This window comes from Clostridium beijerinckii, assembly GCF_018223745.1.
Lineage (GTDB): Bacteria > Bacillota > Clostridia > Clostridiales > Clostridiaceae > Clostridium > Clostridium beijerinckii.
This window is the reverse complement of record NZ_CP073653.1, coordinates 1174729-1232399: the sequence shown is the minus strand read 5'-3', so window position 1 is coordinate 1232399 and position 57671 is coordinate 1174729. Positions and strand designations below refer to the sequence as shown.

The window sequence follows — 57671 nt, the reverse complement described above, 5'->3', positions numbered from 1 at the left end:
ATTCTGATTCGTAAACTACATCTACTGTTGCTTCAGAAAAAATTGTATGTAAAGCCTTATTATAATATTCTTCAGGTATATCTGATATTATATATTTATTAACAAGTCTTACGTCTTCTAATCCAGTTACTCCTAAGTTATCTCTAAAATCATTTAATAAACTTTGAGCTTCTACATTAAATCCTTTTTTCTTTTCAACGAATACGCTTCTAATATTTAACATTTTAATTCCTCCAAAAAATATTATGAGATTTAGCCTAGGTGCATTCAAAAAATACCGCGTCAATATACTTGTATATTATACTTGTTATTTTTTTCATTTACCTACTCACTACACCTTCGTAATGGCGAATGTTTTCCGATAACACTCTACTAACTTTCGTATCGATACCATAAGATTATCATTCAACACGTATGTTGTCAACCTATTTTATGTTAATTTTTCATTTAATTTATGTTTTTACGAACTATATATTTATATTATTTTTATATAGTTCGTATTTTGTTTGTTTAATATATATTTTTATGTATTATAAAGCATTTTTTCTTTTTTCTTAGAATAGTGCACATTTTTATAGTATAAAGAATCAATTTCAACATAATCTATGTTGAAAAAAAGACGCAGATAATTATAGTGTTTTCTATCAATACTATAATTCCCTACGTCTAAAAATTTATTTTTCTATATAAAAAATAAAGAGCCATAAGATTTCTCTTATGGCTCAACAACTTACTATCTGTCGAAGTTTCTGTTGTTTCTTTGTTGCTTTCTAGCTCTTCTACAATCAGGACATCTAACTGGATCGTTGTCAAATCCTTTTTCTTTGTAGAATTCTTGTTCTCCTGTTGTGAAAACAAATTCCTTTCCACAATCTTTACATACTAAAGTTCTATCTTCCATTATAAAAATCCTCCCTTTTTCCAAAGATTATAACCTGATACCTAGACCCAATCTCTGAAACAGAGGCGAATGTACAGTATTGATTAAATCTTGAATTATCTTACATTCTTATAATACCACACTTTGCCACATATTTCAACACTAATTCTTACAATTAAATTGTTAAATTTAAACCTTCTCAATTTATAATATATCAAAACTTTTATTAACTTATATATAATTTGTTAAAAAAATTGAGGTTTAATTCAACCTCAATCCTAATATAGCTACTCTTCTTCGAACATTAGACCCTCTTGCAATTTTCCAGCATCCATTGATACTATTCTATCTGACACTTTTTTAGCAAAGTCCATATCATGAGTTATAATCATCATACTCATGCCTTTTTCACTTAAACGCTTTATTAAATTTGCAACTTCTCCAGTTAGTCCTGGATCTAGTGCAGAAGTTGGCTCATCAAAGCACATTATTTTAGGTTCAAGCACTAATGCTCTTCCAATAGCAACTCTCTGTTTTTGACCACCAGATAATTCAAATGGATAGTTATTTTTCTTTCCTAACAAGTCTAAGAAACCTAAAGTTTCTTCTGCTTTCTTTATTGCTTCTTCTTTTGACCATCCTAACACCTTTTGTGGTGCTTCAATAAGATTTTCTAAAACACTCATATGCGGAAATAAGTTAAAATTTTGAAATACTAATCCTATATCTTTTCTTATTTCTTTTAACGCATTTTTATCTACATACTTACCATTTTTACATAAAACTTTTCCGTTAACTTCTATATCGCCTTCATCACAATGTTCCAATTCATTTACACATCTAAGTAAAGTTGTCTTTCCGCCACCTGAATTTCCAACGACAACTAATATTTCACCTTTTTTTATATGAAGATTAACACCTTTTAAAACTTCTGTATTTCCGAATCTCTTTTTCAAATTACTTACTTTAAGCATATAATCTCCTCCACACTATTTATAATAGTCATACTTATCTTCAATTTTCTTTAATACTTGACTGAAAATTGCTATTACTACTAAGTAAACAGCACCAACTATTAAAAGAGGTAATAACGAAACATCTCTATTAGCAGCAGTTTTACCTATCTTTAGTAACTCATCCATACCCACTACATAAACTAGTGAAGTATCCTTCACTAAAGTTGTTATTTCATTTGCAACTGGTGGTATTACTGTTTTAAATGCTTGAGGAAGTATTATTCTAAAAAACGTTTGTCTCGAACTTAACCCTAAAACTTTAGCCCCTTCAACTTGTCCATTATCTATAGATTCTATACCTGCTCTAAATATTTCTCCAAAATAAGCTCCATAATTTAAAGTAAATGCTAAAATTGCTGCTGGAAATCTATCAAAGCTGACCCCTACTAGAGGAAGTCCAAAGAAAATCACAATAATTTGTAATAACAGAGGAGTACCTCTCATTATAAGAATATATATTCCACTTATTTGCTTAAGTATTAGAGATTTAGATGTCCTCATTACAGCTACTATTACTCCTAATGGAATAGATAATACTAATGTAAGTACAAAAATTTCTAATGTGACTTTTAATCCCTCTAATACTTGAGGCATTATCTCTAAAATATAACTCAAAGTTATTTCCTCCTCTTTATTTTCAAATTATTTATGCGTAAAATAATCTGCTTCGCAGACTGTGTGTTTTTAATACTTCTAAAAGTTATCTATAGATTGTCCAATAATATAATCTCCTAAAGAATAAAAAGTGGCCAGGCCACATTCCAATCAAATGTTAATAAAGAACAATTAAGAGTGATGGATGAAATCACTTTTAAATTTCCAAAAAGAAATTCTTTTATAATTTCATCCCTTATTATTCACCATCAGTATTTATATTTCTAACTAGTTAATTTAGTAAATTTTATTTATAATATTAACTTCATAAAATTCTAATAAATTAAGTTTATAATTATCTAATTAACACTATTTAAGGATTATATCTTGTTCGAACCATTTCTTTGATATGTCTGCTGCAGTTCCATCAGAAATAACTTCATCTAAAGCTTTGTTAAAAGCTTCTACAAATTTAGTATCACCTTTTTTAATTCCAACACCGTACTTTTCACTTCCAAAATTATCAGTTAAGATTTTATATTTTTCTTCTCCTCTTGCTTTCATATAATATCTTGCTAAAATCTCATCTACAACAATGGCATCTAATCTCTTTGCTTCTAAATCCATTAATGCAGCGTTATTATCTTCAAACGTAACAAGTTTTCCACCATCAAAAGTTTTTTCGATTCCATTAGCTGCTTCAACTGCATCTACTGCTGTTGATCCGTTCTGAGCACCAACTTTTTTACCTGCTAAATCATTTTTAGATTTAATATTAGAATCTGCTAATGTTACTATAACTTGAGTATTACTTAAATATGGCTTTGAAAATTCAACTTTTTCTTTTCTTTCATCAGTAATTGAATATCCATTCCATATTAAATCTATATTACCGTTATTAAGTTCAGTTTCTTTCATACTCCAATCAATTGATTGAAATTTCACCTTTTTATTAAGTTTTTTACCTACTGCATTTGCTAAATCAACATCAAATCCAACTATTTCCCCGTTCTCATTCTTAAATCCCATTGGAACAAAAGTATCATCTAAACCTATTACTAATTCATCCTTATCTAATGCACTTTTTGCTGCCTTTGATTCTGATGATTTATTGGCATTCCCGCCACATGCAACCAAGCTTACTCCCAATGTAGCTATGATAGCAACTACTGTTAATTTTTTTATTAAACTATTTATTTTCATATGTAATAACCCCCTACATCACTTTCTATTTATCACTTTATCATACTAAAGCAAAAGAATCAAGTATTTTTTATATTCTAAATTATAACAGGCATAACAGATGCTGTATTACGCCTATCATACCTGTAAAAAACTTAGAATTATAAATTTTATCTCGTGGTTGCTATTCTATCTATCGCTCTTTCAAGGTTATTCATATGTGATGTAAATTCATCTACTGTATCTGTTACTTGCTTTTTATCAATTGGATCCTTAAATGTATCTGCTCTATCTTTTGCATCATCAACATTATCTTTAATTTCATCTAATTTATTAGATATATCATCAAATTTATTTTTAATATCTTCACTTTTTCCTTCAAAATCAGCATTATTGAGCTCGTCCGTTAATTCATCTGCTTTATCATTTAATTCTTTCATTACACGTGTAGTATCACTATCTACTTCATTAACTTTATCAGAAATTTCCTTAGGGTTAGACTTTAATTTATCCATTAATTCCTTCATCTTATCTGATTCAAAAACTTCATTAACCTTATCTGCAGATGGCTTTTCATCTGTATCTTCTTTTGTTTGAAGTATATAATCATCTTTAAGATTACAACCAATTAAAGAAAAAGAAAGTATTAATAAAAGTATAAAGCTCATTATATTTTTCTTTTTCATTTCTTCACCTCAATTTGTTTTATAATATATATTACACAAATAATCCTTCATCATAATTCTAAAAATGTTACAAGAATTTTAGCCGTAATTGTGAATTGTGCATTGCAACATATATAGTCTATATTAATATTTTTTTGCTAATCTTTCAATAATGAAATTGAGGCACACTTAAACGCAACAAGTTCATCTAAGCTAAAGAGTATTTTTCAATTTAGATAATAATCTTTTTTTATATTTTATACTTGCCACTTCGCTTATATCAGCTAATAATCTATAATTTGATATTCCACCATATACTCCAACTATCGGTATTCCTTGGATAACTTTTGCCACAACTATATTTTCAGATAAACATTTTGAAGCTGACTCAATTAATTCATTTATATCAACCTTAAGATCATGATTATTTTCAATACTATATGCAATTCTATCTGCTTCATTTGAGTATAGAATTTTTTCATCTGTTTTTATAGAACTTGCACAAATTATATTTAATATAAATGCCTTTTCACTTTTAGACTTATAATCAAATCCATAATTCACACAAATCTCATACACAGTTTTTAATATTACTCCAATAAACACGGGTATATCCGGTATTCCAATTCCTAATATACCAAGTAATGTCCCTTCGGCTGCTGTGATCCCTTTATTTATAAGCACACCTTTTTTCACTCTTTTATCTATTCTGCTTAAATTTTTGTTATTCATCTGCTTAGATAAAATATATTCATCTATATCTGCTTCATTTTTAATTTTCTCTGAGTTGTAACTTTTCTCTATTACTGTAGTACCTTTTTCAAAAACATAATAAAATCCCTTTTCAAATGCTTTCTCAAAAGTTTCTATCATATTTTTCGGAATTTTTTCTTCTAATTGCTCTTTTACAGGTAATATCTTATTTTTTATATATTCATTTTCTTTTTTATAAAAGAACTTGTCTTCTCTTTTTATTAACTTTTTCATTTGACTATTTAATATTCTTTCTTTTCTTTTATCCCTATAATCCATGCGCAGCTATACCGAATCCCTTCTATAAATAATAAATTACTGTACTTAATTAACCTACTTATATAATATAATAATTGCACCAAAAACGGTATTTCAAACATAATTAATTGATTTACCTAAAATAATATATATTAAATATGTAAAAGTTCAAGCAAATAAATTAAAATTTGCACGCTCTACATTGTTTCTCTACTTAGATGAAACTTGACTCACTTTCGTTCACTGAGTACTCACAGAGTAAGCGACCATCATCAAATCATAGATTCGAGATGTCTGCTTAACTGATTCACACAAAATCATAGATTTTGGTTCACTACTTAAAAGAGAGCAATTATCTTGCTCTCTTTTAGGTGTATTTAATTTATTATTTCTTTCCTGATCCTTTTAGCATTTCTCCAATTGCAGCTATACTCCCAAGAGATGATAAAGTCTCATTTGGTAATATAAGCTTGTTTGCTGGACTGTTAGCCATTTCTTTAAGTGCTTCAACTTGCTTTAATGCTATAACAGTTTCATTTGTTCCAGACTCAATAATAGCTTGATTTACTTTTCTTATAGCTTGAGATTCTGCAATCGCTATTTGTTCTATAGCCTTTGCTTTACCTTCTGCTTCTAGTAGCTGAGATTCTTTTAAACCTTCTGCTCTTCTTATATTTGCTTGCTTTTCTGCTTCTGCTGATAAGATCTTAGCTTGTTTTTCTCCTTCTGCTTTTTCTATTTGAGATTGTCTCAAACCTTCTGCTTGAAGAATCATAGCTCTCTTATCTCTTTCAGCTTTCATTTGCTTTTCCATTGCTTGTTGGATTTCAGCTGGTGGAACTATATTTTTAATTTCAACTGAAAGTATCTTTATTCCATAAGCATCAGTAACTTCATCAATAATGCTTAAAAGATCTTGATTTATACTATCTCTTCCTGATAAAATTTCATCTAATGACATATTACCTAAGATATTTCTCATATTAGTTGTAGCTGAGTATACAATACCTGATTGAAAACTTTCAATATTATAAACTGCATCTCTTGCATTCAATACCTTATAAAATATAACATTGTCTACTAATATTTTAACATTATCTTTAGTTATAACCGATTGTGGCTCCACATCTAAAATTTGTTGTTTTGTAGAAATCTTTCTTCTAACAAAATCTACAAATGGCACAATAAAATGTAATCCTGGTTCCAATACTCTATGGAATTGTCCAAATCTTTCTACAACATATAAATGCCCTGTATTTACAACCTTAATTGATGAGATAACTACTATTAATATTAATAGTAAAATAACCCCTAAAATTATAATAACACTCATAATCTAGTCCTCCTGAACCTTTTCAATTTTTAATTTTATACCTTCTATTCCTTTGATAGTAAACTTGTCCCCTTTGTGAATAATATCGCCTTCATTTATTACAGTCCAATATTCTCCACCAACTTTAACTTGGGCTTTATCTCTAATCTCTTTTTCGCTTATCATAATTTTTCCTACATATGTTTCTTCCATAAGTGGTATTCTTTCGTTTGCTGCTTTAAATTTTTTCTTGAGTAGCGGGTATCCAACTGCAAATGATATTATATTCAGTACAGAAAATACTATTATTTGAATTATAAATGGTACTTCCATTACTCCACACACTGCAGCTACGACAGCACCTACTGCGAATAGTGTAAAACAAAAATTACTAGTTAAAATATCTATTGCAAATACGCATATAGCTATAACTAACCAAAAAACTGCCGCCCCCATACAACTTCCCTCCTTAAAAATATCATAATATTAGTTCTAAGATTTACTGTCCAATTTTTACATACATACTGGAATTTGTAATCTTATTTTATATTATACAGTACATTTATGAATATTTCAAGATATTTATTAACTTAAAAAGAGTTATTTTATACCTTTTATCTTTTTTTGATTTCACAAACATGTTAGTATATAATTATTAGGATATGTTTATGTTTACTAAGCAAAATATACTTAAAACGTATTTAATTATATTAGAACTATATCTTATAAACCAATAAAAAAACTTAAACTTTATAATTGCAAGGAGTGATTAAATGGATTTTATAAAAGTCGCAGCTGCTTGCCCTAAAACTAGAGTTGCAGATGTTGATTATAATGTTAAAAATATTTTACAATGCATAAATGATGCAGTAAAAAATGAAAGTAAATTCATAGTTTTTCCAGAACTTTGCTTAACAGCTTATACTTGTGGAGATCTGTTTTTACAAGAATACTTACTAAGCAAAGCTTTAGATGGAATTTTTGAAATATTAGAATCTACTAAAGACCATGATGCTTTAATTGCTGTAGGTGCACCACTTATCTGTGGAAGTACTTTATACAATTGTGCTTTTCTATTATTTAAAGGAAGTATTTTAGGAATAGTTCCTAAGTCATATCTTCCAAATTACAGTGAATTCTATGAAAAAAGATGGTTTACTGAAGGTCTTTCAGTTGAGGATGAAAGAGTGGATTTACCATTCCAAAAAGATGTTCCTTTTGGAGTAAACTTAATTTTTTCATCAAGTATCGCAAACTTTGGAGTTGAAATTTGTGAAGACTTATGGGTAACAATTCCACCAAGCTCTTATCTTTCTCTTATGGGCGCTCATATAATCGGAAACCTTTCTGCATCAAATGAGCTTGTTAGTAAGATGGATTATAGAAAAAGCCTGATATCAAATCAAAGTGCTAGGTCAATCTGCAGCTATATATATTCTTCTGCTGGTGTTCATGAATCCACTACAGATGTATTATTTAGCGGGCATTTATTAATAAGTGAAAATGGTTCATTATTAAAAGAAAATGACAGATTTCAAAGAGAAAACGAAGTAATATATTCTATAGTTGATGTATTCAAATTAAAGTCTGAAAGAATGAAAAACTTGAGCTTTAGAGATTCATCTAAATTTATCAATAAGAATCCTAACATGATTAAATTTGAATTTAGTGATGCTTCAATAAGCACATTTGATAGATTTGTGGATAAACATCCATTTGTGCCTTCTTACGAAAAAGAAAGAGAAGTTCGCTGCAAAGAAATATTTAATATTCAAGCTGCTGGCTTAGCAAAGAGATTAGAACATACAGGCTCTAAAAAAGCAGTAGTTGGAATTTCTGGAGGTTTGGATTCCACACTAGCATTACTTGTAATAGTAAAGACTTTTGAATTACTTGGTATTGATAAAAAAAATATAGTAACTATTACTATGCCTGGCTTCGGTACTACTGATAGAACTTACAATAACGCTATTAATTTATGTAAGGAATTAGGTACAGATCTTAGAGAAATAAATATAGTTAAAGCATCTCTTCAACATTTTGAAGATATTGGTCATGATAAAGACATTCATGATGTAACTTACGAAAATGTTCAAGCAAGAGAAAGAACCCAAATTTTAATGGATATTGCTAATAAAGAAAGAGGACTCTTAATAGGTACTGGTGATTTATCAGAGCTTGCTCTTGGCTGGTGTACATATAACGGAGATCATATGTCAATGTATTCTGTAAATCCGTCTATTCCAAAAACTCTTGTAAGATATTTAGTTCAATATGTAGCTCAACATGAATCTACTGAAGTTGTACGCGATATTCTTATGGATATACTAGATACACCTGTAAGCCCTGAATTATTACCTAAGGATGCTAACGGTGAAATCGCTCAAAAAACGGAAGATATTGTAGGTCCTTATGAGCTTCATGATTTCTTCTTATATCACTTTATTAAACATGGCTCAACTAAAGAGAGAATATTCTTTTTAGCTAAGGCTGCCTTTAAAGATAATTACTCTGATGAGGAAATACAAAAATGGCTTGATAAATTTATTTTTAGATTCTTTACTCAACAATTTAAAAGAAGTGCTCTTCCTGATGGACCTAAAGTCGGAAGTATTTCTTTAAGTCCTAGAGGTGACTGGCGTATGCCATCAGATGCTAAGCCTTGGGAATAGCTAACCGAAATCATAAATATTTTTGTTCCGAAAAACTATGAAAATATCGCTGAAGGCTCTAAGTTGCAAGTTGCGCCCAATTCAGCATGCTCCCGCTTTCAGCGTGACAAGCTAAATTTGAACAACTTACAGCTAAGAGCCTTTAACAGCTTATTTTCAAATGTTTTCTACACAAAGATATATATGATTTCCAGTTGAGATATTCTCCCAAAAATTATTAAACGCAAAAATTCTCTATCTAGTTGCGTTTAATAAGTTCTTAATTGTGCTTCGCACTCTTTTTAACTGTGAAATGATCTTAATTGCACTTCGTGCTCTTTTTATAGGTGAAAAGATCTTAATTGCACTTCGTGCTCTTTTTATAGGTGCGTACTTTTTTTCAAATGTGTGGAAATTTTTTTTAAGTAGTGCTAAAATAGATGTTATTAAATAACAATAATAAACAATGGCAATAAGCCTTATAGATTTGGAGGAATATAAAAATGGGGAAAAAAGCTGATATAGACTGGGGTAAATTAGGATTTGATTACATAAAAACAGATCTTCGTTATATTTCAGTTTGGAAAGATGGAAAATGGGATGAAGGAAAACTTGTTGAAGACAATATGCTTAGTATAAGTGAAGCTTCTACGGTTATTCACTATGGCCAAAGTTGTTTTGAAGGGCTTAAGGCATATACAACAAAAGAAGGTAAAATTCAATTATTTAGACCTGACTTAAATGCAGATCGTATGAATGAAAGCTGTGACAAACTTCTTATGCCACATATTCCAAAAGAAAAATTTATCGATGCAGTTAAACAAGTTGTAAAGGCAAATGAAAAATATGTACCACCTTATGGAAGTGGTGCAACTCTATATATTAGACCATATTTAATGGGAGTTGGTAACAACATTGGTGTTAAACCTGCTCCAGAATATATCTTCGGTGTATTTTGTATACCAGTAGGACCTTATTTTAAAGATGGTGTATCTCCTTGCAATTATATAGTTTTAGATGACTTTGATAGAGCTGCTCCTCATGGTACTGGCGGAAATAAAGTTGGTGGTAACTATGCTGCTTCATTACAAGCTCATGCTGAAGCTGTAAAAAAAGGATTTGCTGATTGTATTTACCTAGATCCAGCTACTCATACAAAGATAGAAGAAATAGGTGCTGCAAACTTCTTTGGAATAACTAAAAATGATGAATTCGTTACTCCTAAATCACCATCTATTTTGCCAAGTATAACAAAGAGATCTCTTCTTTACATTGCTGAACATTATTTAAAGATGCCTGTTTATGAAAGAGAAGTATTTATTGATGAAATAGATCAATTTAAAGAGGCCGGTGCTTGCGGTACTGCTGCAGTAATAACTCCTATTGGTGGAATTCAACATAACGATAAATTACATGTATTCTTTAGCGAAACTGAAGTTGGTCCTATAACTCAAAAATTATATGACTTACTTTTAGGAATTCAACTTGGTGATGTTGAAGCTCCAGAAGGCTGGATATACGAAGTAGAATAATATTTATAAAATGAATTTAAAAATAGTATGAACTTAGCAAAAAATAAGTTCATACTATTTTTTTATACTCTTATGTATATATATTAATCAAATAAATATACATTATATTATAGAATATTTAGTAAACTTTTCTAGTAGATATACGAATATATAAGTAATATATTGATACTAATATTGAAGCTGAATTTATAATTTTAGGGAGGGGATATTATATGAGTGATAACAGAATAATTTCTAGAAGTGAATATATTGTGGCTAGTGTATCTGGTGCTGCTATAGATAATAAAATAATAAAGAGACCTTATATTAACCCTCGAAATCCTTCCAATAAAAAACAAAATAATGCTAAATCTTTTGACAATACTTTGCATTCATCAGCTTCACAATCATCATCAAATGACAATTCAACGACTTTTTCAAATGAATTGGAAAATATGGCAAGATTAAAAAGTGAAGAAAACTCCAGATTAGTTCAGGCAAAGTTCAACAATAAAATAAAAGATTCTGAGACTTCTGAGAAGAATGCTACTCAAACTGAATTGCATAACAAACTTGCTCAAGCTATGGATGTTGATGTGGATGTATCTACTCTATATAAAAAAGTACAATTACTAAATTCATTAAAAAATGAATCTAATAACTAATAAGAGGTTGCCAAAACATATGGTTTTTGGCAACCTTCTTTTATCTAAAGTTTACACTGCTGCTAGTCTATGTAAATTACTGTACTCTCCTTGTTTCTCCATTAATTCTTCATGAGTTCCTGCTTCTATTATACCTGTTTTTCCAAGTACAATAATTTCATCTGCATTCTTAATGGTAGACAATCTATGTGCAACTACTATGGTTGTCCTTCCAGCGCATAACTTTTCTAAAGATTCTTGAATTATGCGTTCTGTTGCATTATCTAGTGCCGATGTTGCTTCATCCAAAATTAATATTGGAGGATTCTTAAGAAAAACTCTTGCAATGGAAATACGCTGCTTTTGCCCACCAGATAATTTAACACCTCTTTCACCAATGTAAGTATCATACCCTTCTGGTAATGTATTTATAAATTCATGAATATTAGCCATCTTAGCGGCTCTTAGTAATTCTTCTTCAGTTGCATCTGTCTTTCCAAACAGTATATTATCTCTTATAGTTCCTGTAAATAAGAAAACTTCTTGCTGAACTATTCCAATATTCTCTCTAAGAGAATCTAATTTAACATCATAAATGCTCTTATTATCTATTAAAATATCTCCACTATCCACTTCATAAAATCTTGGGATAAGATTACAAAATGTTGTTTTACCTCCACCAGAAGCTCCTACTAATGCCAACATCTTTCCTTTATTTATTTTAATAGAAATATTTTTCAAAACTTCTTTTCCTTCATAGCTAAAATTAACATCTTTAAATTCTATTTCCCCTTGAACATTTTCAAGTTCAGTCGCATTTACTTTATCTTTTTCTTTATCTTGACTCATTATTTCTATATATCTTTGGAAACCAGTAATTCCATTTTGAAATTGCTCCATAAAATCAATAAGTTTCTTTATTGGGGTCATAAAGATTTTTATAAACAGCATATATGCCATAAAATCTCCAATGTTTATAAGTCCAATAAGTGTAAATATTCCTCCCCCTATTAAACCTACGTAACTTAGCACGTCCATTCCAAATCCTGCACCAGAAGAATATTCTGCCATTACTTTGTATGCTCTTTCTCTTGCATTAATGAACTTTTTGTTCCCTTTTTCAAATTTTTCTTCTTCGGCTTCGTGACTTACAAATGCTTTTGATATTTTTATTCCTGAAATACTATTTTCAAGATTTGCATTGACTGCTCCTGTTTCTACTTTAGTTTCAAGAAAAGCTTTATTCATCTTCTTTCTCTCATATAAAGTAAACCATACTATAAATGGTATGAATGCAAATATTAAAACCGTAAGAGGTATATTTATTGTACACAATATTATAAATGAACCTATAAGCATAACTATTGATATAAATAAATCTTCTGGCCCATGATGAGCAAGCTCTGAAATATCCATTAAGTCATTAATAATTCTAGACATTATATCTCCTGTTTTATTATTATCAAAGAAGCTATTAGGTAATTTTTGAAGGTGCTTAAATATATGTCTTCTCATATCACCCTGCATTCTAACACCTACAACATGTCCCCAATACTGCATGAAATATCCACATGCAGCCTTGATTCCAAAAATTATAAGTAATGCTATGGCAAATACAATAATTGTCCTTAAATCTTTATTAGGAATCGATTCATTTACTAGATCCCTTGTCATAACTGGATATACTAAATCGCATAAAGATGCGATAAGCGCTACTACTAAATCTAAAATAAATAGTAATTTATATGGTTTATAAAATGAAATAAATTTTTTTATCATTTAAAATCTCCTTCCTATAATGAATAAAATTCATATAGCTTGTATATACTTTAATATAATACATAATTTCCCAATTGTAAGGTGGTGAATAACTTTTATGAAAAAGCTATTTTATTTTGTAAGCTTCTGCTTAGCAATTCTATTGCCTTTATTCTCACTAAATATCATAGCAAGTAAATCTGATCCAGATTATTTTTTTCCATTAATCTTTATTTGCTTAGGCCTTTGTGATACATTGCTTGGCATTAATTTATTAAATGCAAATAAAAAATTTTTGGGTATTTCCAGTTTTGTAATAGCAAGTTTCTTATTCGTTTTAGTTGGAAGCAAAATTTGTATATATAATTAAAAATGTGTACTAGTAGTGCATTCCTACTATATAACTTTTATATTATATTTAAAATTTCTTCCTTACATTTATCTAAATTCTCAATGAATGTTCCTGCTATTTTAACTGGTCTATTGTTAAATACTATTATATTCCCTCGGAAATATATAGCTTCATCTAGATCATGAGTAACCAATATAACCATTCTTTTTTCTTTGTCTAATAAATTTTTAAATTCATCAATTATGGCATATTTCAACTTATAATCTAAAGATTTAAAAGGCTCATCCATTAAAATGACCTTTGATGGCTTTCCAAATGCTCTTGCTATATTAACTCTTTGTCTCATTCCTCCGCTAAGTGCATTTGGATATTTGTTTTTTGTATCGTAAATTCCAACTAAATTTAATACTTCATCAATTCTATTCTCTAAAGTAGAATCCTTGAAATACCTTTTGAATGCAATTTCCAAGTTTTCTTTAACAGTAAGCCACTCAATTAACCTATCTTCTTGAAATATATAGCTTATGTCACTTAATGAAACGCCACTTATCTCTCCACTTTGAACATCTATTAGACCTGCTATAATGTCTAATAGAGTACTCTTTCCACACCCAGATTTTCCTATTATACAATTTATCTTATCGTCGTAAAAATCTATGTTGAAATTCTCAAAAATTTTCTCAGTTCCATATGACTTATTTAGATTTTTAATACTTATATTCATTTGGACCACCTATATGTTCTTTTCCTTAACAACTTATTTAAAAACTCTAAAACTAGAGATATAATGACAATAATTACAATCCATGCAAAAATCCCTGGAGTATTAAAATTAACTTTTTCTACCTGTATCTGTGATCCTATCCCAAACTTTGGCTGCCCGTATACTTCTCCTGCAATTACAACTTTAAAAGTCAATGAAAATGTCGATACAAAGATGCTCATAAAATAAAATTTCATAGTTGGAATATAGATCTTTTTGACATTGTTTTTTAGGCTCACTTCATATATCTTCGTCATATCGATTATTTTTTTATCTATTTGCAAAAGGTTATTTCGTATACCTTCATAAAGGATTGGAAAAATGATAGCAAATCCTGCAACAAATGGTGTACTATCCTTATCAAACCACACCAATGAAAGAACTACTAACACCATAGTTGGAATTGTCTTGCTAAATGAATTTACAGGCTCCATTAAATACTTGAAAAAGGGATACACTGTTGCGAGCACCCCTAAAATCATTGAAAAAATCAAAGCTAATACATAACTAGTCGTAGTCCTGTAAAAACTGCTAAAAATTATCTTTAACGAATTTTTATCACCAAAAATATTCTTAATAGCTTCTAATACTTGTTCTAATCTTGGAATATATATGTCATTATTTATTATTACTGCAATTAGCTGCCATATCCCTATGAAAAATATACATGATAGTAAAGTATATAATCTACTTTTCCATGAATATTTCATCATTTGGTATACTTCCTCCTATTGTTTTTGGATCAAATTCATTTAATTTTTTAAAATAAGTTTCATATTCTTTATAACAATCCTTTATTCCTACGTATTTTATATTTGACCTATCAATAGCTTTTACTACTATTGGCTTCTTTGCCGAAACTCCTATTTCTTCGCAATAATCTCCAACAGTTTCTTTATTATTATATATCCACTCTTCTGAATCTTTAACTTGCTTCAAAAGTTCTGAAACAAATTCCTTATCATTTTCTAACAATCCCTTCTTAACTATAATTGTTGATTGAGGATATCCATATTGAGAGTCGTTTAATTTTTTCCATTCTTCATTTAAATTTAGCATTACATTAAACTTATCATTTTTACTCTGAACTGTTGATAAAGCCGGTTCTGGAATTACTGCATATTCTGACTTTCCAGATAAAATTATTGGTGCAAGCTCATTTACTGTATTCACATAGCTAAAGTTAATTTCTTTATCTACATCAATACCTTTTTCTTTAAGTATTGTTCTTGCAATTATATCAGGCGTTAATCCCTTCCCAATATTGTAAACTTCTTTTCCTTTTAAATCTTCAACACTTTGATTTTGATTAGTTGTGCCTATATAAAACGATCCAAATCCAACTGTTCCTGCTATTTTATATTCCTTGTTCTTATTAAACACAGTTGCCGCCACGTTTGAAGGAACAATTGCAATATCTGGTTCACTCTTCATAACGCTTGTAACTAAGCTGTCAGAGTTTTGCTCAATAGTATAATTAACATTGTATCCAGATTTAATTTCCGGTTTTTCTTTTATAAGTTTAGCTACTGCTATAGCTGTAAGACCATCTGGTGTTACAAAGCTAATATCTTTTGTTGATTTCTTATTATCTTCAGATTTGCCTTGATTTGAGCTACTGCCACAACCTGCAAATGTAAACACACACAATATCATGATTAAAAATAATGATACCTTTTTTTTCATTCTAATTCCCCCTAAAAAATATTAATATCTAAATTAAGAATTAAATCAAAATACTTAATAGTAATATTAATTAATTGATATTCACTATTAATTATAATAACATATTAAAATTGAAATACCAAATCTGTATGTATATCCAACTTTAAAACTATATTTATGTGGTAACTTACCGAAATCATAAATATTTTGTTCCGAAAAGCTGTGAAAATATCACTGAAGGTTCTAAGCCGCAGATTTCACCACTTTAGCATGCTCCCACTTTCAGTGTGACAAGCTAAAGTGGAACAATCTACAACTAAGAATCTTAGCAGCTCATTTTCAAATGTTTTCTCCACAAATATATTTATGATTTCTGGTGAATATATGAACTTAAAGTTCTAGCGACCTTGTAAATATGTTCATCTAATAACTCCAATTTTTGATTGGATATCTATATAGATGCCCCGATTATAAGTTAGATTGATACTATGAAATATATCTCAACTAGAAATAAGAATTATGCTTTTGTAACCACAAGGGTCATAATATGAAATGTTTCATTAGGAATTTGATTGTTTTGATTCTTAGATTAAAAGTTGTTCCAAGTATGCTAGTTCAAAGCTCGCCTTTGAGGCTAGCATCTTGGGTGCAACTTGTGATCTTAGAATCATCCATCATAATTCCCTTAGAAACTGGAACAATAGCATAATCCTTATTTCGGCGAGACATATGCATACGTTCAGGTCTTAATCAGGGTATCCATATATAATTTCAATAAAGATTAAAAACGACAAAAGAACATGTAGAATAATTATTAAACATGTTCTAATATATTTCTATTTATAAAAAATATACATTTATGTACTTACTGAGATTAGATTTCCACATTCCCATCTTGATTGAACGATTAACTTAATAGCTTTGTAAATGTGAATATGTTATTGCAACACATATATCATTTATTATCTATATATATCAACAATCATCCCTTGAATTTCATCAATTGTTGACGCTATATTTATATTATCTTTTTCATCAGAAAGGAGTGCTTTTGTTAATTCTTCAAGTTTTCCATCAACAGTATCAACCGTTACGAAATACTGAGTCTGCCAAAAGCTAATATCTTTTTTAGTCTCATACATGAACTTTAGTATTGATTCTAGATATTCTTTTATCATCTTCTTGTACATAACTACATCAACATAAGTCTTAGTAGTTACGAGTCTGTTACCCCTTTTTTTTATGTCATCTATCATTTTTTTGAGTTGTTCTTCTGATTTTTTATGTCTTTCCTGACTAAAACTTTGGGAAAAATCTTTTTTTTCAGAAATAATTTTTCTCTCAGAAGTTACAGTCCCTCTTCGCACTCTACCAATCTCCATGTATATTCAATCCTTTCCTAACTCAAAAATAAAGTTTATCTAAAAGTTTAAAACTCTAAAAATAGCTAATTACGCTCTATTGTATATATGTTGCAATTCACAATTACAGCTAAAATTCTTGCAATATCTTTAAAATTATGATGAAGAATTATTTTTGCAATATATATATTTAATTAATTATATCAAAATCCAGTTATTTTCTCTACTTAATATTTGATTTTGATATGTATATTTCATTTTTTCCCATGTATATAAATTCATCAAACCTCTAATATATATATGTATATACTAAATTATGAATGGAGTGATGTTATCCATGTGGTTTGATGCACCTTCACAAGAAGTTCTGCAAAAATTAAATGTTAATCCTGATGTTGGTCTTTCTGAATCAGAGGCAAAAGAGCGCCTTGAAAAATATGGAGAAAACAAATTAGCTTCTCAAAGTAAAAAGAGCCTTTGGCAGCTATTCTTATCTCAAATAAACGATGTTATGATTTATATACTTTTAGTTGCAGCAATTATTTCTGCATTTATGCACGAATATAGTGACACAATTGTAATACTGCTTGTAATTTTAATAAATGCTCTAATAGGAGTGTTTCAAGAATCTAAGGCAGAGAAATCTCTCGAGGCATTAAAAAAATTATCTACCCCAAAAGCTATAGTTAAGCGAGAAGGTATTATAAAAGAAATACCTTCTGAAGAAGTTGTTGTGGGTGATATTATTATACTAGATGCTGGAAGATATCTCCCTGCTGATTTACGATTAATTGAAAGTGCTAATTTAAAAATAGATGAATCAGCATTTACTGGTGAATCTGTCCCTGCTGAAAAAGATAGTAATGTTACCCTTGCAAATGGCAATATACCTATAGGTGATATGATAAATATGGCCTTTATGTCAACTTTAGTGACTTACGGCCGCGGAACTGGTGTTGTTGTAAATACTGGAATGAATACACAAATAGGAAAAATAGCTGATATGCTAAATAAAGAAGAAGATAATACGACTCCATTGCAGCGAAGACTTGCATCTCTTGGAAAAACTTTAGGCTTTGGAGCTGTAGGTATTTGTATATTGATCTTTGTCATATCAATGTTTCAAGGACGAGATTGGTTCGAAATGCTTTTAACTGCTATAAGCTTAGCTGTTGCTGCAATTCCTGAGGGCCTTCCAGCAATTGTTGCAATAGTACTAGCAATGGGTGTACAGCGAATGATAAAGCAAAATTCTATAGTAAAAAAACTTCCAGCCGTTGAAACTTTAGGATCTGTTAATATAATATGTTCTGATAAAACTGGAACCTTAACTCTAAATGTAATGACAATAAAAAAATGCTGCATAAATAATAAACTTGTATCTATTAATGATTGCGATCTAGGTGATAATGATACAAAATTGTTGTTTGAAGGAATGATTTTATGCAATGATGCTACTTCAAAAGATGGTAGTAAAACAGGAGATCCTACTGAAATTGCTTTGCTTGATGCTGGAATCAAGTATGACTTATATAAAGAAGATTTAAGCACAGATCACTCAAGGGTTGATGAAATTCCTTTTGACTCAGATAGAAAGCTAATGACTACTGTAAATAAATACGATTCACATTTTAAAGCTTTCACCAAAGGAGCCATTGATAATTTACTTAAACTTTCAGACAAAATCTTATTAGATGGAGAAATAATTGATTTCACACAAGAAAAAAAGGATGAAATCCTAAAAATATCTAATCTAATGTCTGACGAAGCCTTAAGAGTCCTCGGTTTAAGCTATAAAGACATAAAGGATGAAAGCGTCAGCATAGATTCTCTCGAAAAAGATTTAACTTTCGTAGGATTAATGGGAATGATAGATCCTCCTAGAGAGGAAGTTAAACCATCAATTGCTTTATGTAAGCAAGCTGGAATAACTCCTATTATGATAACTGGAGATCATAAAAATACTGCTTTTGCAATTGCTAGTGAACTTGGAATTGCAAATAGTATAAATGAATGCATGACTGGCGCTGAAATTGATAGCTATAGCGATGAAGAATTTAATAAAATAGTTAACAATTATAAGGTATTTGCTAGAGTTTCTCCAGAAAATAAAGTTAAGATTGTAAAAGCATTTAAATTCCATGGGAATATTGTATCTATGACTGGTGATGGCGTTAACGACGCTCCATCTTTAAAGGCTGCTGATATAGGTGTTGCTATGGGTATTACAGGGACTGACGTCGCTAAAGGTGCTGCTGATATGATTTTAACTGACGATAACTTTACCACAATAGTCAAAGCTGTAGAGGAAGGAAGAAATATTTATGCAAATATAAGAAAAGCTATAATATTCTTATTGTCCTGTAACTTGGGCGAAATAGTTTCTTTATTTGTAGCTATTCTATTAAATTTTGATCCACCATTATTACCAATTCATATTTTATGGGTGAATTTAATAACAGACAGTTTTCCTGCTCTTTCTCTTGGTATAGATCCAAAGGATCCAAGCGTAATGGAGCATCCACCTAGAAATCCAAAAGAATCACTTTTTGCAGAACACATGGGGTTATTTCTGGCTTTAAATGGTGTACTAATTGGTGGTGTAACATTAGCTGCTTTTCTTCTTGGTGAAAGATTGTATATGAGCTCCCTAGTTCATGCTCAAACTTTAGCTTTTGTAGTTTTAAGTTTTTCCCAATTATTTTTTTCACTCTCTATGCGAAGCAGAGAAAAATCTCTTTTAAAGGTTGGACTCTTCACAAACAAATATTTATTGCTATCAATTCTACTTGGTATGTGTATTCAATTTTTAATAATTATAATTCCATTCTTCGCTGATGTATTTAATGTATTTATTTTAAGTGCCAGAGATTGGCTTCTAGTAATATGTATTTCTTTAATCCCATTCTTGCTTAACGAAATATTTAAGTTAATTAAATATCATAGATAAGCATAAGGTAATTAAAATATTACATTTATTACAATATTTTAATGATCAATTTTTATGAATATTGACAAACTTTTTTTATCTTTTTAATTATAGTTGAAACAAGATAATATCTATAGTACAATCTATCATATAAAAGGGATTTAGGAGGTATTAAAATGATAATAAAATGTATAGATAATGATCTTTGTTCAACTTTAACTTTAAATAAGGAATATGTGGTCATAGAAGAAGCACCTGAATATTATGTAATTATTGATGATAAAAATGATGAAACAACTTGCAGAAAATCAAGATTTGAAATTATTGAAGATGGTGGTTTAACTAAGAAAGCTAAAGCTACTATTACAGAATTAACTTATCAATTAGAAAATGATTTTAAAGACATAAAACAATTTTCAATTAGAAAAAATTCAAAAGGTGAAATTAAAGAAATATCTGTAAAGTTCAAATATATCTAGAAAAAAGTTCTGCTGGAAGGCAGAACTTTTTTGATTCACAATTCACGATTAAATTTTTAGATATATATTTTTAAAACTCCAAAGTAGCTTACCCATAATTGTGCATTATGAATTAAAAATTAAATTAGTAGATTAACATTATATTCTTCAAGCCAAATATTTACTTGAATCAAGAAAGCAAGCAATTGTGGTCCAGTCATTAGCTGCCCATACCATGGAGCTTTATATGATTCTCCTTTTGTGAGTATTATCTCTCTAACTACCTTTTCATCAATGATTTCATGAATTGGTGAAGATTTCTTATCTAAAATCTCAGTTATCATCTTACATACAATGTCTGTATAAACTGGATTATGTGTCTTAGGATATGGACTCTTCTTTCTGTATATAATGTCATTTGGCAATATTCCTTCAAAAGCTGCTCTTAATAATCCTTTTTCTCTGCCTTTATATAATTTTACATCAGCTGGCAAGTTGAACGCATAATCAACCAATCTAATGTCGGCAAATGGAACTCTTGCTTCTAGTCCATTATACATGCTAGTCCTATCTTTTCTTGTAAGAAGCTGAACCATGAACCATTTTAGATTTAAATATGACACTTCCCTCATCCTATAATCTCTCTTACTCTCCCCATCAAGATGAGGGACTTTACTTAGAGATTTTTCATATTGAGTTCTAACTAATTCCTCTAGCGGCATATTTTTTAATTTCTTATTAACTATAGCCTTTCTATCATTAACAAACCTTGACCATGGGAATGTATCTAAATAGAACATTTCATCCCTTGTAAACCAAGGATATCCCCCAAAGATTTCATCAGCACACTCTCCTGTAAGTCCAACTACAAAGTCTTTACGAATTTCTTTACAAAATAGAAGCATTGATGAATCGATATCTGCCATACCAGGTAAGTCTCTTGATATCACAGCATCTCTTAATGCAGCTGCTAAATCTGAATGATTCAAAACTACTTTTCTATGATCACTATTTATAAACTTTGCCATTTCTTCTGACCAGTATTCATCTGATGTCGGTTGAAATAATGACGCTTTAAAATACTTTTCATTGTCTTCATAATTAATCGCATAAGTAGTAAGCTTCTTTCCCTGTTTTCTAAATTCCTCAGCAGCTATTGCTGATATAATTGAGGAGTCTAATCCCCCTGATAGGAATGTACAAACAGGTACATCTCCAACTAATTGTCTCTTTACTGCATCTATTAATAATTCTCTCGCATGAACTATTGCTTCTTCTGCTGTTTCATGAAATTCTTTTGCTTCAACTGTCCAATATTCCCACTTTTTAATGTTTCCATCACCTGAAACTAATAAACAGTTGGCTGGTGCAATTTCTTTTATATTCTTAAATACTCCGCTTCCTGGTATTGTCGCAGGTCCAAGCCCAAATATTTCAGTTAATCCTTCCATATCAATTTCTCTTTTAACTCTTGGATCTGCTAAAAGAGTTTTTATCTCAGAACCAAAAACAAGGGTATTATCATGAACAGTATAGAATAATGGCTTAACCCCCATTTGATCTCTAGCTAAAAAAACTTCTCTTTTATCTTCATCAAAAACTCCAAATGCAAATATACCTATAAGCTTATTTACACAGTCCTTCCCCCAACAAATATACGATGTAAGCAATACTTCAGTATCTGAATAAGAATCAAAAGTAAATCCTTTAGCTTTTAATTCTTTTCTTAAATCCTCAGTATTATATAGCTCACCATTATAAACCAATGTGTATTTCTTACCCTCAAATATTTTAGTCATAGGTTGCAATCCACCTTCTGGATCTACAACTATAAGCCTTCTATGGCCTAATAAAACATTTGGAGATATATAATATCCTTTTGCATCAGGTCCCCTCTTCTCCAAAGTCTTTATCATATTATTTAATATATCTTTATCTTGTACTATATTCTTTTTAAAATTTACTAATCCAGCAATTCCGCACATCCATTTCACCTTCTAATAGTATTGATACTATTAAAATATGCACCTTTAAAAAAAGTGCGACAGCACATTAAGATCTTTGCACATTTATAAAAAGTGCGATAGCACAATTAAGATCTTTTTTACTTTAAAGAAAGTGCGACAGCACAATTAAGAACTTTACACATTTGAAAAAAGTACGCACAATAAAAAAAAGCACGAAGTGCAATTAAGATCATTTCACAGTTAAAAACTTCTCTCTCTAATAATTGTATAAAGAATTATAAACTTATATATTTGATAAACATGAATACTATTTCTTATCTGTAACATACTAGATATGTATATTTAAATAGAGAGAGAAGGTAAAATAATTGAATGTTGCAAACAATTACCAAGCAAATATTGACTTAATTCATTCAAATTTAGTTGTAGATAAAAGTTTCGATATCGTTGAACGAAACTTCATTGTTGGGGGAAGAAGCTCTGTTTTATATTTTTTGAATGGTTTTATTAAAGATGCTATCATGGAAGAAATATTAAAATCTTTCTTTAAGATAACACCTGAAACAATGAATTCATACAAAACAATTGATGACTTTATCAACAATAAAGTTTCACACGTATCCGTTAAAACTGAAACTGATTTAGACAAAATTTTAATCGCATTATTATCTGGCCAAACAATAATGTATGTTGATGGCTATGATTCATTTATACTCTTAGATTTGCGTACTTATCCAGGTTCAGATTCATCAAAACCTGAAAAGGAAAAAACTTTAAGAGGTGGAAGAGATGGCTTCATTGAAAAGTTAGTATTTAATGCTGGTTTCATTAGAAGAAGAATAAGAGATCCTAGATTAGTTTTTGACATACACCAAGTTGGGGATATATCAAAAACAGATGTATGTATTGCATATATAGATGGAGTTGCAGATAAAAAAGTTCTTGATTTAATAATTGATAGCATATCAAAAGTAAATATAAAAGCCTTAACGCTTTCTGACCAAAGTTTAGTTGATGTAATGTGCACAAAAAATTGGCTTAATCCATTTCCAAAGGTGCGATTTACAGAAAGACCTGATGTAGCCGCTGCACATATAGTTGAAGGAAAAATAATTATTATTGTGGATAATTCTCCAAACGTAATAATTCTCCCAACAGGAATTTTTGATTTTTTACAAGATGTAAATGATTATTATTTCCCATTATTCACTGGAAACTACTTAAGACTTGTTAGAAATTTCGTAATGTTAGCAACAATATTATTAACTCCAGTTTATTTGATGATTGTTAATGGTAATATTTTTATACCGAGTTATTTTGACTTCTTGAAACCGCAAGAGGAATTTGCTTTACCTCTGCTCGGACAATTCATGCTTTTGGAATTTGCTGTTGATATATTAAAGCTGGCTGGTTTAAATACTCCAAGCCCACTTGGAAGTGCAATGTCTCTGATTGGTGGTTTAATCCTTGGTGATTATGCTGTAAAAACAGGCTGGTTTATTCCTCAGTCTATATTATATATGTCCATCGTTACTATAGGGGACTTTACTCAACCTAGTATAGAAATGAATTTTGCTTTAAAATTTGCAAGAATGATTTTACTTATACTTTGTGGTTTCTTTGGTTTCTGGGGATTTTTAGGCGGTATTATATTCATTCTAATAGTTATGGCAAGTACAAAAACAATAGCTGGTGATAAATATTTTTATCCTTTAATACCATTTAACTGGAAAGCTCTTAAAAATTTATTATTCAGAACAAGAATATCAAACGATGTACAATAAGTCCTGTGAAGGAAAAAAGTGATAAGTTAACATAAAACTTATCACTTTTAATTTATAACTTTTCACTTGCCACTTATAGGAGTCTAGTTCCCTCTTTATCCTGTGTAATTAATTTCTCTCTCATTAGCCCGCCTAATGTCATTTTAAAATAATTTTTGCTTGTATTAAACTCTCTCTTTATATCTTCAGGAGATGATTTATCATTATAAGGCATAAATCCACCATTTGCTTTTAAATAATTAAGTATCGTTTCACTTAATTCACTTCTTGCTTCTAACCTTTTCTTTCTTGTTGTAACTCCAATAGTCCCATCTTCATAAATTCTCTTGACTCTTCCCTTTATTTCTTGTCCAGGATATATGTACTCAAAATGTTCATTAGCTAATATTAATCCTCTATATTCACCATCTATTGCAACATTTAAGGTCGCATTCTCATTTATTTCATAAACTATAGCATTTACTTCATCAGAAACTTTATATTTACCTTCTTCTGCTATATCTAAATAAGAGTGTATTCTAGTAGTTGCCGCTAATCTATCAGTTTTATCTACATACATATAAAATAGATATTTTTTTCCTTCTTTAAGCTTATAACTTTGCTCTTTTAATGGAACGAATAAGTCTCTTTCAAGCCCAAAGTTTACGAATGCCCCAATGTTATTCTGGCTTACTACTTCTAAATAACCAATCTCTCCAACTGTTAATAATGGTTTTTTTAGAGTTGAAATCATCCTATCCTTTGAATCTCTATAAATGAATACTTCTAATTGGTCACCTTCTGTTATTTCATGTCCTTTTGCCGCACTGTTTGGAAGTAAGACCTCATCACCAAAATTATCTTCAAGATAATATCCAAAGTCTACTTTTTTACTTACTTTTAATTTACTATATTGCCCTACTGATATCATTTTTAATTTCCTCCATTAATCATAACAACTTAATCGATGTTATCTTCTTTATTACTTTTCTTGATCATTCTATATATTGAAATTAACTTTCTACATTGCTATCATCAATTGGGTACTCACCTTACTAGAACCTTGAATGTAAATTTATTACTACACAATATGATAATAACTTGTATCTTTTCTTTATATAAAACATGTTAAATCTAAATTACTTGAAATCTTTACTCAATTCCAGATAACTTATATATGATTTCTTAATTCCTTCAATTTCTTCTTGTGTTAACTTTCGTATCACTTTTGCTGGATTTCCAAGTATCAAAACGCCATCTTCAAATTCTTTATTTTGAGTTATTAAACTTCCTGCTCCTATAATTGTATTATTGCCTATTTTTGCTCCATTTAATATTATTGATCCCATACCTACTAAAACATTATTTTTAATGGTGCATCCATGGATTATTGCGCCATGCCCTATAGTACAACCATCTCCTATAACTGTATTATATCCATAATCAACATGTACCACACAATTTTCTTGGATGTTTGTATTTTCTCCTATAGTTATTGATGCTTCATCACCTCTTATAACAGCACCAAACCATATATTCGCATTTTTCTTAAGTGTTACGTCTCCAATAATTACTGCAGTTTCTGAAATATAAATATCGCTATCCAAAACAGGTTTTTTGTCTTTATAAATTTTCACCATAACAATCACCTCACTAAACACTAAGGTTATTTTAACATTACATTCACTTATTGTCATTATTTTGCTCACTTTAGAAATACGAAATAAAATAATAATTTAAACCATAATTAATTATTAATTGTGAATTGTGCATTGTGCATTGCAATATATATATACTATAAATAATTTTTAGAGGTAATAACTTTGGGAAAAAAAAAATCACCTAAAAATAAGCTTAATATAGATGATCTGAATTTTTACTATGGAATTCCTCATGCCCATTGCAATTTTTCCACTGGACATGGAACTCCAATTGAAGCATTTGATTATGCACGACATAACGGCCTTAATTTCCTTATATTAACAGACCATAATAATCATTTAACAAAAACAATAAAAGTAAAAAGCTCTGAGCTAAGTAGATGGGATGCTCTAAAATATTTAACTGTTCGTTATAATAAAAAACATGAAAACTTTTTAGCTGTGGTTGGTTTTGAAAGCAAAACTAATCCGTTTGGAGACATTAATGTAGTAAATCCAAACAGGTTCTTTACTGGAACAGTAAATAATATGCAACTATTAGTTTTATGGATGCTTAATAATCCTAATGCATTTATTTCAATTAACCATCCCCACAAAACAATAACATATTTAGAATACAACTCTATTTTAAATAAACTAATAACTTCAATAGAAGTTGGAAATGGATCTTATCCAAACAAGTATTTAAGATATGAAAAATATTATTACCATTTACTCGATAAAAACTGGAAACTAGGCGCAATCAATGGTCAGGATAATCATAGATTAAACTTTGGTGACGATGAAAATTTAACATGTATAATTGCAGAAGAGCTTACAACTCAGTCTCTAGTCGACGCTTTTAGAAAACGACACACTTATTCAACAGAATCCAGAACTTTAACTATGTACTTTACAATAAATAATGAATTTATGGGCGATATTATACCTATGGAAGATGATAATTTACAATTTTCAATTTTTGCCCATGATCCTAATCACAAAATATTAGAAATTGATATAATATCTACTGGTGGGACTATAATAAAAAAAATATCTAACTTGAATTTAAATAAAGTAAAATACTTGTATTCTCACGAGCCCTTAAAAACTGAGTTGTGGTATGTAATAAAGATAGCACTGGATAATAACAAAATCGCTATTAGTTCTCCCATTTTTAGAGGTCAAGAATAATATTGTTTATATACTTAAAATATATATGTTGCAATTAGCAATTCATAATTCACTATGCACAATTACAGCTAAAATTCTTGCAATATTTTTAGAATTATGATGAAGATTTTTTGCAACGCATATATATTCTTAAAAAAATAATTCATATAAAAAGAAATAGAATATATAATTTCAAAACATTTACATTGTTATAAATCATACATTCTATTTCTTTTCTATGTTTCTATTTATTTTTTTTAACTCTATTTGGTTTAGCTTTTGGCTTAATCACTATTTGCTTTTCTTTTTTCTTAAGTCCGCCTCTTTGTGTAATATCCATGAACCATAAGAAAAATAGAACTGCAAAAATAGATAATCCACTTGAAATATAAGTATTTGATGCACCTACGAATATTTGGGCCGCAAATAATACTGCAGCTATCGCTAAAGGTATCCACTTATTTATACGCACTTTACCAAATATAAATTTTTTGCATAATGCATAAGCTACAAATATAACAAGAAGCATTACTACAAATAAAATAATTGATGTAAAAAGATTCATCTACTCACATATCCTCCTATAAAAAAGTCTATATGGTTAATGATAATTTATATATAAACTATTATCAAGCATTCCTTTTAATTGGTGTTGATTTCATCAGTATACATTGTAATCAAAAAGTAATAATTTTTATTAAAATATCAATATTATAATTTTTTTTTAACAAATTTATAGTTTTATCTTTAATTATTCGCGTATATTTGATAAAATAGAAAAAGTATATGATATAAAAGATATGAGGTGATATAATGAATTTAATTTCAAATAATCATTTAGATGAATTAGATTTACAAATACTTGACTTATTAATAAAAGATTGTAGAACTCCTTACTTGGAGATTGCCAGAATATGCCACGTAAGCGGTGGTACTATTCATGTAAGAATGAAGAAAATGGAAGATCTAGGAATAATAAAAGGTTCTAGAATAATTTTAAACCTTCCTAAGCTAGGATACGATGTATGTTGTTTTGTAGGTATCTATGTTGATAAAACATCTTCTTTTAACTATGTATTTGACCAAATGTCAAACATAAAGGAAGTAGTTGAATTGCATCTAACTACTGGTGATTATTCTATGTTTGCTAAAGTTGTATGTGCTAATATTTTAGATTTGCAGAATGTTTTACTTAACAAGATAAATAACATTGATGGAGTACAAAGAACTGATACATTTATTTCTCTATCTCAACCTATAGACAGAAATATATCATTAGAATAATTATAAAAAAATAGAATAAAAACACATTTTTATATACATACTAAAGGTATCTTATAATAAGGAGTGTGTTTTTTATGAAAATTTTAAATTCAATTTCACTTGCCCTTATAATTATAGGCGGCATTAATTGGGGCTTAATAGGTTTTTTTAGATTTAACTTAGTAGATTTCCTTTTTGGAAGTTTTTCAATGTTATCTACAATAATTTATTGTTTAGTTGGAATTGCTAGTTTATATTCTATCTCTTTTTTCGTTCAAGAAAGATCTAGAGTATAATGCAGCATAATAAATATTAATATTATATTTGTTAAAATAAAAATGACTTAAACGCTAATTCTATCGCTGCTAATCTCAATATAATATTTATTTATACTTAAGCTTTATACATAGTGATAAGAAATTTTTAATGTAAAATTAATATTTCTTTAGCTATGTTTTGATATATAATGGAATAAATTATTAATACTTATATTTTACTAGGAGGTTAGTATACATTTGCGTACAGTATTAAATTTTAATTTTTATAATTTAATATATTTTTTTGTATTCTATTCATTTGCTGGCTGGTGCCTCGAAGTCTTGTATTATTTTAAAAATGAACGTAGGTTTGTTAATAGAGGATTTTTATATGGTCCCTTTTGTCCTATATATGGATTTGGTGTCTTATTTCTTGTAGTCTTTCTTGATAACTACAAACATAATATTTTCGCCTTATTCTTCTTAGCCTGTTTCTTTACAACAGTCTTAGAATATATTACTGGTTTTGTATTAGAAAAAGCATTTAAGACAAAGTGGTGGGATTATACTGACGATCCATTTAATATACATGGTCGTGTTTGTTTACTTTATTCTCTACTCTGGGGAGTTGGTGAGGTAGGCATAATTAAGATAATACATCCTATAGTGGTAAACATAATCAATAATATTCCCAAAACACTTGGTGAGGTATTTATTTTCTTTATTATTATTTATTATCTTATTGATTTTAGTTTAACTATAGCTTCTTTAATGCAATTTGAAAAAATGTCTTTTGCATTTCAATTTGTGCCAGCTAATTTTTTATTTGATAAACCAAGTTCATTATTGAATTTTACAAAAGAAAAAGCTGTTGGTAGGATTAGACACTTTGAATCATTTTTCAGTAAGCTAAAAATGAATTTATATAATAGACAATCAAGACAAAACTTTTCAAGTATTTCTTATAGATCTTTAAATATTTTTAAGGCTTTAAGAGATAAATTAAAAAGAGATTAAGGTAAATGCTTTACCTTAATCTCTTTTAGGCACATTAAAATAAATAATAAGTCCAAAGTTGCCATAGATATTTTTCATTAGGCAATGCGACAAATTGCCCTCATAGCGGGTCTATTAGGTCGATTTTCCAACGTAGCATAATGGGAAATAGGCTGGCAAATGGACTTTTTATTTATTTGATTGTGCCTTAATACTTATTTCATCTTTTTAATTTCATCGAATAATTCTATAGCTGCATTTCTTGGCCCATTTTTTTCTTGCCCTTTTACACCTAAACAAGTTCTAATTTGTCCAACTTTTACTTGTCCATTTTCAAACATTGTATTAAAATATTTTTCTATAAGAATATTTGTTTCATCCTGCTTTTGCGCTGGCCCAAATGGATTTGCAAAAAATGACTCTACTAAGCCCTTCTCCGTTGTTGTTCCCTTCGCCATTCTAGCACCTGCTTTAAATACTTTAATGGCTTCCTCTGGAGTTTTAAAGTAATCTAAATATTTTTCTCCTTCATTAACGCCGTCGTAGTTATTAGCATAGAAGAAAAAGTCTATTGGATGTCCCTTTGATATTTCCTTATATGATGCTACTGGTACTACAAGTCTAGCATTGACCTTATCCGGATTCATAAATATACTTCTATCCATTTCTTTAAAGGCGTATCCTTGATCTAAGTCATCTAATCGGACAAATGCACCAATCTCAGTTCCATATCCATTAATTAATCCATCCTCTATTTTAAAAGTTCCCATATCATCAAAGATAATAGTCATATCTGAAATATAATCTTCGCTTAAACTACGAAAAGCTTCTAAACTTTCAGATTTACCAGCTCCGCTATCTCCCATGATAACAACATTAGCTTCATCTCCGCTTTTTAAAATAATATTCACCATTGAACCATGTATTGGCAAATATCCTCTCTTTATCATTATTAAGTTGTATAATGTTAATGTCATCTTCTTTATATACCCAAAATAATCTATCTTTTCTGAATGATTTACATATCCAAGCATTATATCATTTTGAACATCATCAAAGAACACTGTTTTTAGATCTTCATCGTTATCTTTAGCTCCATATACATAAATAATGTCTGGCTTTCTTCCCCTTGTTTCTTCACTTCTAGCCATCTCGAACAGATTACATAAAGTTATTCCATGTTCCATAAAATCTCTATGGAAATAAATAAAAGTAAGTAACCCGCCTATCTTAGCTGGATAACAAAACCAATGCTCTTTATTTATTTGTGCATACTTTAATGGATTATATTTTATCTCTGTGAACATTCCATCTCTTGTATTCTTTTTAGGATAAGTTATAAATGGTGTTTCTAAAAGTATATGATCAATAAATGGTACTTCCTCTAAAGCTTCATATCCATTTGGTCTTACCCATTCCATTTCATGAATCATTATGCAGGCATTTCCACCAGCTGGTATTTGTCTATAAACTTTTGGCTGATATCCTGCAACATGCTGTTCAATTTTTCTGTACAAACTTAGAATTAATGTAGAAAAGTTAGCATTTGCTTCTGTAAAACTAACTGCTGCAAGGCCTTGTTGAACCTTATATCTATGAACTATTGTATATCTTTCAAGCTTTCTCCAAAATAAATAGAAATCTTCTATAAATACTACAAACTTGTCCCTATCCTCTAATAGTTTCGAATATGAGTCACTAATCTCTATAATTTCCTCAACACTCATAACTGTTAAATATTTTATTACTACAGTTAAATCTCTTCTAATATCTATAAGACTATCTGTATCTAATGTCTTACTTAAATATCTGTATGCTACTGAATTTTTCTTTTTAGCTCTTCTTAGATAAACTTCTAAAATTCGTCTAAATCCATCACTTTCTAGTATAGCCTCAAAGCTATTACAGTACTTTGCTGTAAAGTTTATCATCACTTTGTCATTACTCATAGAAAATTCTTTCTTCATTTCATGGCCCCCCATATGAATTTTTTCATATTTAAATATTGCATTTTTCTTTTCAAATTCCACATATTGAAATAATTATATCATACTTTTTGCAATATTCAACCTTTGCATTTTTCATTTTAAAGTTTTTTTCATCTAAAAATAACTCGAGTTCATAAGAAATTTCTTAAATTAAAATTCAACAAAGTTAATTCCTCCACCCCTATCTGACTATGCTATAAAAAAGCTCAGAAAGCTCATTATATGAATATTATATCGTCTTTTTACAATTTTGTTCGTGTTTTATTTTAACTTTTTATTTTTCTTTTGCTTGCATTTAGAATAATTTTGTTTCCATTACATTTCCTTAAATGGTAGAATTATATTAAAACTATGTAATCAAGGAGACAACTTTTTTATGAACAAAAATAAGTATAATGTAAAAAAATATTTATTAACTTTTCTTGCAATTCTATTATTTTCATTTTCCATAGTAAGTTGTGGCCTTACAAAATTCAATTCAAATAAAGCCAATAACGCTGATATAAACAAGATGTTCGTTCATTATATAGATGTAGGCCAAGGCGATTGCATTCTCGTTCAAGTAAATAACAAAAATCTTTTAATAGATTCTGGGCCTAAATCTGATAGAAGAAAACTTTTTAACTATTTATCAGGGCTAAACTTAAATAAATTAGATTATGTAATTGCAACTCATCCACATGAAGACCATATTGGTAATATGGATGATATAATAAAAACTTATAGTATAGGAACTTTCTATTCTCCAAAAGTTGAATCTACTACAAAAAGCTTTGAGGACATGGTAGATGCTTTAAAAAATAAGAATTTAAAGGTACATGTATTGAAAAACAATAGTAATTCTATTGACTTAGGTGAAAATACTAAAGTAAATGTCTTCTCTCCTAATAAGGATTTTTATGATAATTTAAACAACTACTCTCCTGTAATAAAAATTCAATATGGTAACACTTCTTTTTTATTTACTGGTGACGCCGAAAAGGAAGTAGAAAAAGAAATTCTTAATAATAATGAAGATATCAGCGCAGATGTGCTTAAAGTGGGACATCACGGATCCTCAACTTCTACTAGTAAAGACTTTCTAAAAAAAGTTAATCCTTCAATAGCAGTTATATCTGTAGGTAAAGATAATATATACAATCATCCTGATGCTATTACTACAAAATTATTAGATGAAAGCAATATAAAAACTTATAGAACAGATAAAGATGGAACCATCGTCATCTGCTCAGACGGCTCTAACATATCAAAAAAATAAATCAACACCTAGGATGCTTCATTATATTAAAAGCATCCTAGGTGTTCTTAAAGCATTAAAATAGACCCCAAAAACTTGGAGCCATTTAAAAATCAGAAATAAAATTTATTTATTTCTAAATTATTTATTTCTATCTTATTTATTTTGCAGTCATTAATTAGAATTATTATTCAATGAATTTTCTTGAATATCATACTCTTCTTCTAGATTTTCTAAATCTTCAACTTCATCTTCAGCGATAGCTTCTTCGATAATATCTTCATAAATATATTTTTTCCAATTTACATATATATAATATAAATTTATAACATCCTGCTCATTATAAAGAAGAATTTTTTCAATTTTCTCTTCTGGCATTCTTTTGAAATAGCTTTTATCTTTCATAACTTTGTGAAAAGTTTTAGCTAAATTAGATCCGCTGATTACCTCTCCCTCTCTTACAATATCAAAAACTTTTTCTAACTTTTTAAGCCCAATAGACAATTTTTTATTCTTTTCATATTCTTTTTGAATATCAATCGAATCAAATTCTTCACTAAAATTATAATATATATTATTTTCTTTGAAAAGATAATTAATAACTGAAAAATCATTATTCCCTGAAAAAGTGATAATGGCCTTTTTTCCTTTTTGTTTCATCTTTATAAAATATTCTTTAGCGAGATACAATATATGTGTCGCCTCATCTCTATCTTCAATCATATATTGGGTTACTAGAATATTATTATTTTTCTTATCATACTCACACGCCCCAAATACTCCAATACACTTAGGCTTCTTATATACATAATGCTCTAAATCAAAGAAGATAATTTCTTCTGGTGTATATTCTTTATCTAGAGACTTCATCATAAATTCTTCACTATATTCTTCAACCTTCACCTTATTTTCACGAATAATCACAGTATCACTCTTTTCTATAAGAATTGTATATCCTCAATGTCCAAATTGTATATTACATCCTTTCTTTCAACAACAACATTCACTCTTTTTATTAATTCTCGATCTTTCAATACTTTTTGCAAAAGTTCTTTAGTTGGATTCATACAATAAGGATGTTTTACATTTTTAAACATAGTATAATCGCCTGCTGTATCTCCATATGCATAACTATCGTTTAAATCTATATCATACTTTTTAACAAATTCATTTATCGCCTTCGATTTACTTTTACTATCCCACATTGGTGTAACTTGCCCTGTATATACATTTTTATCATCTATAATATATTTTGCACCTATATAATCTGTAAAGCCATATTTCTTGGCCATCTCTCCAACAAGTTCTGAAGGCGATCCAGATATTATAATTAGAGTATGGTTATTAGCTTGATGCCACTTTATTCTGTCCCTCGTAAAAGTATATACTCTATCGCCCTTTTGTTCTACAACTTTCTTAGCTATATATTCCATTTGATACTTCTGTAATCCTTTAATTGACTCAATATATATATCAATCATTTTCAACAGGTATTGATCATAATCACCCTGCCTCTTATCCCACTTCATAAAGTAAGGCCTTAAATCATTATACCATCTTTCTGAACCTATAATTTCATATTTAACCATCTTTTTAAATACTTCTGTTATTAGTCCTTCTCTGTATAAAGTTCCATCTAAATCAAAAAACGCACCTATATTTGCCATTAACTCACATCCTTTTATACTTATTTATTATACTTTATTTTTTCATTTCAGAAAAGCTTATAAAATCTATCTGATTAATTTAAATATATATGTTGCAATTCACAATGCACATTTCACGCTTCACAATCACGACGGAAATTCTTGCAATATTTTTTGAATTATGATAAAGAATTATTTTTGAAATATATCATATAAATTGTATAAGTAAAAACACTACCAAATATATTTATTATTGATAGTGTCGTTAAAATTTATCCATGACTATTCTATAAAAGTTAGAATTTCATCTATATTCTTTCTCACTTTTTTTCTTATATTATCATTTTCTGGATATCCAACAGCCACTACTAATCTAATTCGCTTTAATTTATTTATATTTAAAAGTTTCTTTAGTTCTTTTTCATTAAACCAACCTAAAATACAAGTACCTAAATTTTGTTCTGTTGCCGCTAAACATATATGCTCAGTTGCAATCCCAATATCAACAGATCTATAATCCTGCTGTTTAATTAATGCTCCAGCTCGTGAAGTTAAATTTCCACTTTCCTCCACCACTATTATAAAAGCTGGACATTCTGTAGTAAATTTATTCATAACTGCATCCTGTAAGCATTCTGAAACCTTAGGTACTAGCTCTTTATTATTAACTACTACAAAATGCCATGGTTGGCTATTACATGCTGATGGAGCTAATCTGGCAGCCTCAATACATTTTACTAACTTTTCTTTTTCAACAGGTTTATTTAAATACTTTCTACAACTTTGACGTTCATTTAATAAATCAATAAATTCCTTCATAAAACTTCTCCTAAATTCTTTATAATCTTTTATAAATCAATTTCTCCAAGACTTTCTTTCTTAACTAATCCTGGATTCTTTTTTCTAAACTCCTCTACTGTTTTCTCATAATATATTTTTATGGTTGCCATTGTAGGTGATCCTAGAAGCATTCCAAAAGGTCCCCAAAAGCCACCGCCTATTGCAACTCCTAATATTATCCCTAATGGACTGACTCCAACCTTTTTTCCTATAAGCTTAGGATCAAGGTACCAAGCATCAAAAAGATGAATACAAAGTAAAAGTATGAATACCATAAAAGCCTTCATAGGTGAAACAAAGATTGCAACTCCCGCACCGACTACTTCACCAATAAGTGGTCCAAAATAAGGAATCATATTAGTAATCCCTTCTATCAGGGCTATTAGTGGTGCATAGGGTTCCCCAACAATTAATAGACCTATAAGTGATATAAAACCTATTATTGCTGAATCAATTGCTTTTATCCCTATATAAACTCCTATCATTTTATTATAGGTTCTAATAAATGTAACTAACTTATTCCCCTTTTCTTCATTAAAAATCATATATGTTATGGTTCTAGCACGTTTTAACAACTTTTCTTTATCCATTAAAACATAAATTGAAATTAAAAAACCAAAAATCACACTAACTAAATTTGATGTAAATGATAATAAGTACATAATAAAATTTTGTAGTAGTCCTATTGTTACACTTCCTATCTGGCTTGACATTTCCTGTAGCTTATTTAAAAGTCCCGCTTGTACAATCAGTGTCTTTATTCTTTCATTTTGAAGAAGAGTATTGATCCACTTTTGTATAATTTCCACATAGGCCGGCATTTCTCTAGTTATATTTACTATACTATCTACTATACTTGGTATCGTAAAAAATAATATTATAATAATTAAAGCTATAATTATAAAATATGTAATCAATATCGATATTGCTCTTTTAGTTTTAAAATTATTTTCAAAAAAACTTACTACTGGATTTAATATATAAGCACAAATAATAGCATATATAAAAGGTGACATAATAGATAAAACTTTTCTGCCTATATCAAAGAAAAAATTATAATTATCTATAAGTTTGTATCCAATTACACCTATTAAAGCAAATATTAATATATCCCTATATTTAATATTTCTATTTATAAACAATTCATTCCACATCCTTTCCATGCTTTTTTCAATTATACCATATATCATTTTTTAAGGCATATAAAAGAAATTAACGAGTCAAAAAATAGAGGGTTGCTACATAAGACATCCCTCTATTTCAAAAAATTATAATAAATTTAATATTAAATAACTACATTTTTTCTACTACATCTATTCCAAGTAACTCTAATCCATTTTTTATTACTTGTAAACTTGCTTTAACTAAGTTTAGTCTTGTAGCTTTTAAATCCTCATCTTCTAAGTTCAATACCGAATGCGCATTATAGAATTTATTAAATCCTTTTGCAACTTCAATTACGTACCTTGTTAATATTGAAGGTTCTAACTTATCTAAGGCTAAAGTTATTACGCTATTAAAGTTAGCTATACTCTTAACTAACTCAAATTCTTCTTTTGAAGATAATTTACTATATTCAACAGTTCCAGTACATTCTTTACCTCTGTTTAATATACTATTTCCTCTTGCATATGAATATTGAACATATGGGCCAGTTTCTCCATCAAATGATAATATTTCCTTCCAATCAAAAACAATATCTTTTTCTCTTGAGTTTTTAAGATAAGTAAAGATTACTGCTCCGACACCAATTTTCTTTGCAACTTCCTCTTTATTTTCAAGTTCTGGATTTTTTTCATTTATAACTTCCATTGTCTTCTCTACAGCTTCACGAAGTAAATCATCAAGTAAAACAATCGATCCATTTCTAGTTGAAAGTTTTCTATCTGCAAATTTAACTAACCCAAAGCCTACATGAACACAGTCTTTAGACCATTCATGTCCTGCAAGTTCTAACACTTTAAATACTTGTTTGAAGTGAAGTGATTGAGGAGTTCCAACTACATAAACACATTTATGAAAATCATAAGTTTTCTTTCTATACATAGCAGCTGCTAAGTCTCTTGTAGCATATATAGATGCACCATCACCTTTAAGTACTATACAAGGTGGCATATTATATTCTTCAAGCATTACAACTTGAGCCCCATTACTTTCTACAAGAAGTCCTTTTTCTTTCAATTCATCAACAACAACATCCATCTTATCATTATAAAATGCTTCTCCAGCTAATGAATCAAATTTAACTCCTAAAATGTTATAAACTCTTTCAAATTCTTTTAAGCTCAACTCTCTAAATCTAGTCCAAAGTGCTGTTGCTTTTTCATCACCAGTCTCTAGTGCCTTAAAGTTTGCTCTTGCTTCATCTTCTAATGAAGGATCTTTTTCAGCCTCTTCGTGGAATTTAACATATATTCTAAGTAATTCATCAATTGGAGCCTTTTCTAATGCCTCTTCGTCTACCCATCTATCATACGCACTTATAAGCTTACCAAATTGAGTTCCCCAATCTCCCAAGTGATTCAATCCTACAGTATTATATCCTTCCTTCTTAAACATCTTATATAAAGAATTACCTATAGCTGTAGTGAATAAGTGACCAACATGAAAAGGTTTTGCTATATTAGGCGAAGAATATTCAACGCAAACTGTTTTCCCTTCCCCTATATTTGATGCTCCATAATTTTCTCCATCTGCTAAAACCTTTTTGATCGTATTTTCTGCAAATACTCCTTTATCAACGAAGAAGTTAACATATGGCCCTAAATTCTCAATTCTTTCAAATCCATCAGTTGACATAGAATTCTTCAATTCTTCTGCTATCATATTTGGAGCTTTTCTCATAACCTTTGACAATTGGAAACATGGAAATGCATAATCTCCCATTTCTGGCTTTGGCGGTATTTCAATCAATTTTTCAATAGCTTCAATTTCTAATTCCACATGTTTTTTTATTAGTTCTGCAACTTTACTTTTATAATCCATAATATCCTCCTTATATTTAGACAAACTCTTCATAAATTAAATAACTTTATAATTTGTAAGAATGTATTTCTTTATTCTTTCTCAAAATTTAATTTTCTTAGTCAGTATTTCTCATAATAAATGCACAAATTTAACTTCGATATAGATTTCTAAAGAACAAAAAAAATCCGCCTCTTAAATAAAAAGAGACGAATTATCCGCGGTACCACTCTTATTGTATTTTATATAAATAAAATACCTCTCAACTTTTAACGCAATTTAACTTGCGACCAGCCCTACTAAAGGTTTAAAAATAATAATTAATATATCATACCAGCTATATTAGATTATTATCTTTTCAACTACTTATTTCAGGTGATTTCTCCAAGGCTCTTTTCACTTAATCTATCCATAGGGCTTACACCATCTCCCTATTCGCTAAAGGAATTAATTAAACTACTTTCCTCTTCTTAGAATTTTTCAATATTAATGATAATAAATTATACAAATTATCTTAAATTTTGTCAACTTTATTTTTAAAATAGGAAACGTGTTATTAAATTAGTAATCCCTAAAAGCATATTACGTATAACGCCGGCTGGTATAGAAATTATTCTTCCTCCAACAAAGATTAACGCTAACATAATGAACATTTGATATTGATAAAATTTTTCTTCAAATCTATAGAACGTATTTGGACTTAAATCTCTTAAAAGACTAAAGCCATCTAGTCCTGGTATTGGTATCAAATTAAATAATCCTATATTTACATTAATAACAAGCGTCATATATATCATTCGCTCTAAAACACCAGCTAATGCATCTGGTAAAAATCTATATGCAAAACTATAATAAAGTCCCAAAACTATTGAAGTTGCTATGGCAACTAAAAAATTTGCAATTGGTCCAGCTAAACTTACTTTCAAGTCATCTTTATAATAGTTTTTATATGCCGATGGATTAGTTTGTACTGGCTTTGCCCATCCAAAGCTAAAGATAAGTACAGCCACAAATCCTATAGGATCAATATGCGCAATTGGATTTAAAGTCAATCTTCCTTGAAACCTTGGTGTCTTATCTCCCATTCTATCTGCTATTAATGCATGTGCATATTCATGAAATGTAAAAGCGATAAGCATCCCTGGAATCATTAAAATCATATTAAGTACTGAATTCATGTTTTCCTCCTTTTTCGATATGTATGTTTTATATTATATCATACTTAGAACAAATCCTATTAAAAGAACATATATATTTCAACTAAATAATATTACTCTGTTCTTATAGACTTATTCATTTTTGCCACCTAATAATTTAAGATAAATTTTTATAAATTAAACTTTTTAGGTATATATATTCTTTATCTTCCTTACGCTATTATAGTGTCTTAAATGTTTATATAAAATGTATATACTGCTTACTATTTATTCCCAACATTATATCATAAAAGATTACTATCAACAATGTAAATGCACTTATTAGTTTATATCAGAACATTGTTCTATATGTTGTACTAATAAACCTACATTTAAAATTTTAGTAAAACAAATGCTCAATTAAGACAAAAGGTAGAAACTCAGTTACAACATATACATTATAAGATCTAATTTAATAAAGAGTGTTTAATTTCAATTTAATTAAACACTCTTTATTTACCCTCTTTATTTACTATTATTTAAACTTTTATAAACTAATTTTCCGCTATTATCTTCAGTCGCTATGAAATCTTCTTTAATCTGAACAAGTTTTCCTTCATATTCAACTTCTTTTCCTGTACTTAAATTCTTGACACTACCTTTAAGATTATCATTAACTAGTATTTCACTTTTATTACTAAAATACAAGTCATTAGCACTTACAACCGAATCAAGTGTTGCCTTTTTCCAATTTGCTGTATCTTCATCAACTTTTCCATAAGTGATACTGGTAATTTTATCACCGTTAAGCTCACCAATATAAATCACATCATTTCTGTCGATTCCAAGAAGCGTCAGATTTTTATTACCACTAAATGTTAATTGCTTATTGGGGCTGGTAACAAAAAATTTACTATTCAACTTATCTTCATATATTAATCTATCGTTGTGAGGCATTACTTTCATATTTCCTAAAACATTAACTGCTAGAGGAACCTTTTTTCTTTCATAATCTCTATCAAATCTATAAACTGCGCTCTTTAAACCACCTGTATATATTTCTACATAAAATACACCTGTAAAGACAGAAGTGGTTATCTTTTTAACTTCCATACCCTCTTGGTATGGGCAAATATCTTCTTTACTTGCAACTGTTTCTGTTAAATCTTTAGCATTATATGTTATAAGCTGAACTTTAGATTCCCCATCTTTTTCAATCTTCTGAGCTATTACTAGTATATCTCTTTCTAAAAGCCAATCATAATACATAATTGTACCCTTTTTTTCCGTTGTAATTGGATTACTTGTTCCCGTCTTGGTATCTTCCAAATACACACTTTCGCCATCCTGGTAACATATGTATTTACCATCATCTGATATTTTAGTATCTTTTGCACTTCCCGGAATAGATGCTGAAATATCTTTTGTATTATCCTTTTTTTGAACTTCTATTTTATTACTTTTAAATTCTGACGTATGCTTAAAAATAAAATTTTCTAAAATATATAAGCCAGAAATTTGTAATAGTATAGATAACAATGCCCATGCAGTTATCTTCTTAAACATCTTCATAATTCTACCTCACCTTCTGTTTATTTAACAATAACTGCTGTTGGAATAGTTCTTTCTCCCATACTATTTGATGGTTTATTTCTAACTTCTCCATAGTAATACAATGTTGTCGATTTTCCACCATCCAAGTTCATTGCATTCCATGCACCTAGCTGATGCATAATTTCTTGTAATTCCTTTAATGTTGCTCCTATGCTTCCAATTTCTCTACCATCTATAACTAGGAGAATTATTGAGCCATCCTTCATTTGTCCTATAGCAGTTTTAGGGGCTGTCCCAAATCCTCCATCACCGTTTATCTTTACCATATTTCCATTAATTATTAATGCCGGACCAAAACTTAAAGCTTCCTGAATTCCAAGTTCTTTAAGTTTATCTACTGTATAATCACCTACAACCATTACTCCATTTTTATCTATCCCAAAAGTTGTTGTTGGGTTATCTCCTACATCATTAACTTTCACTTCACCACCAGTCATTACAATTCCTGATGCCAATCCACCATTTCCTGTCCACTGAGCAGCAGATGATTGATCTGTAAATGCTCCCCCATTAATAGCAGCTATAGCATCATTGTTTTCAGCAATTGTTGATGTAGTTTCACCTTCAACTCCCAATTTAGAACTTACTCCAATTTTAACTCTTGTTGGGTCTTTTACCACCAAATAATAACCATTATACTTAGAATTTTCTATATCATGAAGTTCTATAGTATCATCTTTAACCTTTGGAACTTTAATATCAGATATATTGGTAGTTTCACTAGTTTCTTCAGTTGAGTTTTCTCCCATAATTTCTGCTATTTTTTTATCTGATAAGAACCATGTAGCCAGATATTGATGACTCATTGAAGTCATTGCTGCTCCAACATATTGGCTTTTCGCATTATCAAATGGTCCATATAAAAGTAAAAATGGGAATGTACATCCAGTAAAAAATAATTCAAATGCAAAAAATATAGCTAATGTCTTAAATGAAATCTTATTTACTCTTTTCTTGCTTTTTTTTACCTTAGATTTCTTATTTTTTCTATTTATATCCATTTTATTATCCTCTCTAAAAATGCATTTTAATTGCATTTATAAAAATTACACCAGACCTAATTATATAATATTTTCAATTAGATTACAATAATTTCATTTTTCCAGCATTTTATTCTATTTGGTACTTGGATTTTGCTTTTAAATACTCACATTATGTTATAATTAGTCTTAGGAGGTATATATAAATGGAAGATAAAATTTTAAATGAATTAAAAAAATCTCAAGATTATGTTTCTGGCGAATACCTAAGTTCTACTTTAAATGTTTCACGAACTGCTATATGGAAACATATAAAAAACTTAAAATTAAAAGGCTATATAATAGAAGGAATTTCTAATAAGGGATACAAATTACTTAATTCTCCTGATTTATTAAATAAAAATGAAATTCTACCTTTATTAAAAACATCTGCTATTGGAAAAAGCATAGTTTACTTTGATGAAATAGATTCTACAAATATTAAAGCAAAAGAGCTTGCACAGAAAGAAATCGAACACGGTACTATAGTAATTGCAGAAAAGCAAACTTTAGGAAGTGGTCGCTTCAATAGGAAATGGGTTTCTCCAAATGGCGGTCTTTGGTTTTCATTAATATTAAGACCTAAACTTCCTCCAACGGAAGCTCCTAAAATAACTCAAATTGCTGCTGCTTCTGTATATAAGACACTAAGTAATTTAGGTATTAATTCAACCATTAAATGGCCTAATGATATACTTTTGAATGACAAAAAGTTTTGTGGAATCCTAGCTGAAATGAAATGTGACATGGATAGTGTTCATTATTTAGTTTTGGGCGTAGGGATGAATATTAATATAGATGAAAGTGACTTTGATGATAATATAAAAGCAATTGCCACTTCACTAAAGATTGAATATGATAAAGATTTCAAAAGAACTGAGATACTTTCAGCTTTCTTAAATAATTTCGAAGTATTATACAATAACTTCATAAATAAATTAGATCTTTCCGAGACAATTTCAATCTGCCGAGATCATTCCAACATTTTAGGTCGAAAGGCAAAATTAATCACATATAATAATGAAGAAATTGTTACCTGTGTTTCTGTTTCTGATAACGGCGACCTTATGGTCATAGATAGCAACGGAAATGAAAAAGCTGTAATTACTGGAGAGATTAGTTTTAATGGAATGAACTAAAAATTTATATTGCAATGTTTAAAGTTAAGTATATGTATTATCGAAAAGAAGATCATGCATTTGTTCGGGTTACTGAGGATTTTGCTGTGAATTTCTAACAGCAGAAGTTGTACCCATTTCTGCATGTTGCTACAGTAAGTGCATGACAAGCAAAAATGAAACAACTTCTACTGAAGAAATATCTACAGCTAAATCCTCTATGTAACGCCTCTACAAAAGCATGATCTTCTTTTCTGGTATATACTAAAATTAAGATATACTCTTAACTTTAGCCCGTTATCTATGTGTGAAATAACCAAAATGTATTAATCGGCAATCTCTCATTAAAATATTCTTATAGGATATTCTAAAATTCTTAAGCCACATATATGTATTCTCTTTCTTTGTTTTGCTATCATTTTGAGTATTTCAAATATTATAAATTTATGATGATAGTTATAAGAAAAAGTCACAGACGAATGTGTAGTGGTATCTTTTACCAGCTACTTTTTCAAATATATGTGAGAAAAACTTAGGAATCAATATAGACTCTAAAATATTTAAGTCAATTATTAGATGGGATATTGCTAAATGCAGAAATATAAAAATACTTGCATAAATATGAATTTGATTTAAGTTTACTACTAAATAAAGAAAAAGAATATATGCTTTTGTGCAATGTTCATTAGAAGATCTTGCCGGCTGCGATTCTTAGATTAGAAGTTGTTCCAAATATGCTAGTTCAAAACTCGCTTTTGAGGCTAGCATTTTGGGCACAACTTCTATTCTTAGAATCACCCGGTAAAATCTTCAGAGAACCAGGACAAACGCATATATTCCCTTTCGAGAGTTCAGCAGTAAACTTAGAACTTACACTCATACTGCAAGTATTTTTATATTTCGCTTAGTACACAATACCTTTAGTTAATTCTAGTTATTTATTCACAACTTTTTCAATATGTCCTTTTAGAACACTTGCTGATTCTTTTAATTTTTTCAATTCTTCATCATTTAGAACAGGGTTTACAATTCTTACAACACCCTTACTATTTAAAATTGTTGGGGCTGCTAAGTAAACATCTTCTATTCCATACTCTCCCTGCATCAAACATGATACAGTTAAAATAGTATTTTCGTCTCTTAATATAGCTTCTACTATTGTATTTACTGCTAATGCTACAGCAAAATAAGTAGCATTTTTCCTGCTTATTATTTCATAAGCTGCATTTTTAACATCGCTTTCTATTACTGATTTTACATCATCATCCCACTCTAAATTGAACTTTTTAGCATATTCTTCAAAAGTTTCTCCAGCTATGCTTGCAGTGCTCCAACTTACAACTTCGCTATCACCATGTTCTCCTAAAACATACGCATGGATATTATTATTATTTACATTAAAGTATTTACCAATAACGTATTTTAATCTTGACGTATCTAATACAGTTCCTGATGCTATTACTCTTTCCCTAGGGAATCCAGATAACTTATAAGTTATATATGCAAGCACATCACATGGATTTGATACTACTAACAAAATAGCATTTGGGCTTGCTGCTGCTATTTGTGGAACAAAGCTCTTAAATATATTGTAATTTTTTTCAATAAGATCTAGTCTAGTTTCCCCTTCTTTTTGAGCTGCACCAGCTGTAATTATAACTATATCTGAATCTCTAGTTTCTTCAATACTTCCTGCATAAATGCTAACAGGCTTTACAAAAGAAGTACCATGAACTAAATCCATAACTTCTCCCATTGCTTTATCCATATTTATATCAAATAAACATATTTCTGTAGCTACTCCACTATTCATTAATGCATATGCTGTTGTTGCACCTACAAAACCTGCACCAATCACAGATATTTTACGTTTTCTTTCTACCATTATATATTCCTCCTAATTAATACAATATTAATTCTATTCTTTCCAGATAACAAATTTATTATTTGCTCATAAAAAGTTTCATCTTAAATTATTATCCAAAAATTTTATTAATTAATAATCATTCTTATCTGATTATACCTTATTTGAATTTTTTCGTAAATACTATATAATTAAATTTAGCAACTTAATAATGAATTTATTAGTAAGCATATAGACGTAATTATTTTTAAATGTTTTACGCAGAAGATGGAGGTACACTTTAATGAAATTATTATTTTTTGATACAGAAACCACTAGCATAAAACCGGGCAGCATATGTCAGTTAAGTTACATAACTGTTGATGCTAGTACAAAACCTCAGATAACTACTGGTAAAAATTTCTTTTTTACAGTCGATGAGATGGACCCTTCTGCCCAAGAAATTCATGGTTTTTCTTTAGAGAAGCTTTATGAATTATCTAATGGACAATATTTTGAGGATTTAGTACCTGAATTTCTTGATGATTTTATGACTGCTGATTTTCTAATCGGTCATAATGTTAATTTTGATGTTAGATTTTTAAAACATGAACTATTATCTTTAGGAGAGGATTTTTACCCAAAAAATGTTTTCTGCACTATGGCTTACTATAGAGATATATGTAAGATTCCAAAAGCCAATGGAGAAATCAAAAATCCAAAATTATCTGAAGTCATAGATTGGTTAAATATTTCAAGCGAGCAAATTGTTGAAACATCTGAAAAATTATTTGAAGGTAGTGGAAATTATCATGATGCCAGATTTGATACAGCTGCAACATATTTAACTGTTATCGAAGGATTAAAGAAAGGCTACTTTCCAAAAGGGTATTTTTCAAATCTTCTAGCTAAGAACTCAAACGGCTTAAAATAAAATATAATTTTTATTAATTAACACCTCAATAAAAATATCATATAATATACTATAACTTGTGGTTTTTACTCTATCTATTCTTTATGGTATTTAGAACTTTAGATTTAGACAGTTTTAAAATTTATTCTTGTCTTGTTTAATTTATAAATGAGGTGATAAAATGAAAAAATATGTTTGTGAAGTATGCGGATATATTTATGATCCAGAACTTGGAGATCCTGATGGTGGAATTGCTCCACATGTAGATTTTAATGATTTGCCTGATTATTGGGTATGTCCCATTTGCGCTTTTAACAAAGATAATTTTTCTGTACTAGAATAACACATTATAAAAATTATATTTAACTCATCTCGTAAAAATTAGTATACTTAAAGACAATTTGAATTAATATTTTCATATGAAACCAAAAAGACTATATGGACTGGAATATTATGTCCTATAGTCTTTTTATATTTGTAATTAATTTATTAGCCTCAATCCATTTATGTTTTCTTAAAATTTTTGTGCATTTAAATTCATCAAAACTTTACTATAAACACAATAATTTTATTTTACTAAATACTTTCATGGAATGTTCTGCTTATAACTTCTAATTGCTGTTCTTTTGATAATCTACTGAAGTTAACAGCATACCCTGAAACTCTGATTGTAAGTGTTGGGTATTTATCAGGATTTTCCATAGCATCTATCAATGTTTGTCTATTAAGAACATTAACATTTAAGTGATGAGCCCCTTGAGTGAAATATCCATCTAATATTGCAACTAGGTTAGTTATCTTTTGATCTTCATTTTTTCCAAGTGCATCTGGAACGATTGAGAATGTATTCGATACACCATCTTGGCAAATTTCATTATATGGTATTTTAGCTACTGAGTTAAGTGATGCTAATGCTCCATTAATATCTCTTCCATGCATTGGATTTGCTCCTGGTGCTAAAGGTTCACCTTTCTTTCTTCCATCTGGAGTTGTCCCTGTCTTCTTACCATACATTACATTTGATGTGATTGTTAGCGCTGATAATGTATGTTTTGCATCTCTGTATAGTGGATGTTTCTTAAGCTCTCCAGAGAATTTAGTTACTAATTCTACGCCTAAATCATCTGCTCTGTCATCATCATTTCCGTATTTAGGGAAATCTCCTTCAACTTCAAAATCTACAGTTATACCTTCTTCATTTCTAATTGGTTTAACTTTTGCATATTTTATAGCTGATAATGAATCTATTGCTACTGATAGACCTGCAATACCAAATGCCATTAATCTTTCTACTGCTGTATCATGAAGAGCCATTTGACTTGCTTCATAAGCGTATTTATCATGCATAAAGTGGATTATGTTCATTGTATCTACATAAACTTTTGCTACATACTCTAATACTTTGAAGTAATTTGCTTTTACTTTATCAAAATTAAGAATTTCTTCGTCTGTAAGCTTTTCAATTCCTGGCACTACCTTAATACCTTTTAATTCATCTACTCCACCATTTATGGCATATAAAAGTGATTTAGCTATATTTGCTCTAGCTCCAAAGAATTGCATTTGTTTACCAACCTTCATAGCTGATACGCAGCAAGCTATTGCATAATCATCACCATAAACCGGTCTCATAACTTCATCATTTTCATATTGAATTGAATCTGTTTTTATTGATATTTCTGCACAATATTTCTTAAAGCTTTCTGGAAGTTTATCTGACCATAAAACTGTTAAGTTTGGTTCTGCTGATGTTCCTAGATTTATTAATGTATGAAGATATCTAAATGAATTCTTAGTTACAAGCGGTTTACCATTTATACCCATACCACCAATTGATTCAGTTACCCAAGTTGGATCTCCCCCGAATAATTCATTGTATTCTGGAGTTCTTAAGTGTCTAACCAATCTTAACTTTATGATTAATTGATCAACTATTTCCTGGGCTTCTTTTTCTGTAATTAATCCGGCTTCTAAATCCCTTTCAATGTATATATCTAAGAAAGTTGAAGTTCTTCCAAAGGATGTTGCAGCTCCATTGTTTTCCTTAATTCCTGCTAAGTAACCAAAGTATAAATGTTGTGCTGCTTCTCTTGCATTTGATGCTGGTTTAGATATATCAATTCCATACTTTACTGCCATTGATTTTACTTCGCCTAAAGCTCTGATCTGCATTGAGACTTCTTCTCTTCTTCTTACTAATTCATCAAGCATATCACCATTTAGATTATCAAGATCCTTTTTCTTTTCTTCTATTAAGTAATCTATACCATAAAGAGCTACTCTTCTATAATCACCTATTATTCTTCCTCTACCGTATGCATCTGGTAGGCCTGTTAATAATCCAGCACTTCTCGCTGCTCTTATTTCTTTTGTATACGCATCAAATACACCTTCGTTGTGAGTCTTTCTGTATTTTGAAAAATTCTTATTAATTTCTGGATCAAGTTCATATCCATATTCCTTTAATGAACTTTGAACCATTCTCATTCCACCAAATGGATTTACTATTCTCTTAAGTGGTGCATCTGTTTGAAGCCCAACTATAACTTCGTTATCTCTATCTATATACCCAGGATCATAATTATCTATCCCTGATACTATATCTGTAGCAACATCAATTATTCCCTTTTTTACTTCCTCAACTATTAAGGCATAAGCTTTGTCCCAGACTTTGCTTGTCCTTTCTGTTTTCTCTTCTAAGAAACTTCCATCACCCTCGTATAATTTATAATTTTTTTGTATAAAGTTTCTTACATCAATACCCTCTTGCCATGTTCCGTTTTTGAATCCTTCCCATTGTTTAAACATAATTTTTCCTCCCTAAGATAAATTTAGTTTTATAATTTTTTCCATATAAAAAAGCCGACGCAATCCAGGCTTTTTTTGCCCAGACGGTCGGCTTTTTGTGGCATATAATATGCCTAGTCATACTTCATGTGGTAACTCCACTTCCGTCAGTCATATGACTAATATCTAATATAAGAATAATACCAAACCATTTAGTTTGTCAATAAGAATAATTTTACACTTATTAGTATTAGGCATAATGAAGAAATAACGAACCCATCTTATTTGCCATAAGAATAATCTCCAAATATCTCTTTCTGGTATTTTTTAATTAATTCTTTATCCATAGCTTTTACATTTTCAAGAGGATATTTAATCCCTAGTCCTTCATACTTATTTGTACCTAATAAATGATATGGAAGTAATTCTACTTTCTCAACATTAGGTATCTCGTCGATGTATTTTTTAAGTTCCTTTAAATGTTCTACATCATCTGTTAATCCCGGAACCACAACATGCCTTATCCACATCTTTGTATTATTTCTCTTCATTGCTTCTAAGAATTTCAAGGATTCATCTATATTCATTAAAGTTATATTTTTGTATCCTTCTGGTGTAAAATGTTTTATATCAAATAAAACTAAATCTGTATATTTTAATATTTCATCATAATCACCAAATCCATAACCTGCTGTATCAATACAAGTATTAATTCCTTTACTTTTGCATAGTTTAAGAGTTTCTAGTAGAAATTCTGGCTGCCTTAAAGGCTCTCCACCTGAGAATGTGACTCCTCCTCCACTACTTGCAAAATAAGTTTTAAATCTTTCAATCTTATTAACTAGCTGTTCTGGAGTATATTCCTCTCCACCATTAGTAGCCCAAGTATCAGGATTATGACAATACTTACATCTTAACGCACAACCTTGCAAAAACACTACTACTCTAATTCCTGGTCCGTCCACAAGACCCATGCTCTCTATTGAATGAACATTACCTTTTACCATTTGTTACACCCCCTATACTTTATTATACTTCAAATTAATATACATAAGTTCTAAATAATATAATTCATCCTCTATAAAATTATTTGGGGACATTATCTAGTATTTTAAGAGAACGCTTATTGAATTAACACTTTTAGAATATATATTAATTTATTATTCCCTTAAATAAGCTATTAATATTTAAGCGAATTGTATATGGTACACTATATCATTACTTAATATTATCTAACTCTATTGTTTCTTCATCATAAGGCAAAAGAAGGGAAAGTTCACCTTCCCCTTCCTCCAAAATTTTTTTATTTTATAGTAATCCTTAAATAATATACATTATTCTACTTCTCATTAGATGCTCTCATGGAATGTTCTACTTATAACTTCTAATTGTTGTTCTTTTGATAATCTACTGAAGTTAACAGCATACCCTGAAACTCTGATTGTAAGTGTTGGGTATTTATCGGGATTTTCCATAGCATCTATCAATGTTTGTCTATTAAGAACATTAACATTTAAGTGATGAGCCCCTTGAGTGAAATATCCATCTAATATTGCAACTAGGTTAGTTATCTTTTGATCTTCATTTTTTCCAAGTGCATCTGGAACTATTGAGAATGTATTAGATACACCATCTTGGCAAATTTCATTATATGGTATTTTAGCTACTGAGTTAAGTGATGCTAATGCTCCATTAATATCTCTTCCATGCATTGGATTTGCTCCTGGTGCTAAAGGTTCACCTTTCTTTCTTCCATCCGGAGTTGTCCCTGTCTTCTTACCATACATTACATTTGATGTGATTGTTAGCGCTGATAATGTATGTTTTGCATCTCTGTATAGTGGATGTTTCTTAAGCTCTCCAGAGAATTTAGTTACTAATTCTACGCCTAGATCATCTGCTCTGTCATCATCATTTCCGTATTTAGGGAAATCTCCTTCAACTTCAAAATCTACAGTTATACCTTCTTCATTTCTAATTGGTTTAACTTTTGCATATTTTATAGCTGATAATGAATCTATTGCTACTGATAGACCTGCAATACCAAATGCCATTAATCTTTCTACTGCTGTATCATGAAGAGCCATTTGACTTGCTTCATAAGCGTATTTATCATGCATAAAGTGGATTATGTTCATTGTATCTACATAAACTTTTGCTACATACTCTAATACTTTGAAGTAATTTGCTTTTACTTTATCAAAATTAAGAATTTCTTCGTCTGTAAGCTTTTCAATTCCTGGCACTACCTTAATACCTTTTAATTCATCTACTCCACCATTTATGGCATATAAAAGTGATTTAGCTATATTTGCTCTAGCTCCAAAGAATTGCATTTGTTTACCAACCTTCATAGCTGATACGCAGCAAGCTATTGCATAATCATCACCATAAATCGGTCTCATAACTTCATCATTTTCATATTGAATAGAGTCTGTTTTTATTGAGATTTCTGCACAATATTTCTTAAAGCTTTCTGGAAGCTTATCTGACCATAAAACTGTTAAGTTTGGCTCTGCTGATGTTCCAAGATTAATTAAGGTATGAAGATATCTAAATGAATTCTTAGTTACAAGCGGCTTGCCATTAATACCTACACCACCAATTGATTCAGTTACCCAAGTTGGGTCCCCTCCGAATAATTCATTATATTCTGGAGTTCTTAAGTGTCTAACTAATCTTAACTTTATAATTAGTTGGTCAACAATTTCTTGAGCTTCTTTTTCTGTAATTAATCCTGCTTCTAAATCTCTTTCAATATAAATATCTAAGAAGGTTGAAGTTCTTCCAAATGATGTTGCAGCTCCATTGTTTTCCTTAATTCCTGCTAAATATCCAAAGTATAAATGTTGTGCTGCTTCTCTTGCATTTGATGCCGGCTTAGATATATCAATTCCATATTTTGCTGCCATTGATTTTACTTCGCCTAAAGCTCTGATCTGCATTGAAACTTCTTCTCTTTTTCTTACTAACTCATCAAGCATATCACCATTTAGATTATCAAGATCCCTTTTCTTTTCTTCTATTAGGTAATCTATACCGTAAAGAGCTACTCTTCTATAATCACCTATTATTCTTCCTCTACCGTATGCATCTGGTAGGCCTGTTAATAATCCCGCACTTCTTGCTGCTCTTATTTCTTTTGTATACGCATCAAATACACCTTCGTTGTGAGTCTTTCTGTACTTAGGAAAATATTCTTCGATATTTTTATCTAACTCATATCCATATTCTTTTAAAGAGCTTTGAACCATTCTCATTCCACCAAATGGATTTACTATTCTCTTAAGTGGTGCATCTGTTTGAAGTCCAACTATAACTTCGTTATCTTTATCTATATATCCAGGTTCATAGTTATCTATTCCTGATACTCTATCAGTCGCTACATCTATAATTCCTTTTTTAACTTCTTCTACTATTAATTCATAAGCTCTCGCCCATACTTTGCTTGTTTTTTCAGTTTTATCTTCTAGGAAAGTTGAATCTCCTTCATATAACTTATAATTTTTTTGTATAAAGTTTCTTACGTCAATACTCTCTTGCCATGTTCCGTTTTTAAATCCATCCCATTGTTTAAACATTAGTTTTCCTCCTTTATACTTTTGATTAAAAACTTTGTTAATTTTTAATCAATTAATTCATACCATTATTGTATACTTTAATTAAATGCATGTCAATGATATCTTTTATCAATTAGTAATTAGTTTCACTTTTTGTTAATAAATCCATCAGACTTTCATAAGATAATATTTCTATAAGTTCGCGAAATAAATTTTCCTCTTAACTTGTCACTTATTGCTAATTAAGATATTATCTTTAATTTATAAAAAATATTATTAATAAATAGATCAAGTTATTTATCTCTAGATTACTAACTGCAAATATTATAACCTTTACCATTTCTTAAATTTATAATATTTTTCTTTCAGTGTATAAATCAATTTATATTGACATATTAGTATTATCAGAAAACGTTTTAAACATAATGTTATTTACATTTATAATTTTTAAATATTCTTCAATCTTTTAAAATGCATTTTTGAATTTCATATTTTAGATTCATAAGCTTATAAAATTATACCAAAAAGTTTTCTTTGTCAACTTTTTTTAGAATTTATAACATAAATTTAACATTTGTACAAAATAATTGACACAAAATAATGATATAATTTTGTTACAATATTGTTTATACATAATTCAAAGGGGAGAAAACATATGCAAAGGAATGCTAAACTATCTTTATTTTCTTTTTTAGCAATAGCTCTATCTGTCTTTATATTATATCAAGTTCTTTCTTATTTTAATTTTTTTAGAAAGAATCTAACTATTATTAATAAAACATTATACTCAAGTATGCTACCAGAGGAAAAATTTAAAAGTACATATACACCCAAAATCAAATTTTCGGACAAGCCTGTAACAAAAGTAAATGATGTAACCCTAAATATTTTGAATACAGGAAATCTAACTAATGTTCCAATACTGCTAAAAGCCCAAAGGTATTATATACCTCTAACTTTTATTTGCAGTAAACTCAATTATACTTTAGATACTTCTAATAATTCCATATCAATATATAATGATAGTAATAAAATTTTCTTAAATGAAACCACTTATGAAAAGAATTCTAGAAAAGGTAATCTTCGTGGTAATTTACTTAACAATAATGGTAGCTATTATATTTCAATTTCAGATATAGAAGAAATTTTTGATTTATTTGCTGTATTTGACTTTCAGAACAAAAAAATAAACCTAATACCTAACGATGTAAAGGAACCAGAAGATTCAGCTATACTATATAGCGATAAAATTGGTTTAATACGTTTTGAAGATTTTGGTTGCGGTTATACAAATGTTGTAGATAAAAATCAAACAAAAATAAAGATAATGGCTAATTTGCTATTTTCCCAAGGACTGAAATTTCATATTTCATGGATACCTAGATTTGTAGTTCCTTCAGCAAATTTTGATAATGATTTGTTGACGAATGATAACATTGTAAATGTAGGATTTGTAGATGTATTAGATTATGCTCTTAATAAAGGTGGAGAAATAGGTTTACACGGATATACTCATCAATCTGGTAATGACTCAAGCGGAACTGGTGAAGAAATGTCTAAAGACGTAAATAGTACAGAAGCTGAGACTAGAGCAGTAATAGAAAAAGGTATAGATACTGCAAGTGCTCTGAACATTCCTATCTCGTATTACGAAAGTCCTCATTACAGAGATACTGAGCAACAAAAGAAAATAATTAGTGAATATTTTCAGTTCATATACGAGCCATATGATTATACAAAAAGTAACATTTATAAGCCAGATGACTCTCACTTATTTGTTCCAACTCCATTAGGCCGTATAGCTGATCCATCAACAGATACGACTCGTATGGTAAATACGATTAATGAAGGAGATGCTGATACGCTTAATAGCTTTTATTATCATCCATCTATAGAAATAGATTATATAAACTTTAACCTAAATGGAAACAAACTTAACGTGAATTATGATGCACGTTCACCTTTGCAACAAATAGTAAAAGCATTTAAAGATAATGATTATACTACCGTTCATATTGATGAACTTATAAACAAGTAATAAGGAAGGCTTGCCATTCACATGACAAGCCTTTATTTTTCAAATATTTTCGTAACATCACTTAATATTGCAAAATCAGTAAAATCAAAATGAAGCGGTGTTAATGTAACATATCCTTGATATAGATAATATAAATCACTTTCTTCTTCCTTTATAGCATTTCTTGTTCCTTTTGTTGTATACAAGTCACCTTCTTCATTACTTTCTAAAAGTATATATTCTGTTTTATATGTGGACCTTCCAATCTTACAGACTTTGATGCCCTTTATATCTCTTTCATTAAAATTTGGAATGTTAAGATTTAATACCACATCACTTTTTAAATATTCTTCCTTTGCTATATCTAAAACTTTTATCGCCCATTTAACAGCCTTAGAATAATCCTCATCATCTTTCCCATATTCAACATCCATTGAAACTGCAATTGACGGAATTCCGTATATGGTTCCTTCTATTGCTGCCGATACCGTACCTGAGTATAAAATATCAGTCCCTACATTAGGTCCTTTATTTATGCCAGATATTACAAGCTCTATATTCTCTTTCAAAAAGGATAACCCAACTTGAGTACAATCAGCAGGCGTTCCTGAAACACTATAAGCCTTACAATCTAAGCCTTCAATGAATTCTTCTTTAATTTTAATCGGACTATGAATAGATATTGAATGACTAGACGCACTTTTTTGATCCTTGGGCGCAACAATTGTAACCTTATGCTCCTTAGAAATTTCCTTTGCTAAAGCAATTATTCCTGGTGCATTTATTCCATCGTCGTTAGTAATTAAAATATTCATAAACCCTCCTTGTAAATGTATTTGATCACAACTTAATGTAACGCAATGAATAACCGAAATATAAAAACACTTGCAGTCTTATGAACATTTAAATTTCCTGCTAAACAACCGAAATGGAATATATGTGTTTGCTCCGGTTCTCTGAAGATTTTACTGGGTAATTCAAACAATATAAGTTGCACCCAAAGTGCTTGCTTCAAAGGCTACGCTTTGAACTAGCACATTTGGAACAACTTATATTCTAAGAATTACTTCCAGCAAAATCTTCTTATGAACACTCCTCAAAAACATATATTTCATTTCTTTGTTTATCTTAAATTTAAAGTAAAGCATATTTAGGCAAGTATTTTTATATTTCTGTTGTTACAATACCTTTATTTTAACTATATTGTAACTTTTTATAAAATATATATTCTCTTTTTCTATATTAAGTGTTACTAAAAGAACTAAAGTGATAATAAAACAAAGAAAGAGAATACATATATGCGGAACAGGCATTGAAAAATAAGCTGCTGCATATATTAACGGGAAGTTGTTCCAAGTCTGCTTGTCATGGGCTTGTCGCAGGAGCATGCAGACTTGGGTGCAACTTCGCGTTTAGATATGCTAAGCGAAATTTTTCACAGTCCTGAGAAACATATATGTATTCTCTTTCGGTTGTTCATTGCTTCACGTTGAGTTGTTCTTAATACTTTTATTTTGCACCATATTGTTTGTAATATTCGTCAATTCTACCTTTAACTTCGTCTGTTATAAGTATAGTTCCGTTAATCTCTTTATTGTATAAATATTCTATAACTTCCGCCATTGTAACTATGGCACAAGTTTTAAATCCGAATTTTTCTCTGATTTCAGTTAAGGCTGATTGTTCACCTTGCCCTCTTTCCATTCTATCTACCGATATTATAAGACCTTTAACATTAACATCTGCTTGGCTTTTTAAGATAGGCATAGTTTCGTAAATTGATGTTCCTGCTGTTGTAACATCTTCAACTATTAGTACTTTATCTCCATCATTTAGTTTACTTCCTAAAAGAATTCCTGTATCTCCATGATCTTTTACTTCTTTTCTATTTGAACAATATCTTACATCAATATCAAATGAGCTAGACAAAGCAATAGATGTTGTAACGCTTAGAGGAATTCCTTTGTATGCAGGCCCAAATAATACATCATAATCATCTGCAAAGTTTTCTTTTATTGCCTCTGCATAAAATTCTCCAAGTCTTCTTAACTGGCTTCCTGTTTGATAGTTACCTGTATTAACAAAGAACGGAGTCTTTCTTCCACTCTTAGTAACAAAATCTCCAAATGTAAGTACTCCACATTCTATCATAAAATTGATAAATTCTTTCTTATATGCCTTCATTTAAAATTCCTCCAATATCTACTTTGTAATTATTAATATTCACTTATCAGTTGCTTATTTTCATTATTAGGAATTAGGATCTATGATCAATTTATATTATTCCTATAATCTCGTTAATATCCTTAATTCCTTGTTCCTTCAAGAAACTTTCCATTTCTTCAACTATTTCTTTCCCAGCCATAGGATTTACAAAATTAATCGTTCCTATCTGTACTGCGCTAGCTCCTGCCATCATAAATTCTACGGCATCTTTACCACTTGATATTCCTCCAAGTCCTATTACTGGAATATCTACAGCCTTAGCCACTTCATAAACCATTCTAAGAGCAATTGGTTTTACAGCCGGCCCTGAAAGACCTGCAGTTATATTATTAAATACCGGCCTTCTTTTATATACATCTATAGCCATCCCTTTTAAGGTATTTATTAATGATATAGAGTCCGCTCCTGCTTCCTGGCACTTTACAGCCATATCTACTATATCTTCTGCATTAGGAGATAATTTAACCATCAACGGCTTCTTAGTCATGGCTTTAATTTCTCTAACCACATCATATGCTACTTTTGACTTAATCCCAAAAGCCATACCACCATGTTTTACATTTGGGCAAGAAATATTAAGTTCAATCATGTCAACATTACTGCTATCAATTTTACTTACAGCAGCTTCATAGTCTTCCAAGCATCCTCCCCCAATATTTGCTATAACATTAGTTCCGTACTTTCTCATTTTCGCAAGCTCATTTTCTATAAATGCATCTATTCCTGGATTTTGTAATCCTACTGAATTCATCATTCCTGATGGTGTTTCATATACTCTTATCCCTTCATTACCTTGCTTGGGGTTTATTGTAAGCCCTTTTGAAGATATTCCGCCAAGAATTCCAACATCATAAAAATTATTAAATTCCTCACCAAAACCAAAGGTTCCCGATGCTGCTATTACAGGATTTTTAAATTCTACATTATTAATAGTTACTTTCATCATATTCTT

Annotated in this window: 50 protein-coding genes, 1 riboswitch and 1 other annotated feature (1 of these 52 running past the window's edge); of the genes, 16 read left to right on the top strand and 34 right to left on the bottom strand. The window is 29.5% G+C overall.

Going from position 1 to position 57671, the window contains the following annotated elements; all coding sequences use genetic code 11:
- The 9 genes from KEC93_RS05650 to KEC93_RS05610 all read right to left on the bottom strand — a co-directional run.
- Positions 1-223, bottom strand: the beginning of a protein-coding gene (locus tag KEC93_RS05650) for a phosphoribosylformylglycinamidine synthase (protein WP_039770444.1). Its footprint begins 3524 nt before the window's first position; the window shows 223 of its 3747 coding nt (coding positions 1-223); it begins with the start codon at positions 221-223; its stop codon lies beyond the left edge, outside the window.
- 510 nt (positions 224-733) lie between these two features.
- On the bottom strand, positions 734-901 hold the full coding sequence (locus tag KEC93_RS05645; RefSeq protein ID WP_011968395.1) for a zinc-ribbon domain-containing protein: 168 nt from the start codon (positions 899-901) through the stop codon (positions 734-736).
- Positions 902-1167: 266 nt separating this feature from the next.
- Positions 1168-1854, bottom strand: a complete 687-nt coding sequence (locus tag KEC93_RS05640; protein WP_023973461.1) for an amino acid ABC transporter ATP-binding protein — start codon at positions 1852-1854, stop codon at positions 1168-1170.
- 15 nt (positions 1855-1869) lie between these two features.
- Positions 1870-2511, bottom strand: coding sequence for an amino acid ABC transporter permease (locus tag KEC93_RS05635; RefSeq protein WP_023973462.1), 642 nt, complete (start codon positions 2509-2511; stop codon positions 1870-1872).
- A 348-nt stretch (positions 2512-2859) separates the two neighbouring features.
- Entirely contained in the window at positions 2860-3693 is an 834-nt protein-coding gene (locus KEC93_RS05630) for an amino acid ABC transporter substrate-binding protein (protein ID WP_077868059.1), read from the bottom strand.
- 149 nt (positions 3694-3842) lie between these two features.
- On the bottom strand, positions 3843-4358 hold the full coding sequence (locus KEC93_RS05625; RefSeq protein WP_017210874.1) for a methyl-accepting chemotaxis protein: 516 nt from the start codon (positions 4356-4358) through the stop codon (positions 3843-3845).
- 192 nt (positions 4359-4550) lie between these two features.
- Positions 4551-5369, bottom strand: coding sequence for an EcsC family protein (locus KEC93_RS05620; protein WP_023973464.1), 819 nt, complete (start codon positions 5367-5369; stop codon positions 4551-4553).
- Between the two features lie 364 nt (positions 5370-5733).
- Positions 5734-6681, bottom strand: a complete 948-nt coding sequence (locus KEC93_RS05615; RefSeq protein WP_077830735.1) for an SPFH domain-containing protein — start codon at positions 6679-6681, stop codon at positions 5734-5736.
- 3 nt (positions 6682-6684) lie between these two features.
- Positions 6685-7116 carry an NfeD family protein gene (locus KEC93_RS05610; RefSeq protein ID WP_017210877.1) on the bottom strand — a complete coding sequence of 144 codons (432 nt, stop codon included), beginning with the start codon at positions 7114-7116 and terminating at the stop codon, positions 6685-6687.
- A 317-nt stretch (positions 7117-7433) separates the two neighbouring features.
- Here KEC93_RS05610 and KEC93_RS05605 point away from each other — a divergent pair, with 317 nt between their 5' ends.
- The 3 genes from KEC93_RS05605 (at position 7434) to KEC93_RS05595 (ending at position 11487) form a co-directional block, all read left to right on the top strand.
- Positions 7434-9332, top strand: coding sequence for an NAD(+) synthase (locus tag KEC93_RS05605; protein ID WP_077868060.1), 1899 nt, complete (start codon positions 7434-7436; stop codon positions 9330-9332).
- A 482-nt stretch (positions 9333-9814) separates the two neighbouring features.
- Positions 9815-10843 (top strand): branched-chain amino acid aminotransferase, encoded by a 1029-nt coding sequence (locus tag KEC93_RS05600; RefSeq protein WP_011968386.1) that lies wholly within the window; start codon positions 9815-9817, stop codon positions 10841-10843.
- Between the two features lie 212 nt (positions 10844-11055).
- Entirely contained in the window at positions 11056-11487 is a 432-nt protein-coding gene (locus KEC93_RS05595; protein WP_077868061.1) for a hypothetical protein, read from the top strand.
- A gap of 51 nt (positions 11488-11538) precedes the next feature.
- On the opposite strand, the gene KEC93_RS05590 is transcribed toward KEC93_RS05595, so the two are convergent.
- The gene (locus tag KEC93_RS05590) at positions 11539-13245 is read right to left on the bottom strand and encodes an ABC transporter ATP-binding protein (RefSeq protein ID WP_077868062.1); all 1707 of its coding nucleotides are present in this window, start codon (positions 13243-13245) and stop codon (positions 11539-11541) included.
- Between the two features lie 97 nt (positions 13246-13342).
- Between KEC93_RS05590 and KEC93_RS05585 the strand changes: the two genes are divergently transcribed.
- Positions 13343-13594 (top strand): hypothetical protein, encoded by a 252-nt coding sequence (locus KEC93_RS05585; RefSeq protein WP_017212760.1) that lies wholly within the window; start codon positions 13343-13345, stop codon positions 13592-13594.
- Positions 13595-13631: 37 nt separating this feature from the next.
- Here the strand turns inward: KEC93_RS05585 and KEC93_RS05580 are convergent, their stop codons facing one another.
- The 4 genes from KEC93_RS05580 to KEC93_RS05565 form a co-directional block, all read right to left on the bottom strand.
- A complete protein-coding gene (locus KEC93_RS05580) occupies positions 13632-14300 on the bottom strand; it encodes an ATP-binding cassette domain-containing protein (protein WP_077868063.1) in 669 nt (222 codons plus the stop codon).
- Positions 14297-15052, bottom strand: coding sequence for an ABC transporter permease (locus tag KEC93_RS05575; protein WP_077868064.1), 756 nt, complete (start codon positions 15050-15052; stop codon positions 14297-14299). Before KEC93_RS05575 ends, KEC93_RS05580 begins: the two co-directional genes overlap by 4 nt.
- Positions 15027-16025 carry an ABC transporter substrate-binding protein gene (locus KEC93_RS05570; RefSeq protein WP_077868065.1) on the bottom strand — a complete coding sequence of 333 codons (999 nt, stop codon included), beginning with the start codon at positions 16023-16025 and terminating at the stop codon, positions 15027-15029. The genes KEC93_RS05575 and KEC93_RS05570 overlap by 26 nt, the downstream gene beginning before the upstream one ends.
- 941 nt (positions 16026-16966) lie before the next feature.
- On the bottom strand, positions 16967-17386 hold the full coding sequence (locus tag KEC93_RS05565) for a YaaR family protein (RefSeq protein ID WP_011968380.1): 420 nt from the start codon (positions 17384-17386) through the stop codon (positions 16967-16969).
- A gap of 316 nt (positions 17387-17702) precedes the next feature.
- Between KEC93_RS05565 and KEC93_RS05560 the strand changes: the two genes are divergently transcribed.
- Together KEC93_RS05560 and KEC93_RS05555 are read left to right on the top strand one after the other, a co-directional pair.
- Positions 17703-20315: a calcium-translocating P-type ATPase, PMCA-type gene (locus tag KEC93_RS05560; protein ID WP_077868066.1), complete on the top strand. Its 2613-nt coding sequence runs from the start codon at positions 17703-17705 to the stop codon at positions 20313-20315.
- Between the two features lie 155 nt (positions 20316-20470).
- Complete coding sequence (locus tag KEC93_RS05555; protein ID WP_011968378.1) at positions 20471-20773, top strand: hypothetical protein; 303 nt, start codon at positions 20471-20473, stop codon at positions 20771-20773.
- A 119-nt stretch (positions 20774-20892) separates the two neighbouring features.
- Here the strand turns inward: KEC93_RS05555 and asnB are convergent, their stop codons facing one another.
- On the bottom strand, positions 20893-22737 hold the full coding sequence (asnB, locus tag KEC93_RS05550; RefSeq protein ID WP_011968377.1) for an asparagine synthase (glutamine-hydrolyzing): 1845 nt from the start codon (positions 22735-22737) through the stop codon (positions 20893-20895).
- 350 nt (positions 22738-23087) lie between these two features.
- Between asnB and KEC93_RS05545 the strand changes: the two genes are divergently transcribed.
- Positions 23088-24503, top strand: a complete 1416-nt coding sequence (locus tag KEC93_RS05545) for a spore germination protein (RefSeq protein ID WP_077868067.1) — start codon at positions 23088-23090, stop codon at positions 24501-24503.
- A 73-nt stretch (positions 24504-24576) separates the two neighbouring features.
- Here KEC93_RS05545 and KEC93_RS05540 read toward each other — a convergent pair whose 3' ends face one another.
- Positions 24577-25413 carry a CvfB family protein gene (locus KEC93_RS05540; RefSeq protein ID WP_077855853.1) on the bottom strand — a complete coding sequence of 279 codons (837 nt, stop codon included), beginning with the start codon at positions 25411-25413 and terminating at the stop codon, positions 24577-24579.
- A gap of 208 nt (positions 25414-25621) precedes the next feature.
- A complete protein-coding gene (locus tag KEC93_RS05535; protein ID WP_026015891.1) occupies positions 25622-26122 on the bottom strand; it encodes a gamma carbonic anhydrase family protein in 501 nt (166 codons plus the stop codon).
- A 183-nt stretch (positions 26123-26305) separates the two neighbouring features.
- Here KEC93_RS05535 and KEC93_RS05530 point away from each other — a divergent pair, with 183 nt between their 5' ends.
- A complete protein-coding gene (locus tag KEC93_RS05530) occupies positions 26306-27316 on the top strand; it encodes a CehA/McbA family metallohydrolase (protein ID WP_017212753.1) in 1011 nt (336 codons plus the stop codon).
- A 223-nt stretch (positions 27317-27539) separates the two neighbouring features.
- Here the strand turns inward: KEC93_RS05530 and KEC93_RS05525 are convergent, their stop codons facing one another.
- Positions 27540-27860 carry a hypothetical protein gene (locus KEC93_RS05525; RefSeq protein ID WP_023973477.1) on the bottom strand — a complete coding sequence of 107 codons (321 nt, stop codon included), beginning with the start codon at positions 27858-27860 and terminating at the stop codon, positions 27540-27542.
- A gap of 248 nt (positions 27861-28108) precedes the next feature.
- On the opposite strand from KEC93_RS05525, the gene KEC93_RS05520 reads away from it, so the two are divergent.
- The 3 genes from KEC93_RS05520 to KEC93_RS05510 all read left to right on the top strand — a co-directional run bounded on the left by KEC93_RS05520 (position 28109) and on the right by KEC93_RS05510 (position 29832).
- Positions 28109-28579 (top strand): Lrp/AsnC ligand binding domain-containing protein, encoded by a 471-nt coding sequence (locus KEC93_RS05520; RefSeq protein WP_011968371.1) that lies wholly within the window; start codon positions 28109-28111, stop codon positions 28577-28579.
- A gap of 74 nt (positions 28580-28653) precedes the next feature.
- Positions 28654-28854 carry a DUF378 domain-containing protein gene (locus KEC93_RS05515; protein ID WP_011968370.1) on the top strand — a complete coding sequence of 67 codons (201 nt, stop codon included), beginning with the start codon at positions 28654-28656 and terminating at the stop codon, positions 28852-28854.
- Positions 28855-29073: 219 nt separating this feature from the next.
- Positions 29074-29832, top strand: coding sequence for a putative ABC transporter permease (locus KEC93_RS05510; RefSeq protein ID WP_011968369.1), 759 nt, complete (start codon positions 29074-29076; stop codon positions 29830-29832).
- 194 nt (positions 29833-30026) lie between these two features.
- Here the strand turns inward: KEC93_RS05510 and KEC93_RS05505 are convergent, their stop codons facing one another.
- On the bottom strand, positions 30027-31778 hold the full coding sequence (locus KEC93_RS05505; protein WP_077868068.1) for a phosphoenolpyruvate carboxykinase (ATP): 1752 nt from the start codon (positions 31776-31778) through the stop codon (positions 30027-30029).
- Positions 31779-32175: 397 nt separating this feature from the next.
- Here KEC93_RS05505 and KEC93_RS05500 point away from each other — a divergent pair, with 397 nt between their 5' ends.
- Positions 32176-33057, top strand: coding sequence for a ComEC/Rec2 family competence protein (locus KEC93_RS05500; protein WP_023973479.1), 882 nt, complete (start codon positions 32176-32178; stop codon positions 33055-33057).
- 153 nt (positions 33058-33210) lie between these two features.
- Here KEC93_RS05500 and KEC93_RS05495 read toward each other — a convergent pair whose 3' ends face one another.
- The 8 genes from KEC93_RS05495 to KEC93_RS05460 all read right to left on the bottom strand — a co-directional run bounded on the left by KEC93_RS05495 (position 33211) and on the right by KEC93_RS05460 (position 42237).
- Complete coding sequence (locus tag KEC93_RS05495; protein WP_011968366.1) at positions 33211-33960, bottom strand: ribonuclease H-like domain-containing protein; 750 nt, start codon at positions 33958-33960, stop codon at positions 33211-33213.
- A gap of 14 nt (positions 33961-33974) precedes the next feature.
- Positions 33975-34703: an HAD-IB family hydrolase gene (locus KEC93_RS05490; RefSeq protein WP_011968365.1), complete on the bottom strand. Its 729-nt coding sequence runs from the start codon at positions 34701-34703 to the stop codon at positions 33975-33977.
- A gap of 261 nt (positions 34704-34964) precedes the next feature.
- Complete coding sequence (locus KEC93_RS05485) at positions 34965-35501, bottom strand: nitroreductase family protein (protein WP_011968364.1); 537 nt, start codon at positions 35499-35501, stop codon at positions 34965-34967.
- A 29-nt stretch (positions 35502-35530) separates the two neighbouring features.
- Complete coding sequence (locus tag KEC93_RS05480) at positions 35531-36676, bottom strand: AI-2E family transporter (RefSeq protein WP_077723707.1); 1146 nt, start codon at positions 36674-36676, stop codon at positions 35531-35533.
- Between the two features lie 139 nt (positions 36677-36815).
- The gene (gene argS / locus KEC93_RS05475) at positions 36816-38507 is read right to left on the bottom strand and encodes an arginine--tRNA ligase (protein ID WP_077868069.1); all 1692 of its coding nucleotides are present in this window, start codon (positions 38505-38507) and stop codon (positions 36816-36818) included.
- A 181-nt stretch (positions 38508-38688) separates the two neighbouring features.
- Positions 38689-38967 (bottom strand) — a binding site (T-box leader).
- 55 nt (positions 38968-39022) lie between these two features.
- Positions 39023-39664 (bottom strand): site-2 protease family protein, encoded by a 642-nt coding sequence (locus KEC93_RS05470; RefSeq protein ID WP_011968361.1) that lies wholly within the window; start codon positions 39662-39664, stop codon positions 39023-39025.
- 483 nt (positions 39665-40147) lie between these two features.
- Positions 40148-41194, bottom strand: coding sequence for a dipeptidyl-peptidase IV (locus KEC93_RS05465; RefSeq protein ID WP_077868070.1), 1047 nt, complete (start codon positions 41192-41194; stop codon positions 40148-40150).
- Positions 41195-41214: 20 nt separating this feature from the next.
- Positions 41215-42237: a phosphodiester glycosidase family protein gene (locus tag KEC93_RS05460; RefSeq protein ID WP_039770471.1), complete on the bottom strand. Its 1023-nt coding sequence runs from the start codon at positions 42235-42237 to the stop codon at positions 41215-41217.
- A 185-nt stretch (positions 42238-42422) separates the two neighbouring features.
- Here KEC93_RS05460 and KEC93_RS05455 point away from each other — a divergent pair, with 185 nt between their 5' ends.
- Complete coding sequence (locus KEC93_RS05455) at positions 42423-43394, top strand: biotin--[acetyl-CoA-carboxylase] ligase (protein WP_023973485.1); 972 nt, start codon at positions 42423-42425, stop codon at positions 43392-43394.
- A 913-nt stretch (positions 43395-44307) separates the two neighbouring features.
- Here the strand turns inward: KEC93_RS05455 and KEC93_RS05450 are convergent.
- Positions 44308-45258: an L-lactate dehydrogenase gene (locus KEC93_RS05450; protein WP_023973486.1), complete on the bottom strand. Its 951-nt coding sequence runs from the start codon at positions 45256-45258 to the stop codon at positions 44308-44310.
- A gap of 262 nt (positions 45259-45520) precedes the next feature.
- On the opposite strand from KEC93_RS05450, the gene KEC93_RS05445 reads away from it, so the two are divergent.
- On the top strand, positions 45521-46150 hold the full coding sequence (locus tag KEC93_RS05445; protein ID WP_017212742.1) for a 3'-5' exonuclease: 630 nt from the start codon (positions 45521-45523) through the stop codon (positions 46148-46150).
- Between the two features lie 160 nt (positions 46151-46310).
- On the top strand, positions 46311-46472 hold the full coding sequence (locus KEC93_RS05440; RefSeq protein WP_011968355.1) for a rubredoxin: 162 nt from the start codon (positions 46311-46313) through the stop codon (positions 46470-46472).
- A 233-nt stretch (positions 46473-46705) separates the two neighbouring features.
- Here the strand turns inward: KEC93_RS05440 and pflB (KEC93_RS05435) are convergent, their stop codons facing one another.
- The 3 genes from pflB (KEC93_RS05435) to pflB (KEC93_RS05425) form a co-directional block, all read right to left on the bottom strand.
- On the bottom strand, positions 46706-48937 hold the full coding sequence (gene pflB / locus KEC93_RS05435; RefSeq protein WP_077868072.1) for a formate C-acetyltransferase: 2232 nt from the start codon (positions 48935-48937) through the stop codon (positions 46706-46708).
- Positions 48938-49007: 70 nt separating this feature from the next.
- Positions 49008-49101: riboswitch (ZMP/ZTP riboswitch) on the bottom strand.
- 96 nt (positions 49102-49197) lie between these two features.
- Positions 49198-49923 (bottom strand): pyruvate formate-lyase-activating protein, encoded by a 726-nt coding sequence (gene pflA, locus KEC93_RS05430; protein ID WP_011968353.1) that lies wholly within the window; start codon positions 49921-49923, stop codon positions 49198-49200.
- A gap of 342 nt (positions 49924-50265) precedes the next feature.
- A complete protein-coding gene (gene pflB, locus KEC93_RS05425) occupies positions 50266-52497 on the bottom strand; it encodes a formate C-acetyltransferase (protein ID WP_077868073.1) in 2232 nt (743 codons plus the stop codon).
- Between the two features lie 634 nt (positions 52498-53131).
- Here pflB (KEC93_RS05425) and KEC93_RS05420 point away from each other — a divergent pair.
- Positions 53132-54514 (top strand): DUF2334 domain-containing protein, encoded by a 1383-nt coding sequence (locus tag KEC93_RS05420; protein ID WP_011968351.1) that lies wholly within the window; start codon positions 53132-53134, stop codon positions 54512-54514.
- Positions 54515-54546: 32 nt separating this feature from the next.
- Here KEC93_RS05420 and surE read toward each other — a convergent pair whose 3' ends face one another.
- The 3 genes from surE to KEC93_RS05405 form a co-directional block, all read right to left on the bottom strand.
- Complete coding sequence (surE, locus tag KEC93_RS05415; protein ID WP_011968350.1) at positions 54547-55308, bottom strand: 5'/3'-nucleotidase SurE; 762 nt, start codon at positions 55306-55308, stop codon at positions 54547-54549.
- A 694-nt stretch (positions 55309-56002) separates the two neighbouring features.
- Positions 56003-56677 carry an orotate phosphoribosyltransferase gene (gene pyrE, locus KEC93_RS05410; protein WP_011968349.1) on the bottom strand — a complete coding sequence of 225 codons (675 nt, stop codon included), beginning with the start codon at positions 56675-56677 and terminating at the stop codon, positions 56003-56005.
- A gap of 91 nt (positions 56678-56768) precedes the next feature.
- Positions 56769-57665, bottom strand: coding sequence for a dihydroorotate dehydrogenase (locus KEC93_RS05405; protein WP_011968348.1), 897 nt, complete (start codon positions 57663-57665; stop codon positions 56769-56771).
- Between the last annotated feature and the right edge of the window lie 6 nt (positions 57666-57671).

Bases quoted from the DNA above. Each gene is read 5' to 3' on its own strand.
- KEC93_RS05645 (WP_011968395.1), bottom strand. From the start codon at position 901: ATGGAAGATAGAACTTTAGTATGTAAAGATTGTGGAAAGGAATTTGTT.
- KEC93_RS05640 (WP_023973461.1), bottom strand. From the start codon at position 1,854: ATGCTTAAAGTAAGTAATTTGAAAAAGAGATTCGGAAATACAGAAGTT.
- KEC93_RS05630 (WP_077868059.1), bottom strand. From the start codon at position 3,693: ATGAAAATAAATAGTTTAATAAAAAAATTAACAGTAGTTGCTATCATA.
- KEC93_RS05625 (WP_017210874.1), bottom strand. From the start codon at position 4,358: ATGAAAAAGAAAAATATAATGAGCTTTATACTTTTATTAATACTTTCT.
- KEC93_RS05620 (WP_023973464.1), bottom strand. From the start codon at position 5,369: ATGGATTATAGGGATAAAAGAAAAGAAAGAATATTAAATAGTCAAATG.
- KEC93_RS05615 (WP_077830735.1), bottom strand. From the start codon at position 6,681: ATGAGTGTTATTATAATTTTAGGGGTTATTTTACTATTAATATTAATA.
- KEC93_RS05610 (WP_017210877.1), bottom strand. From the start codon at position 7,116: ATGGGGGCGGCAGTTTTTTGGTTAGTTATAGCTATATGCGTATTTGCA.
- KEC93_RS05605 (WP_077868060.1), top strand. From the start codon at position 7,434: ATGGATTTTATAAAAGTCGCAGCTGCTTGCCCTAAAACTAGAGTTGCA.
- KEC93_RS05600 (WP_011968386.1), top strand. From the start codon at position 9,815: ATGGGGAAAAAAGCTGATATAGACTGGGGTAAATTAGGATTTGATTAC.
- KEC93_RS05595 (WP_077868061.1), top strand. From the start codon at position 11,056: ATGAGTGATAACAGAATAATTTCTAGAAGTGAATATATTGTGGCTAGT.
- KEC93_RS05590 (WP_077868062.1), bottom strand. From the start codon at position 13,245: ATGATAAAAAAATTTATTTCATTTTATAAACCATATAAATTACTATTT.
- KEC93_RS05585 (WP_017212760.1), top strand. From the start codon at position 13,343: ATGAAAAAGCTATTTTATTTTGTAAGCTTCTGCTTAGCAATTCTATTG.
- KEC93_RS05580 (WP_077868063.1), bottom strand. From the start codon at position 14,300: ATGAATATAAGTATTAAAAATCTAAATAAGTCATATGGAACTGAGAAA.
- KEC93_RS05575 (WP_077868064.1), bottom strand. From the start codon at position 15,052: ATGATGAAATATTCATGGAAAAGTAGATTATATACTTTACTATCATGT.
- KEC93_RS05570 (WP_077868065.1), bottom strand. From the start codon at position 16,025: ATGAAAAAAAAGGTATCATTATTTTTAATCATGATATTGTGTGTGTTT.
- KEC93_RS05565 (WP_011968380.1), bottom strand. From the start codon at position 17,386: ATGGAGATTGGTAGAGTGCGAAGAGGGACTGTAACTTCTGAGAGAAAA.
- KEC93_RS05560 (WP_077868066.1), top strand. From the start codon at position 17,703: ATGTGGTTTGATGCACCTTCACAAGAAGTTCTGCAAAAATTAAATGTT.
- KEC93_RS05555 (WP_011968378.1), top strand. From the start codon at position 20,471: ATGATAATAAAATGTATAGATAATGATCTTTGTTCAACTTTAACTTTA.
- asnB (WP_011968377.1), bottom strand. From the start codon at position 22,737: ATGTGCGGAATTGCTGGATTAGTAAATTTTAAAAAGAATATAGTACAA.
- KEC93_RS05540 (WP_077855853.1), bottom strand. From the start codon at position 25,413: ATGATATCAGTAGGGCAATATAGTAAATTAAAAGTAAGTAAAAAAGTA.
- KEC93_RS05535 (WP_026015891.1), bottom strand. From the start codon at position 26,122: ATGGTGAAAATTTATAAAGACAAAAAACCTGTTTTGGATAGCGATATT.
- KEC93_RS05525 (WP_023973477.1), bottom strand. From the start codon at position 27,860: ATGAATCTTTTTACATCAATTATTTTATTTGTAGTAATGCTTCTTGTT.
- KEC93_RS05520 (WP_011968371.1), top strand. From the start codon at position 28,109: ATGAATTTAATTTCAAATAATCATTTAGATGAATTAGATTTACAAATA.
- KEC93_RS05515 (WP_011968370.1), top strand. From the start codon at position 28,654: ATGAAAATTTTAAATTCAATTTCACTTGCCCTTATAATTATAGGCGGC.
- KEC93_RS05505 (WP_077868068.1), bottom strand. From the start codon at position 31,778: ATGAAGAAAGAATTTTCTATGAGTAATGACAAAGTGATGATAAACTTT.
- KEC93_RS05500 (WP_023973479.1), top strand. From the start codon at position 32,176: ATGAACAAAAATAAGTATAATGTAAAAAAATATTTATTAACTTTTCTT.
- KEC93_RS05490 (WP_011968365.1), bottom strand. From the start codon at position 34,703: ATGGCAAATATAGGTGCGTTTTTTGATTTAGATGGAACTTTATACAGA.
- KEC93_RS05485 (WP_011968364.1), bottom strand. From the start codon at position 35,501: ATGAAGGAATTTATTGATTTATTAAATGAACGTCAAAGTTGTAGAAAG.
- KEC93_RS05480 (WP_077723707.1), bottom strand. From the start codon at position 36,676: ATGTGGAATGAATTGTTTATAAATAGAAATATTAAATATAGGGATATA.
- argS (WP_077868069.1), bottom strand. From the start codon at position 38,507: ATGGATTATAAAAGTAAAGTTGCAGAACTAATAAAAAAACATGTGGAA.
- KEC93_RS05470 (WP_011968361.1), bottom strand. From the start codon at position 39,664: ATGAATTCAGTACTTAATATGATTTTAATGATTCCAGGGATGCTTATC.
- KEC93_RS05465 (WP_077868070.1), bottom strand. From the start codon at position 41,194: ATGAAGATGTTTAAGAAGATAACTGCATGGGCATTGTTATCTATACTA.
- KEC93_RS05460 (WP_039770471.1), bottom strand. From the start codon at position 42,237: ATGGATATAAATAGAAAAAATAAGAAATCTAAGGTAAAAAAAAGCAAG.
- KEC93_RS05455 (WP_023973485.1), top strand. From the start codon at position 42,423: ATGGAAGATAAAATTTTAAATGAATTAAAAAAATCTCAAGATTATGTT.
- KEC93_RS05450 (WP_023973486.1), bottom strand. From the start codon at position 45,258: ATGGTAGAAAGAAAACGTAAAATATCTGTGATTGGTGCAGGTTTTGTA.
- KEC93_RS05445 (WP_017212742.1), top strand. From the start codon at position 45,521: ATGAAATTATTATTTTTTGATACAGAAACCACTAGCATAAAACCGGGC.
- KEC93_RS05440 (WP_011968355.1), top strand. From the start codon at position 46,311: ATGAAAAAATATGTTTGTGAAGTATGCGGATATATTTATGATCCAGAA.
- pflB (WP_077868072.1), bottom strand. From the start codon at position 48,937: ATGTTTAAACAATGGGAAGGATTCAAAAACGGAACATGGCAAGAGGGT.
- pflA (WP_011968353.1), bottom strand. From the start codon at position 49,923: ATGGTAAAAGGTAATGTTCATTCAATAGAGAGCATGGGTCTTGTGGAC.
- pflB (WP_077868073.1), bottom strand. From the start codon at position 52,497: ATGTTTAAACAATGGGATGGATTTAAAAACGGAACATGGCAAGAGAGT.
- KEC93_RS05420 (WP_011968351.1), top strand. From the start codon at position 53,132: ATGCAAAGGAATGCTAAACTATCTTTATTTTCTTTTTTAGCAATAGCT.
- surE (WP_011968350.1), bottom strand. From the start codon at position 55,308: ATGAATATTTTAATTACTAACGACGATGGAATAAATGCACCAGGAATA.
- pyrE (WP_011968349.1), bottom strand. From the start codon at position 56,677: ATGAAGGCATATAAGAAAGAATTTATCAATTTTATGATAGAATGTGGA.
- KEC93_RS05405 (WP_011968348.1), bottom strand. From the start codon at position 57,665: ATGATGAAAGTAACTATTAATAATGTAGAATTTAAAAATCCTGTAATA.